We start from the raw sequence: 56,379 nt of genomic DNA, 5'->3' as shown, positions 1-56,379 counted from the left end.
ATGACACGTTGGTGATCAACGAAGAAGACACGCTGGTAACCAAAGCAGCAGCACCGGCTCATGTGGCCGATGTACTGGACGAGGTCATGTCGGGCTGGCACTTCCGCTCTGACGAGACCCAGTCTCTGCAGATGGACGATTTTGAAAACCCCGCAATGGTCTTTGTGGATCAGGCCATGGATACTTGGGAGACCGTCGAGGGTTCCGAAGGTAAATCCTGTGCCTCCTGCCACGACGATGTGGACGAAAGCATGGCTGGCGTGCGCGCGGTATACCCTAAGTGGAACGAGACCGCAGGCGAAGTCCGCACTCTGCCGATGCAGATCAACGACTGTCGCGAAAACCAGATGGGCGCTGAAAAGTGGAAGTACACTGGCGGCAAGATGAACGCGATGGAGGCACTGATTTCGGTGCAATCACGTGGCATGCCGGTCAATGTTGCCATTGACGGTCCGGTCCAGGCGATGTGGGAGCAGGGTAAAGAGATGTACTATACCCGCACCGGTCAGCTGGAACTGTCCTGCGCCAACTGCCACGAAGAAAGCTATGGCAAGATGATCCGCGCTGATCACCTGAGCCAGGGCCAGATCAACGGTTTTCCAGCCTATCGTCTGAAAAACGCCAAGCTCAACAACGTGCATGCCCGATTCAAAGGCTGCGTACGTGACACCCGCGCCGAGACCTACAAGCCAGGCTCGTCGGATTTTGTCGCACTTGAGCTTTATGTCGCTTCGCGCGGCAATGGGCTGGCCGTCGAAGGTCCTTCGGTCCGTAACTAATCAAGTTTTGCACCCCGCGTCTGAACAGGCGCGGGGTGTTTCGCACTTTACAAATTCATAGATGCGAATATGAATCATATTTGCCTCTCATGATTGCACAGGATGACAGATAGACATGATCTCGCGCCGTGATTTTTTGCAGGTATCGATGGCCGCTTCCGCCTTGGTTGGGGCCTCTGGTTTTGGAAATTGGGGCCGTCTGGCCGCGCAGCAGAGCCTGACCCAGGATCAGCTGCTGCAGTTTGACACCTTTGGCAATATCAGCCTGATCCATATCACTGATATTCACGCGCAGCTGAAACCGATCTATTTCCGCGAGCCTTCGGTCAATCTGGGCGTTGGTGGCAACAAGGGGCATGTGCCACACATCACCGGTGCTGATTTCCGCAAGGCTTACGGCATTGCTGATGGCAGCCCATCGGCCTATGCGCTGACTCATGATGATTTCTCGTCGCTGGCGCAGGGCTATGGCCGCGTTGGCGGTATGGACCGGGTCGCGACCGTGATCAACGCGATCCGCGCCGAACGCCCCGATGCCTTGCTGCTGGATGGCGGCGACACCTGGCACGGATCCTACACCTGCCATCACACCGCCGGTCAGGATATGGTCAATGTAATGAACGCATTGAAGCCCGACGCAATGACCTTCCACTGGGAGTTCACGCTAGGTTCTGACCGGGTGAACGAGATCGTCGAGGGCCTGCCCTTTGCCGCTTTGGGTCAGAACATCTTTGATAGCGAGTGGGACGAGCCCGCCGAGCTGTTCAAGCCTTACAAATTCTTTGAGCGTGGTGGTGCCAAGGTGGCCGTCATCGGCCAGGCTTTCCCCTATATGCCCATCGCCAACCCCGGCTGGATGTTCCCAGAGTATTCATTCGGTATCCGTGACGAGCACATGCAGGAAATGGTCGATGAGGTCCGCGCGGCGGGCGCTGATCTGGTGGTTCTGTTGTCGCACAACGGCTTTGACGTCGACAAGAAAATGGCCAGCGTTGTCACCGGGATCGATGTGATCCTGTCCGGTCACACCCATGACGCGCTGCCCGAACCGGTTCTGGTCGGCAAGACCCATATCATTGCCTCCGGCTCCAACGGCAAATTCGTCAGCCGTATTGATCTGGATGTACGCGACGGCCAGATGATGGGCATTCGCCACAAGCTGATCCCGATCTTTGCGGATGTGATCGCACCGGACCCTGTCATCACCAAGCTGATCGATGAGCAGCGCGCGCCCTATGCGGATCAGCTGGCCGAGGTCGTCGGCAAGACTGACTCGCTGCTCTATCGTCGCGGCAATTTCAACGGCACCTGGGATGATTTGATCTGCGACGCACTGCTGAGCGAACGTGAAGCCGATATCGCCATGTCGCCCGGCGTGCGCTGGGGGCCTTCGCTTGTGCCTGGCGATGACATCACCCGCGAAGACATCTGGAATGTCACCTCCATGAGCTATGGCGCCGCCTACCGCTCTGAGATGACAGGTGAATTCATTAAGGTGATCCTCGAAGATGTTGCAGACAACATCTTCAACCCCGATCCCTACTACCAGCAGGGCGGCGATATGGTGCGTATCGGTGGCATGGGCTATCGCATCGACATCACCAAGCCGCAGGGCGAACGGATCAGCGAGATGACCCTGCTGAAAACCGGTGAGAAAATCGACGCCAGCAAATCCTACGTGGTGTCTGGCTGGGCCAGCGTCAATGAAGGCACCGAAGGCCCAATGATCTGGGATGTGGTCGAAGATCACATTCGCAAACAGGGAACGGTTTCCGTCACCCCCAATACATCGGTCAATGTGGTTGGGGCCTAAACCCCACCTCTTGGGTGCCGCCGGAGATTTGTCTCCAGCGGCACTCTGATCTGACCAAAATTTTTTGCGCTGATAAATTCACGAACGTGAATTTGTCGATGTAAGGAGAGAAAAATGAGCGATAAAGCAAAGACATTTGCCCCCTCGCGCCGCCAGTTTCTGGCCGGTGCGGCGGCCGGGGCAGGGGCCGCAGCCGCCAGTGCTGCGTCCGCAACGGCTACCCCGGATCCCCTGATCACCGAGGTTCAGGAATGGGCCAGCGGTTTGGGCGATGGCGTTGATGCCACCCCTTACGGTCTGCCGATCCAGTTTGAACAGGATGTGGTGCGCCGCAATGTGGAATGGCTGACGGCGGATACCATCAGCTCGATCAACTTCACGCCAATCCATGCGCTGGATGGCACGATCACCCCACAGGGTTGCGCTTTTGAACGGCACCATTCCGGTGCGATCGAGCTGAAAAAAGAAGACTACCGGCTGATGATCAATGGCTTGGTGGATACACCACTGGTGTTCTCCTATGCCGATCTGGAACGGTTCCCACGGGAAAACCGGGTCTATTTCTGTGAATGCGCGGCCAACTCCGGCATGGAATGGGCAGGCGCACAGCTGAATGGCGCGCAGTTCACCCATGGCATGATTCACAACATGGAATATTCCGGCGTCTCGCTGCGCACCCTGCTCGAAGAAGCTGGCCTCGCAGCCGCAGGCGATTTCAAGGACAAATGGGTCTATGTCGAAGGGGCAGATGCTTCGTCGAACGGCCGCTCGATCCCGCTGGAAAAGGCGCTGGACGATGTGCTGGTGGCCTTCAAGGCCAATGGCGAGGCCCTGCGCAAAGAGCACGGCTACCCTGTGCGTCTGGTTGTTCCCGGTTGGGAAGGCAACATGTGGGTCAAATGGCTGCGCCGGATCGAGGTCATGGATGGCCCGGTCGAAAGCCGCGAAGAGACTTCAAAATACACCGACACACTGGCCAATGGTGTGGCTCGTAAATGGACCTGGGAGATGGATGCGAAGTCGGTCGTCACCAGCCCCAGCCCGCAGGCCCCGATCACTCATGGCAAAGGTCCGCTGGTGATCACCGGTCTGGCCTGGTCAGGACGTGGAGCCATCACGGGTGTTGATGTGTCAACCGATGGTGGCAAAACCTGGACCGAGGCCCGCCTGGGCGCACCTGGCACCGACAAGGCGCTGACGCGGTTCTATCTGGATATCAACTGGGACGGCTCGGAGATGTTCCTGCAAAGCCGGGCGCGCGACAGCTCTGGCTATGTGCAGCCTACCAAGACCCAGCTGCGCGAAGTGCGTGGACTGAACTCGATCTATCACAACAATGCCATCCAGACCTGGTGGGTCAAGGCAACCGGGGAGGCAGAAAATGTCGAAGTTTCCTAAAGTTATCGCCGGAGCGGCCATTGCAACAGCACTGAGCCTGCCCGCCTATGCAGGCAGCTATGGCCTAGGCCGCACCGCGCTGCCGGAAGAGATCGCAGCCTGGGATCTTGATGTGTCACCTGATGGCACCGGTCTGCCTGCGGGTTCTGGCGATGTGCTGACCGGCGAAGAGGTTTTCGCCGAACAGTGTGCCGTCTGCCATGGTGATTTTGCCGAAGGCGTCGACAACTGGCCAAAACTGGCAGGTGGTCAGGGCACGCTGGATCACGAGGATCCGCTGAAAACTGTTGGCTCCTACTGGCCCTATCTTTCGACCACCTGGGACTATGTGAACCGGTCGATGCCCTTTGGCGCCGCTCAGACGCTGGAGCCGGATGAGGTCTATGCCATCGTGGCCTATATCCTTTATTCCAACGATCTGGTGGATGAGGATTTCGTGCTGTCGGATGAGACCTTTACCGGGGTAGAGCTGCCCAACGCTGGGGGTTTCATTCTTGATGACCGGCTGGAAAGCGAAAAGCACTTCTGGAACCCTGAGCCCTGCATGGAAAACTGCAAGGACAGCGTTGAGATCACCATGCGCGCGCTGGTGCTGGATGTGACTCCGGAAGAAACCAGTGCAGCGGCAGAACCGGCTGAGGCGGTTGTCGAAGAGGCTGCAGTTGCGGAACCGGTTGCCGAACCTGTAGCGGAACCGGTGGTTGAAGAGGTCGCGCTGGATCCTGAACTGCTGGCCAAAGGCGCCAAGGTTTTCAAGAAATGCAAAGCCTGCCATAAGGTTGGTGATGGTGCCAAGAACAGCACCGGCCCGCTGCTGAACGGCATTGTCGGTGCCGATGCCGGTGCGGTCGAAGGCTTCAAATATTCCAAGGTGATGAAGGCAGCTGCCGAAGATGGTCTGGTCTGGAGCGACGACGAGCTGGCCGCCTTTTTGACCAAGCCGCGCAAATACATGAAGGGCACCAAGATGTCCTTTGCCGGGCTCAAAAAAGAGGCAGACATCGAAGCAGTGATCACCTATCTGCGCTCTTTCGACTGACCTAAGGTCGGTTTTCAGGCTGGCACGAAACCAACAGAGGGCTTCCGGATTTCCGGGAGCCCTTTATCGTTGCTGTTGTTGGTGCTGGCCCTGTCAAAACACTCCACAGGTTTTTTTCCAAAAAATGCCCGCGCATTAACGTGCTCCTTACAAGTTTCGGCGAATTTTAGGAAAGCAAGACACTTTCAACAGACGACAAAAGGGCTGTTTATGAGCGACTGGACCTCCGGCTACGTAGCCGATCTAGATTATTCACATGATTTCTTTCGCGAGATGACGCCCTCGCTCATGGCGTTCTCGGCGCTTTCCAAGGGGCAAAAACAGCGACTTGATCAGGGGCGCCTCAGCTATTGTGAACTGGGATGTGGGCAGGGTTTCACCTCTAATCTGCTGGCCGCTGCCAACCCGCATATCGATTTTCATGCGATGGATTTCAGCCCCTCGCATATCGTTGGCGCGCAGCAACTGGCGCTGGACGCCGCGCTGGACAACGTCTTTTTCTACGAACGCTCCTTTGCGGATTTCGATCAACAGGACGGGCTGCCGAACCAATTTGATGTCATCGCGCTGCATGGGGTGATGAGCTGGGTTTCCAAGGAAAACCAATCTCTCGTCATTGATTTTATCGGCAAACGCCTGAAGCCAGGCGGGCTGGTATACGTCAGCTACAACTCACTTGCAGCCTGGGCCTCGGCGATGCCGCTGCGGCGCATTTTGCTGGATCGGGCGGATCAGGCAACCGGCCAGCTCGAAGGTCGCGTGGAGGATGCGCTGGAATTTGCCAATACGCTGGAGCAGGCCGGGGCGCGCTATTTCATCGACAACCCATCGGCCAGCGCGCGTCTTGGCAGTACCAAGACGATGTCGCGCACCTATCTGGCGCACGAGCTGTTCAACGCTGATTGGACCCCGTTTCACTTTGGCGATATCGCTGGGGATCTGGGACAGGCCAAGCTGAATTTTCTCGGGTCGGCCAACGTGCTGGAACATCTGGATGAGATTTCGCTGACGCCGAAACAGATCGCGCTTTTGGCGCAGGAGAGCGATCCTGTGCGTCGCGAAGCACTGAGGGATGTTTTGGTCAACGAACAGTTCCGCATGGACCTGTTTGTCAAAGGCAGCCTGCCATATCAGCAGCGCGGTGCAGTTGCCGCCTGGTTCGACATGCCTCTGGCGCTGATGACCAGCTATTCCGGCGGTGTGCTCAAGCAGTCTTGGCGGCTTGGTGAGATCCCATTGGATCACACCCAGTATGAGCCAATCCTGTCAGCTCTGGGCAAGGGGCCGCAAACGGTTCGCCAGCTTTTGAACGATGGCGCCTTTGGCGAGATGAACTGGGGAGAAATTACCCGTCTGCTTACGATCCTCATTGGCACCGGCAGTCTTAGCCCCTGTTTGCCGCAGGACGATCTGGAGGCGCGCAGGCAGCGCTGTCAGGCCTTCAATCAGGCGGTCTGTAGCCGTGCGCAAGACAGCGATACACTTGGATTTCTGGCCTCACCGGTTACCGGGGGCGGCCTGGCCCTTGACCGGTTTGAACAATTGTTCTTGTTGGCATTGGGAGAAGGCAAGGAAAGCCCTAGAGAGTGGGCCGACCTGGCCTGGCAGATCCTGTCCAGCCAAGGCCAGAGGGTTCAGTTGGATGGTCGGGCTCTGGAGCATCCCGAGGAAAACCTGGCGGTTCTGAACGCAAGGGCACAGGCCTTTGCCAGCCGCCGACTGCCGCTGTGTGAAGCCCTGGGGATTTCGTTGATCTCCACCAGTCAGGATGATCAGGCAGCCGGTCATGCAGAAGGTGATGTTACCGAACAGATGCCTAAACCTTCCGAACCGGTGCAGCTGCATCAGGAAAGCGCCGCCTGAAGATCGGAGACTGTTCTGCCCGTCGCCGCAAGACGAAGAGGCATTTGAGCTAGAGAAACATCGCATTTGAAACAAAAGACCGCAGGCTTCGGGCTGCGGTCTTTTGCTTTTGGGGCTCGGCCCTTCAGACGATATTGTGGGCGCTATCCAACGGCGCGGGATGCTCTCAGTTCCATCCCTTGCGGAAAAAATGCGGTGAGGCGCCGAATTTGCGTTTGAATTGGCGTGAGAAATGCGTCGAGCTGTTGAAACCGGAGGCCAGCGCAATCTCTGTGACGCTCATCGAGGTTTCATTCATCAGAGCAAAGGCATGGCTGAGGCGCATGTCGAAATAGACATGCATCGGGCTTTGATTGAGATAGCGCGAGAACAGCCGTTCCAGCTGGCGGCGTGAGATATCAAGGCGATCACAAAGCTCGCCAATCGACAGGGGTTCCTCAATGGCGGATTGCATCAGTTGCAGCGCGTTGAGCAGGCGCTGATTGCGGCTACCGATGGCGACGGCAAAGTTGGATTTCTGCGGCGCAGCCTGACCACCGGAGCGGACGTGCAGACACATATCGGCAACAATGATCGCAAGTTGCTTGCCATGACGCGCCTCGATCAGGTTCAGCATCAGGTCGGTCGCAGCATTGCCGCCCCCGCAGGTCATCAAGGCACCGCTGATCTCGAAGGTATTGGCTGTGGGTTCCAGATCGGGGTAGCTTTCCTGAAAGCCGGGCTGGTTTTCCCAGTGCAGCGTAAAGGCTTGATCGCGGATCAGACCAGCCTGCGCCAGCGCAAAGGCCCCGGTGCAGATGCCGCCAACTGATCGGCCGAAACGGCTTTCGCGGCGCAGCCAGTTCAGGGTTGCCTCTCCGGCGGTGGATTGCGGCTCAACCCCGGCGCAGACAAAACCGGCCGCATCCGAAGGCAGCGGTTGCAGCGGCATATCCGGCGTCACCATCATGCCGTTTGAACAGCGTACCGGATTGCCATCCTCGGTGAGGATGAACCAGCGGTACAATTTCGTATTGGTGACCTGATTTGCGATGCGCAGTGGCTCGATCGCCGCCGCAATGGGCAACATTGTCGCCTTGGGCAACAACAGAAAAAAGAAATCCTGCGGCGCGCCCTCAAAAGGAACTGCCAGAGTTGCCGAGGCCCCCTTTTGAACAAAACTGTCTTCTGTCATGGCGGCATCCTGATCCGAGGGCGGGGGATTCCCGCAGTGCAATAAGGCGCAAGATGGAGGTCTTACGTTTTGCGACACCTCCAGAGGACGTAGCGTCACACTTTTTCACCCGTGCCCTACCGTTGTCGTACAGATGTCGTACTGTGCATTTCCTCCTTTGTGCCTAGAAATTGCGACGGCGCTCTGATGATTTGCGACAGCCAGCGGCAGCATCGGTTTCAGAGCTGATCACGCCGGAGCGATCTGGATGCGTTAAAATGCCCAATCACACTCCGATCACGCAATGATGCGAGGATGCGATGGGTTGCGTAAAAACAACCTGTACCTCTTGCAGGCCTTTGGGGGCGATACTAAGACTCAAGTAACACTCTGTCGGGTATGGTGCCGGACAGTACATAACGCAGGCAGGTTCGCATGATTGATCCCAGAGAAACTTATATGAATACCCTCGTGCCCATGGTGGTCGAACAGACCAGCCGTGGCGAGCGGGCCTATGATATCTTTTCCCGCCTGCTGAAAGAGCGGATCATTTTCCTCAACGGTCCTGTACATGATGGCATGTCTTCGCTGATCGTGGCGCAGCTTTTGCATCTTGAGGCAGAGAATCCCTCGAAAGAGATTTCGATGTATATCAACTCCCCCGGCGGCGTTGTGACCTCGGGTCTGTCGATCTATGACACCATGCAGTATATCAAACCCAAGGTTTCAACCTTGGTGATCGGCCAGGCGGCCTCGATGGGTTCCTTGCTGCTGACCGCTGGTGAAAAAGGCATGCGCTTCTCGCTGCCCAATTCCCGCGTTATGGTGCACCAGCCTTCGGGCGGCTTTCAGGGCCAGGCCACCGATATCATGATCCATGCCGAAGAAACCCTGAAGCTGAAGCGTCGGTTGAATGAAATCTACGTCAAGCACACCGGGCAGGAGCTGGACAAGGTTGAAGCGGCGCTGGAACGCGATAACTTTATGGATCCCGAAGAAGCTAAAGCCTTTGGTCTGATCGACGAAATCGTCGAAAATCGCGCCAAGGGTGACGAAGACGTCAGCTGATCCTAGGCTGTAACACGCGTTGTGTGCCCCGGATTTAATCTGGTTCTTCCCCGGTTTTCACGGGGCACATATTTTGACATTGTGGCGGCTGGTAGGCTGTCATAAGCTGGCTAAAAGGCGGAGAGCCCGGAGAAGCCGGCGATCCGAGCGGACTGAAAGGTAGACCATGGCGACGAATTCGAGTGGCGACAGCAAGAACACGCTTTACTGCAGCTTCTGCGGCAAAAGCCAGCATGAGGTGCGCAAACTGATTGCGGGGCCAACCGTGTTCATCTGCGACGAATGCGTCGAACTCTGCATGGATATCATCCGCGAAGAGACTAAGGCATCTGGCCTGAAGGCAACAGATGGTGTGCCCAGCCCAAAAGACATCTGCGAAGTGCTGGATGACTATGTGATTGGTCAGGCCATGGCGAAAAAGGTTTTGTCTGTGGCGGTGCACAACCACTACAAGCGCCTGAACCATGCGCAAAAGGCTGGTAATGACATCGAGCTGGCAAAATCCAACATCCTGCTGATCGGCCCCACCGGTTGCGGCAAGACGCTGCTGGCGCAGACGTTGGCACGTATTCTGGATGTACCCTTTACCATGGCCGATGCCACCACGCTGACCGAGGCCGGTTATGTGGGTGAAGATGTTGAAAACATCATCCTGAAACTGCTGCAGGCGTCGGAGTACAACGTCGAGCGCGCGCAGCGCGGCATCGTCTATATCGACGAAGTTGATAAAATCACCCGCAAGTCTGAAAACCCTTCGATCACCCGCGATGTGTCGGGCGAGGGCGTGCAGCAGGCGCTTCTGAAACTGATGGAAGGCACCGTAGCTTCGGTTCCACCACAGGGCGGGCGCAAACATCCACAGCAGGAATTCCTGCAAGTGGACACCACCAATATCCTGTTCATCTGCGGCGGTGCGTTTGCCGGTCTTGATCGTATCATTGCCGCCCGCGGCAAGGGCTCTGCCATGGGCTTTGGTGCCGATGTGCGTAACAACGATGACCGCGGTGTTGGCGAAATCTTCCAGGATCTCGAGCCCGAAGATCTGCTGAAATTCGGTCTGATCCCGGAATTTGTGGGCCGTCTGCCGGTTCTGGCAACACTCGAAGATCTGGATGAGGACGCGCTTGTCACCATCCTGACCAAGCCGAAGAACGCGCTGGTGAAACAGTATCAGCGCCTGTTCGAGCTGGAAGAGACCGAGTTGGACTTTACCGAAGAAGCCCTGAGCGCCATCGCAAAACGTGCGATCGAACGTAAAACCGGCGCGCGTGGTCTGCGCTCCATTCTTGAGGATCTGCTGCTGGAAACTATGTTTGAGTTGCCCGGTATGGAAAGCGTCACCAAGGTTGTGGTCAATGAAGAGGCTGTGACATCGGATGCGCAGCCGCTGATGATCCATTCGGATGCAGAGAAAGAACCAGCTTCGGCGAGCTAAGGTTTTGAAGTTTTTTCAATTTGATCACGGCGTGGGGAAACCTGCGCCGTTTTCTTTTGCCAATGATCTAAGACAGGAGTGACACAATGATCCGGCGTATTTCATCAGGCGGCGAGTTCGAGGCAAAGGTTGGCTATTGCCGGGCCGTGGTCGCGGGGGGCTTTGTGCATGTGGCGGGGACTGTGGGGCAGGGCGAAGATGTGATAACGCAGTGCCAGTCGGCGCTGGAGACTATTGCCAAAGCGCTGGCCGATGCCGGTGCCAGTTTCGCCGATATTGTGCGGGTGAATTACTACCTGCCGGACCGTCACGAATTTGATGCCTGCTGGCCCATGCTGGCTGAAACCTTTGGCGACAATCCTCCGGCGGCGACGATGATCGAATGCGGCTTGATCGATCCGAAATACCGGATCGAGATTGAAGTGACCGCCCTGGCGCCATAGGTTTAAATCCACCTATTTTAGTCAACTATTGAGTTGCACCCCATACCGGCAGCATCTACGGTGGCAGCAGGCCGGTATGGCCTGCTGCGCGCAGTCCGGTTCGGGCAGGGTGAACATACCATTTCTCCAAGTATTCCGTCCTTTTTGCAAAAGGCAGATCTTGAGGTAACGCGTGCGCTGACAGATGGATCTGCCGCTGTAATAGGACAGACGCAATGCGCGATTTTTCTGACGCAAAAACAATGGCGAAGGTGCTTCGCTCTTCTCTCGCAGAGAATGGGGTTGCTCTGACGCATGCACAATCACTGGAGCTGGTGGCCCGCCAGTTTGATATGCCCGATTGGAATGTGCTTTCAGCACGGATCACTGCAAAGTCACAGCATCCCAATATCAGCCCGGCGATCCCCATCATCCGTAGCTTTGACGCCGCAAAGGCGCAGGAATTCTATGTGGATTATCTGGGGTTTGCTATCGATTGGCAGCACCGGTTTGAGGCGCATCTGCCGCTCTATATGCAGGTCTCTCGGTCAGACTGCCAGTTGCACATCAGCGAACATCACGGCGATGCCACGCCGGGTGGGCGCAGTTTCATTCCGATCTCTGGGATAAAAGCCCTGCACAGGGAGCTGAAAGCCAAGGGCTATGCAAATATAAACCCAGGAATTGAACAGCTGCCCTGGGGGCTGCAAGTGTCGCTGACGGATCCATTTGGCAACCGGCTCACATTTTGTGAACAAAACGCGCAGGCTACCGAAACTTAAGGCAATCACGATAGCTATGCCAAAACCCGCCGGGGGCCAGTCTGGCTGATGCAAGCCACTGGACCTTGGCGGGAAATTGCGTCATATCGGTACTGATATCTTTGGAGGCATCAATGGGAATCCTGAACACCCTTTTGCGCGCTGTGACCTGGTGGAACGGTCAGACGCTGAATACCCAGATTTTCACCGCCCGCAAAGGCATCAAGGTGGGCGAAGACAATCAGGGCAATGTGTTCTATCACACCGCCGATGACAGCCGCCGCTGGGTGATTTTCAACGGCGAGGTTGAGGCTTCACGCGTGGACGCCGACTGGCATGGCTGGCTGCACCGGACCTTTGATGAGTTGCCGAGCAAAAAACCGCTGAAGCACAAGTCTTGGGAAAAGCCACATCAGGAAAACCTGACAGGCACCCAGATGGCCTATGCACCAAGTGGCTCCATTCGCAGTGGTCATGACCCAAAACCGCGCAGCGATTACGAGGCCTGGGTTCCCGAATAAGACCTGCTCAGGATTCGGCCCTATGCGGTCTTTTGAGCAGGATCCGGGGCAGAATTTCAGGCACAGGCTATTTCTGTGGACCGGCGGCCAGCGCTGCTGTTGTTCAAATCTTTCTGACAGTTACATCTAGGCAGTCTTGTCATGTCTCATAATATTACCGAAGTTCTGGCTGGCGGCGTGGTCCTGGCGGCTGCTTTGGGCTTTGCCGTCTACGCAGGTCAGGCCGCAGGTATTTCAACGGGCCGTGCGGGCTATGAGCTTGCCGCCTCGTTTCGCTCACTCGAAGGCGTGGGGGTTGGCACTGATGTCCGTCTCGCTGGTGTGAAAATCGGCACGGTGACAGGGGTTGATCTCAACGCTGAAACCTTTCGGGCAGATACCCAGTTTTCCGTGCTCGAAGGCATTCAGATCCCCGATGACAGCGCCATCATCATCTCTTCTGAGGGGCTGTTGGGCGGAAACTTCGTGGAAGTGATGCCGGGCGGATCCCCATTCAACTTTGAACCCGGTGATGAGGTTCTGGATACCCAGGGGGCAGTCAGTCTGATCTCGCTTCTGGTCAAATTTGTCGCTGGTGGCGGAGACGAGTCGTGAGATTGGCTCAGTGGTCAGGGCGCGCGCGCCTCAGATTGGTTCTGGGTGTTCTCGGGTTGGGCCTAGCAGGTCTGATATCCACGCCGGTGGCAGCGCAAGAACCGGCAGAACGTGGTACCGCAGCAGTGCTGCGCGGCCTCGACAAGGTGAACGGCCACACCATGGATGCCGAGGTTCAGGTCGGCGGTAGTGCTGCGATTTTTGGCGTCATCGTCACCCTGTCGGAATGCCGCTATCCCAAGGACAACCCGACTGGCGATGCCTATGCCTATCTCACGGTACGGAATCCACAGAACGGTGAAGTCTATTTCGAAGGTTGGATGATCGCCTCCAGCCCGGCCCTTTCGGCGCTGGATCACAGCCGCTATGATGTCTGGGTCATGCGCTGCAAAAGCAGCTGAGGCGCGGGGAGGTCCGGTGCGTCAAAATCCGCCTCATACTCCAGTGCCTGTTGCAGGCGGGCCTTATAAGCGGCCCGGCTGATTTCGATAGCCCCCAATGAGGCCAGATGCGGAGTGAGAAACTGCGTGTCACAGAGGCGAAACCCGGCCTGTTTCAGACGATCCATCAAATAGGCCAGCGCCACTTTGGACGCATCGCGCTGATGCGAGAACATGCTTTCGCCAAAAAAAGCCGCGCCCAGAGACACCCCATAGACACCGCCGACCAGAACGCCATCCTGATCACCTTTTTGCCAGACCTCCAGTGAATGGGCGTGGCCCATGGCGTGAAGCTCTTGATAGCGTGCGAAAATTTCGGCGTTAATCCAGGTTTCGTCACGGTCGGCGCAGGCCTCAACCACCTGTGCAAAGGCACGGTTCACGGAAACCTCAAACCGGCCACTGCGGATCACTTTGGCCAAAGAGCGCGAGATATGGAAGTCTTCGATGGGAAAGATGCCACGGCGTTTTGGATCCACCCAGAAGATATCATCATCTTCGCGGTGTTCAGCCATCGGAAAGACACCGACGGAATAGGCATGCAGCAAAAGATCCGGGGTGAGGCTCATCTATCCGCCTGTTTATTCGCCAGGGTCGGGGAATTGGAACAGGCCCATTGAATTGAGGGCCCTAGAAATAGCAGGGCGCGAACCGGTGTCGCGCCCCGCGTGAAGGCTGGATCAGCCCCCGAGGTTCTCTTCGAGCCAGTGTTCCAGCCAGTGAATGCCGTAGTCGCCGGACTGCACGTCGGGCTCTGCCAGCAGGGCGTGAAACAGCGGTACGGTGGTGTCGATACCATCGACAATCAGCTCACCCAATGCGCGGCTGAGACGGGCCAACGCTTCGGGACGGTCGCGGCCATGCACGATCAGCTTGCCGATCAGGCTGTCGTAGTAAGGCGGGATCGAATAGCCATCATAGAGCGCGGAATCCATCCGGACCCCCAGACCCCCCGGCGCGTGAAACGCGGTGATCTTGCCGGGGCAGGGAGAGAAGTTCGGTAGCTTTTCGGCATTGATACGCACCTCAATGGCGTGGCCGTTGATCTGCAGCTCGTCCTGAGTGAACGACAGCGGCAGGCCTTCGGCAACGCGGATCTGTTCGCGCACCAGATCAACGCCAAAGATGGCTTCGGTGACCGGGTGTTCCACCTGCAGGCGGGTGTTCATCTCGATGAAATAGAACTCGCCGTCCTCGTAGAGAAATTCCACGGTGCCAGCACCAGAGTATTTCATTGCCCCAATGGCGTCGGCGCAGATCTTGCCAATGCGTGCGCGCTCTTCCGGGCTGATCGAGGGGCCGGGGGCCTCCTCAAAAACCTTTTGGTGACGGCGCTGCAATGAACAGTCGCGTTCAGCAAGATGCACGCCATTGCCCTTGCCGTCGCCAAAGACCTGCACTTCGATGTGACGTGGCTTCTGGAGGTATTTCTCCATGTAGACTTCGTCATTGCCGAATGCGGCTTTTGCTTCGGAGCGGGCTGTCGAGAAGGCGACATCGATATCAGCCGCCGAGGTGGCGACTTTCATGCCACGCCCGCCGCCACCGGCGGTAGCCTTGATGATGACAGGATAGCCCATGTCGGCCGCGGCTTCGCGGGCAGCTTCCACATCAGGCACGCCGCCTTCAGATCCGGGCACAACCGGGATACCCAGCTTTTGCGCGGTTTCCTTGGCAGTGATCTTGTCCCCCATGGTGCGGATATCAGCCGCCGAGGGACCAATGAAGGTCAGCCCATGGTCTTCGATGATCTGCACGAAATTGGCGTTTTCCGACAGAAAACCATAGCCGGGGTGGATCGCTTGCGCGCCGGTGATCTCGCAGGCCGAGATAATGGCCGGGATCGAAAGATAGCTCTGCGCGCCGGACGGTGGGCCGATACAGACGGATTCATCGGCCATGCGCACATGCATTGCATCGGCATCTGCCGTGGAATGCACCGCAACCGATTTGATGCCCATCTCGCGGCAGGCCCGGATCACGCGCAGCGCGATCTCGCCACGGTTGGCAATCAGGATCTTGTCAAACATGGGCTGCCCTTACTCGATAATGGCAAGCGGGGATCCGAATTCGACGGCGGCGCCATCTTCAACCAGGATGCGCTTGACGGTGCCGGATTTGGGCGCCGGGATGTGGTTCATGGTTTTCATCGCTTCGACAATCAAAAGCGTATCACCTTCGTTGACCTGCTTGCCTACGGCGATGAAGGCAGGTGCGCCGGGTTCGGCCTGCAGATAGACGGTACCAACCATGGGCGAGGTCACAGCGCCGGGGTGGCTGGCGGGATCTTCGGCAGGGGCGGCAGCCGCAGGGGCAGCAGCAGGCGCGGATGCGGCAGCGACTGGAACAGCTGCCTGTACCGGGGCGGCAGCGGCAATAATGGCCTGGCGCGAGACGCGCACGTTCAGGCTGTCGTCTTCGCTATAGTCGCGTTTGACCTCAAGCTCGGTCAGATCATTGTCGCGCAGCAATTCGGCCAGTGCCTTGATGAATGCCACATCCGCTTCGTGAGTTTTGTTTGTCATTGTGTCCTCAGCCGGTTCCGACAGGCCTGCCACAGAGGCTGGCCAGGAAATTAGAGCGCTTATAGGGCAAGCCTTACCACAAGGAAAGCGCTGTCGATCTGGTTCATAAAATGGGCAGTGTTGCCGGGATTCGCAATCTCTGCGGTAAAAATTGCTGCGGGGAAAAGCACCTAAAGCGGCATGCCGGTGAGTTTGGCCACCAGTTCCGGCAGTTTGCGGGCGCCGAATTTTTGCAGCAGATGGGCACGGTGGGTTTCAATCGTACGATAGGACAGATCCAGCTTGAGGCCGATTTCCTTTGCCGACAGCCCTTTGCAGGTCAGGATCGCCACTTCGCGTTCACGCGGCGTGAGGCTGACCATGGGGCGATCTTCCGAGATATCGGCAAAGGACCAGATCCCGGTGGTAAAGGGAGCCTCCGGGCTGATGGAGCGTCCGCGCACGCGGCACCAGAACATCTCTCCGGCGCGCCTGCGCATGATGCGCTCGTCGTTGTACAACCCGGTCTTAGCGCCTTCGTCTTGTTGCAGCAGGGCGCCGATCCGGTGGTAGTCTTCCTGGCTGGGGTAAAGTTCGGCTATCAGCACGTCGGCATAATCAGCGGGCCCACCGCCAAAGGTGGCGGCAAACTGCAGATTGCAGCGCTTGATCACGCGGTTTTCCAAAACGGCGAGGCCAACGGGGGCATGGTCAAAGGCAATATCGCTCATGGCTTCCTTTTAACCGGGTATTTTTGCGGAATTGAAGGGAAACCTGCGTCATGAGAGGTTGTTTGTGACAGTGTGTTTGCCGCAGCGCTTTGTGGAGGAGGCGGGTAGGCACCAGGATTTCTGGAGGAGAACAGGCGATGAATATCGCACAATGGCTGTTTCGGCAGGCAAAGGCAGACGCGCGGCGCCCTGCGTTGTTTTTGGGGCAGGAGCAGATTGCCGACTATGGTGCGTTTCATCAAAGGGCGGCCAGCCTGGCCAGTTGGTTGATCGGCGCGGGCATCGCACCGGGGGACCGGGTGGCCATTTTCATGAAGAATTGCCCGGACTATCTGATCGCTCTTTATGGTATCTGGTATGCCGGGGGCGTGACGGTGCCGATCAATGCAAAACTGCATGGCCGCGAGGCGCTTTATGTCTTGCAAGACTGCGATGCTAAACTGGTTTTCACCTCACCCGGCCTGGATCAGACGCTGGCAGAAGCACAGGTTGAGACCCGCGTGGTAGATCTCGCAGGTGCTGACTACGCCAGTGCGTTACAAACAGCACCGGTTGCAGCCCCGCTGTCGCGCGCGCCGCAGGACCTGGCCTGGCTGTTTTATACCTCGGGCACCACGGGGCGGCCCAAGGGGGTGATGATCACTCATCGCATGCTGATGGCGGTCTCGCTGGCCTATTTCGCCGATGTCGATGCCGCCACGGGTGCGGACCAGATCCTCTATGCCGCGCCGATGAGTCATGGTGCGGGTCTGTATAACATGTTGCATGTGCTGGTGGGCGCGGCGCATGTCTGCCCCGTGTCAGCTGGCTTTGATGCGCCAGAGATCTTTGATCTGGCGGCGCATTTTGGCCGGGTGCAGATGTTTGCGGCCCCCACAATGGTCACCCGGATGACAGCCGAGGCCAAGGCCAGTGGTGCGCCAGGGACCGGGTTGCGCAGCGTGATCTATGCGGGCGGGCCAATGTATCTGGCGGATATTGTCGAGGCCGAAGCGCATTTCGGGCCGATTTTCATCCAGATCTACGGGCAGGGCGAATGCCCGATGGGGATCACAGCGCTGAGCCGCGATGCGGTCAGTGATCGCGCCCGTCCCGACTGGCAGGCGCGGCTGGCCGGGGTGGGCCGCGCCCAAAGCGGTGTCGAGCTGCGCATCGGCAGCTGCGATGGCACGCCGCTGCCCAGCGGTGAGATGGGCGAGATCATGGTGCGGGGCGATGCGGGGATGCCGGGCTATTGGAACAATCCTGAAGCCAGTGCCGAAGCCCTAAAGGACGGCTGGCTGATGACCGGCGATATGGGCGTTCTGGACGCCGCAGGCTATCTCACGCTCAAGGATCGTTCCAAGGATCTGATCATTTCCGGTGGCTCCAACATCTACCCACGCGAGGTCGAAGAGGTGCTGCTGATGCATCCGGATGTGCAGGAGGTCTCGGTCGTGGGCCGCCGTCATGCGGACTGGGGCGAAGAGGTGGTGGCCTTTGTGGTGGGCACGGCGACAGCCGAACAGCTCGACGCGCTCTGTCGCAGTGAGATCGCCCGGTTCAAATGCCCCAAGGCCTATGTTCCTGTCGCGACCCTGCCCAAGAATAACTATGGCAAGGTGCTCAAGACTGAACTGCGCCAGAGCTTGGAGCAGGGCTGAGCCCAGCGGCATAGGACAAGAAAGCAGAGGGCAAGAAAGCAGAGGACAAGAAAAAAGGTCGGCGCCCAGAGTGGGAGCCGACCAGGAAGTTGCATCTGCTAGAAACCAGAGCAACGGGGAGTAAACTGTGGTCTGGCGATCAGATCGCCAGGTATTCGGCGCGCAGCTCGGCGTTTTCCAAAACCTCGGCGGCGGTGCCGTCAAAGACGATGCCACCGGTGTCGAGGATCACGGCGCGATCCGCCAGCTCCAGCGCGCGCACGGCGTTCTGTTCCACCAGAATGGTGGTCATGCCCTGTTCCTTGACGTGCATGAGGGTTTTTTCAATCTCATCCACGATCACGGGTGCCAGACCTTCGTAGGGTTCATCCAGCAGCAACACCTTGATGTCGCGGGCCAGGGCACGCGCAATGGCCAGCATCTGCTGCTCGCCACCGGAGAGGGTCACGCCTTCTTGTTTGCGACGTTCGCCCAGGCGGGGGAAAAGATCATAGATACGATCAAGCGACCAGCCAATGGGCGGCGCAATCTGGGCCAGTTGCAGGTTTTCCTCGACCGTGAGGCCCGCGATGATGCGGCGATCTTCGGGCACCAGCCCCAGACCTGCGGCGGCGGCCTCGTGGCTTTCCATCAGGTGCAGGGGCTGGTGATCCAGCCAGATTTCGCCCTGTGTGACCTGTGGGTCGCCAATGCGCGCGATGGAGCGCAGGGTCGAGGTCTTGCCCGCGCCATTGCGGCCCAGCAACGCCAGGATCTCACCTTCGTGCACATTGAAATTGATGCCCTGCACGATATAGCTTTCGCCGTAATAGGCATGCATGTCCCAGACCGAAAGAAAGGCCGGGGCCGTGGTCGCCTGGTTGGCGTTTTTGGAAAAGTCGGGTTTGACGTTCATCTGTCTTGTCCTTTCGTACTCAGCCCATCCCAGGGGCGGTGGCCGCCCACCGGGATGAGGAAAGCCTGTTCTGTCTTACGCCGACTCGCCCAGATAGGCTTCGCGCACTTTGGGGTTGCCACGGATGTTTTGTGGTTCGTCCTCGACCAGGGGTGTGCCCTGGGCCAGAACGGTGATCCGATCCGCCAATGAGAACACCACATGCATGTCATGCTCTATGATGGCGATGGTGATGTCGCGCTGCTCCTTGATCTCTTTCAGCAGATCAATGGTGTTGTTGGTATCGGCCCGCGCCATACCGGCAGTGGGCTCATCCAACAGCAGCAGACGCGGTTCCTGAGACAGGCACATGCCGATCTCAAGGCGGCGTTTATCCCCGCGCGACATGGCGGCGGCATGCATATGCCGCTTGTCTGCCATGTTCATCTCTTCCAGCATCTTTTCGGCTGTTTCCAGCACGTCCTTCTGGCCCAGCACCGACGAGATCGCATTCAGGGAAAAGGCCCCGTCACGCTTGGCAAAGCAGGGGATCATCATGTTTTCCAGAACCGTGAGATCGCCAAAGATCTCAGGGGTTTGGAAGACGCGGCTGATGCCCATCTGATTAATCTCGAAAGGTTTGCGCCCCAGCACCGATTGCCCGTCAAACATCACCGATCCGGTATCGGGGATCAGCTTGCCGACCAGACAGTTCAGCAGGGTGGATTTGCCCGCGCCATTGGGTCCGATAATGGCGTGGACGGTGTTTTCCTTGACGCTGAGATTAACATCTCCCAGCGCCTGTAGACCACCAAAGCGTTTGCCTACGTTTTTGACTTCAAGAATACCCATCAATCCGTCTCCTTATTCCGCAGGGGTTTTAGTGGCAGGGGTGGCGTCGTCTTTGTTTTTACGACCTTTCACCCATTTGGCGATACGCTGCCCGCCTTCGACCAGACCACCGGGGAGGAAGACCACCACCAGCATGAACAGGATACCCAGTGTCAGGTGCCAGCCCTTGCCGATGAAGGGGTGAATAACGAAGACAACAAAGTTTTCCAGCCCATCCGGCATGAAGCTGAACCAGCCATGCAGCACGTTGTCGTTGATCTTGGAGAAGATGTTTTCAAAGTATTTGATGAAGCCTGCGCCCAGAACGGGTCCGATCAAAGTGCCGGCACCGCCAAGGATGGTCATCAAAACAACTTCGCCGGAGGCGGTCCACTGCATGCGCTCGGCACCTGCAAGGGGATCCATCGAAGCCATCAGGCCACCGGCCAGACCCGCATACATGCCTGAGATCACAAAGGCTGCAAGGGTGTAGGGTTTGGTGTTGAGGCCGGTGTAGTTCATCCGCTGCTGGTTCGATTTCACTGCCCGCAGCATCATGCCGAAAGGCGAGCGGAAGATGCGGATCGACAGATAGAAAGCCGCCAGCAGGATGAATGCAGCGAGATAGTAGCCCGCGTTGAACTGGAAAGCCCAGGGGCCAACAACCATCTCAAAGGTCGAGCGCATCTCGAGACCAAACAGGCTGGTCACCGGGATAGATCCATCGGCGGTGGCCGAGACACCCAGGATCCGGGGATCATCAAGTGTCAGCTGCAGACCGGTTTCCCCATTGGTGATGGGGGTCAGCACCGAATAGGCCAGATTGAACGACATCTGTGCAAAGGCCAGCGTCAGGATCGAAAAGTAGATGCCAGAGCGGCGCAAACTTACAAACCCGATGAGCAGGGCAAACAGGCCCGAAATCACCACCGCCAGCAAGATGGCAGGAATGACGTTCATGCTCAGCAGTTTGAACATCCAGACCGCCGAGTAGGAACCGACACCCAGGAAGGCCGCATGACCAAAGGAGAGGTAGCCGGTAAGGCCAAAGAGAATGTTGAAACCAATGGCAAAGATGCCAAAGATCACAAAACGTTGCATCAGATCCGGGTAACCCGCGTTGAACTGCGCCATGGCGCTGTCAGTGGGGAACGGGTTCAGGATGAAGGGGGCGCAAAGCGTCAGTACAGCGACGACAAGCAGCATCCGAGTATCTTTATTATCTAGTCCGAACATGTGCTTATTCCTCCATCACACCTTTGCGGCCCATCAGACCCCGCGGACGGGTGAGCAAGATTATGATCGCGACCACATAGATGATGATCTGGTCGATGCCTGGGATGATCGATTTGATTTCGTTCATCGAGGCAAAGCTTTCGAGAATACCCAACAGGAAACCCGCAAGAACAGCGCCGGGCAGTGAGCCCATGCCGCCAACAACCACAACCACAAAGCTCAGGACTAGAAAGTCCATGCCCATATGGTAGTTGGGCGAATTGATTGGGGTGTACATCACGCCAGCAAGCCCAGCGACAGCGGCGGCAATACCAAACATGATCGTAAAGCGGCGGTCGATATTGATCCCCAGAAGGCCCACGGTTTCACGATCTGCCATGCCTGCGCGCACAACCATCCCGAAGGTGGTAAATTGCAGGAAGGAGAAGATGGCGCCGATGATCACAACAGAGAAGAAGAAGTAGACGATCCGCCAGACCGGATAGACGATATCCATGCCTAAGAGCGCTCCGACATTGGCGACACCGCTCAGCGCTTCGGGCGAGGGGGTCTGGATCGGGTTGGCACCGTAGAAATACTTGATCACTTCCTGCAAAACGATGGCCAGACCAAAGGTCACCAGGATCTGATCCGCATGTTCGCGCTTGTAAAAGTGCTTGATCAGTCCGCGCTCCATCACATAGCCAACGCAGACCATGATCGGAATGGCAAAGAGGATCGCGATGGGCACCGCCCAGTCGATTATGGCGCCACCCATTTCCGGGCCGAACCAACTTTCCACATAGGGTGTCTTAACCTTCAGCGGATTGCCGAGAAAATCCTTCTGGCTTTCGTCGACGACCTCATAGCTGAGGCTCAATAGCCGCTGTACGGTGACGGCGCAGAAGGCACCGATCATGAACAGGGCGCCATGCGCAAAGTTCACCACGCCCAGCGTGCCAAAAATGAGTGTCAGGCCTAGCGCGATCAGCGCATAGGCAGAGCCTTTGTCCAGCCCGTTTAAAATTTGCAATAGGATTGCGTCCATAGTCCCCACCCTTGGGTTCTTCAATGTGGAAGTGGTGGATTCCGACGCTTCGGGGTCTGATGCCCCGTTACGCACGTCACGTGCTAAGCCGTCGAAATAAAGATTAAGTGCCGGGCGCTATATGCGCCCGGCGTTGGCTGACCTGAGTATCAGGCGCCAGAGTTACAGCTGCCCAATGCGCCACCGGCAAACATCGGGTGATCCGCAGGATAGGTAACCTGCGCCGCTGGGGTAACTTCGACCACTTCGAGCAAATCGAACTCGGAAGTTGGGTTTTCTTTACCGCGCACAACAAGAACATCCTTGAAGCACTGGTGGTCTTCGCCACGGTACAGTGTCTTACCGTTGCCCAGACCGTCGAACTCATAATCTTCCAGAGCTTCAACGACGGCACATGGGTTGAACGAACCCGCGCGCTGAACTGCATCTGCATAGAGCAGGGTCTGGCAGTAAACGGTGTGTGCTGCCTGGCTGGGTGGGAAGCCGTATTTGGTGCCGAAGGAGCGTACAAAGGCTTGCGAGCCTTCGTCCTGCAGCGACCAGTGCCAGTTGGTAGAGCCATGGATGCCTTTAACGTTGGCACCGGCACCTTTGGCCATCAGGCGGGAATAGAGCGGAACAACGATTTCGAAGTTCTTGCCATTCACAACCTTTTCACGCAGGCCGAACTGAACCGCGTTGGTCAGCGAGTTCACCATGTTGCCGCCGTAGTGGTTCAGAACCAGCACGTCTGCACCGGAGTTCAGAACGGGAGCGATATAGGACGAGAAGTCAGTGGCAGCCAGCGGCGTGCGCACTTTGTTCACGGTGTTCCAGCCCAGGGCTTCGGTGGCGGCCGCGATCGACTCTTCCTGGGTCCAGCCCCAAGTGTAGTCGGCGGTCAGGTGATAGGCGTTACGATCGGTGCCATAGAGGTTCTTGAGGACTGGCGCCAAGGCGGCGCCCGACATGTAACCGTTAAAGAAGTGACGGAAGCCATTGGCTTTCTTGTCTTTACCGGTGGTGTCGTTGGAGTGTGTCAGACCTGCCATGAAGATGACGCCGGCTTCCTGGCACAGGCCCTGAACCGCGATGGCCACGCCAGAGGACGAGCCACCAGTGATCATGACAGCGCCGTCTTTTTCGATCATCGACTTGGCTGATGCACGGGCGGCATCAGATTTGGTCTGGGTGTCGCCGGTTACGAATTCGACTTTCTTGCCCAGGATACCGTTGCCCTGCAACTCTTTGGACGAGAAGGTGTTCATCATGCCGCCGTCGCCGCCACCGTTCAGGTGCTCAACGGCCAGCTGATAGGCACGCAGTTCGTCGGCGCCCTCATCGGCGTAGGGGCCGGTCTGTGGAACGTTGAAGCCCAGAGTAACCGAGCTGCCGGTTGGGTCGTTGGTGAACGCGGCTGCAGAAGACGCGGTGAAAATTGTTGGAAGCGCAAGGCCAGTGCCTGCGAGAGCACCTGACTTCAGGACCCCGCGACGCGAGAATGCTGACTTGGACATTTATTCCTCCCTTATGTGTAAAACGCCGGGCAGCTCCTCACTTCTGCGCAGCGTCTGCACGATTTGTGCAAAATCAGTATGTGAGGGAGTTGTAAAATTGCGCAATAAAACCCTTGAAATGATCATCTATTCTGTAAACAACTGAACAGTATTCACTGGTATTCTGTAAAGTTTTTTATGTTGCAGTGCAGAAAGCCGTTGAAAAGCCGAAGTTTTGACAGGGAGGCAACCCATGGGGCGTGACACGCTGACAGGCAGTCGTATTCGCGAACGCAGATTGATCCTGGGTATCCGTCAGGCTGAACTGGCGCGCAAGGCGGGAATTTCGGCCTCCTACCTCAATCTGATCGAACACAACCGCCGAAGAATCGGTGGTAAACTTCTGGTGGATCTGGCCCAGGTCCTCGGGGTGGAGCCTTCGATGCTGACCGAAGGCGCCGAGGCGGCTCTGATTGCCTCATTGCGCGAGGCCGCGGCTGACAGTGGCCTGCCGGTGGCAGAGCTGGACCGCACGGATGAGTTTGCCGGACGTTTTCCTGGCTGGGCCGAAGTTCTGGCAACAAACCATCAGCGCATTGCCCGGCTGGAACGCACGGTTGAGACACTGTCGGACCGGCTGACCCATGACCCGCATTTGGCGGCCTCATTGCATGAGGTGCTGTCAACAGCAGCTGCCATCCGATCCACGGCGTCGATCTTGGCTGAAACCGGCGAGCTGGAGCCGGAATGGCGGGATCGCTTCCACAAGAACCTCAATGAAGATTCCCTGCGATTGGCAGAAGGCAGCCGGGCGCTGGTGAGCTTTCTCGATGAAAGTGACAGCAGCGCCGAACGGCGCGGGGTGCCACAGGAAGAGGCCGAAGAGTTCTTTCTGGCCAATGGCTATCATTTTGCCGATCTGGAAACCGGACAGGCGACGCCAAAATCTCTGGTGGCGTCTGCACCACAGCTGATCAGTGATGCCTCGCGCATGATTGCTCGTAGTGCCCTGGAGCAATACCAGGGGGATGCCGCGCTAATGCCGCTGGCGGCGTTGCAGGAGGTGATCACCAGCGAAGGGATCGATCCCGCGCGTCTTGCCACGCATTTTGCCGCCCCTCTGCCTGTGGTGTTGCGCCGCCTTGGGGTTCTGCCCGCAGATATTCTGGGCCAGGACGCTGGGCTGGTGATCTGTGATGCCTCGGGCTCTGTTCTGTTTCGCAAGCCTGTCACCGGGTTTGCATTGCCACGATTTGGCGCCTCCTGTCCGCTTTGGCCGATCTACACTGCGCTGTTGCGTCCCGGTGTGCCGCTGCATCGCAGTGTTGTACAGCAGGGGCGCAGTGCCTTGGGGTTTGACTGTCTGGCGGTGGCCTGGGACCATGAACCACCAGCCTTTGACCGCGACCCGCTTTATCATGCGGTGATGCTGATCCTGCCGCGTCGGGAGGTGCCGGAGGACGCCCAGCCGGTTGGTGCCAGTTGCCGGATTTGCCCGCGCAGGGCTTGCCCGGCGCGTCGGGAGCCTTCGATCCTGAAAGAGGAATTCTGACAGGAGTAGGATAAAGATTTTGTGACAGGGTGAGCGACTGGGGTTTTGACAGGGGCAGGTGCCGGGGGCTACTCTGGTGCGGGATGAGAACGCGGTCTTGGTTGGATCAGCCCGTCTGGGCCGCGCTGGGAGGAATATCTGCCAATGAGCAGACATGTAGTGTTGATCGAAGATGAACCCAATATTGCCGAAGCTATTCGATTTCTTTTAACCCGCGACGGGTGGAGCGTGGATACCCATGGGGATGGGAGTGATGCGGTCGATGTGATTCGCGCGGCCCGTCCGGATCTGGTGATTCTGGATCTGATGTTACCGGGCAAAAGCGGTCTTGAAGTGATTCAAGAGCTGCGCGCCGTTGCCGACATGCGGGTTTTACCGGTTCTGATGCTGACGGCCCGTGGCCAGCTCAAGGATCGTGAGATGGCAGAACGGGCCGGGGTGACCCGGTTCATGACCAAGCCGTTTTCAAACGCCGAAGTCCTGTCGGCTGTGCGTGACCTACATGCGCAGGCGGCGCAGGATGTAAAGGACACGCAGAAAACAGCCTCCGGTCAGGCCTTGCCATGAAGAAAGCTGCTACATTGCAGGCCACAAACCTACGTGTTGCTCAAATGAGCGTCCGGATATGGCGCCGCTGATGCGTGGCGATGGCGCAGGTCACGAAGGGGAGCCAAACGCGCCCTTTGTGGAACGGCGCACCTACCGGCGACGGCGGCTGATGGATATTGCCCGGCTGTTGCCGATCCTGGGAGCGCTACTGTTCACGGTTCCCCTGATGTGGCCAAACCCCGACCCCTATCCCGCACCTGATACCCATGGCGGCATGGCCACGTCTGCCGCCATCACCTATATCTTTGTGGTCTGGGCCGGCTTGATCGCTGCCAGCTTTGTCTTTGGCGTCGCGGTGCAGCTCTGGGCCGGGCACTGGACCGAAGGTGGCAGTGCTGAGGATAAGACCTGATGGCCTCGCTCAATGTGTTGGCGCTGGTCTGTCTGAGCTATGTGGCGCTGTTGTTCTTCGTGGCCTTCCTGGCCGATCGGATGGCCACCCGGGGGCGCAGTGCTGCCTGGATGCGCTCGCCGTTGATCTATACGCTGTCGCTGTCAATCTACTGCACCGCCTGGACCTTTTACGGCGCAGTTGGCTACGCTGCACGCTCGGGGCTGGAATTCATCACCATCTATTTGGGGCCTACGCTGGTCATGATTGGCTGGTGGTGGGGCCTGCGCAAGTTGGTACGGGTGGGCCGCAGCCAGCGTGTGACTTCGATCGCGGATCTTTTGTCGGCGCGCTATGGCAAATCCAATGCCCTGGCGATTGGTGTCACCCTATTGGCTGTGATTGGTATAACGCCTTATATTTCACTTCAATTACAGTCTATTACACTGTCTTTTGCCATCTTTGCCGAAGCTGACCCACTGCGCAGCTACCATGAAACAACCACTGTGTTTTGGGTGGCGGCAGGGCTTGCGATCTTTGCCATTCTGTTTGGCACCCGCAACCTGAATGCCAATGAACGCCACCATGGGGTGGTAACGGCCATCGCGCTTGAAGCTGTGGTCAAGCTTGTGGCCCTGCTGGCCGTTGGAATCTTTGTCGTCTGGGGCGTGGCCGGTGGCGTTAGCGAGACGCTGTCGCGCATTGATGCCTCGCGGATCGGAGAATGGCGGGGGGGTGGGGGGCGCTGGGGGACGATCACCTTTCTGGCAGCGGCGGCCTTTGTCTGCCTGCCGCGGATGTTTCAGGTGATGGTGGTTGAGAACGAGGACGAACGCCATCTGCGCGTCGCGGCCTGGGCCTTTCCGCTCTATCTACTATTGATCTCGATGTTCGTGGTGCCAATCGCCGCCGTTGGCCTAGAGCTGCTGCCGACCGGGTCCAACCCGGATATGTTTGTTCTGACTCTGCCGCTGGCACAGGGGCAGCAAGGGTTGGCGATGCTGTCTTTCCTTGGCGGGTTTTCTTCGGCCACCTCGATGGTGATCGTGGCGGCAATGGCGCTGTCGACCATGGTGTCAAACCATATGGTGATGCCGATCTGGCTGCGGATGCAGGCCGGGGTGGGGGCTTCGGTCTCCGGGGATGTGCGCAATGTGGTCTTGTTTTCGCGCCGAATTTCCATCGCTGTCATCATGGCGCTTGGCTATTTCTACTATACCCTGTCGGGGGGCGGTGCGGCCCTTGCCGCCGTTGGCCTGATCTCTTTCGCCGGGATTTCCCAGATGTTGCCGGCGCTTGTGGGAGGTTTGTTCTGGCGTGGCGCGACCCGCAGTGGCGCACTTGCAGGTCTGTCTGTCGGCTTTGCGATCTGGGTCTATACCATGCTGCTGCCAGCCCTTGGCGGTGGGTTGTTGCCGGATCACATTCTGGCGGATGGGCTGATGGGCCTTTCTTGGCTGCGGCCACAGGCCCTGTTCGGCATTGAGGGGCTGGATTCGACCGTCCATGCGGTGCTGTGGTCCATGAGCCTGAACGCAGCGGTGTTCTGCATTGTGTCGCTACTGACCTTTCCCAGCCCGATCGAGCGGTTGCAGGGCGCACAATTCGTCAATGTGTTTGAACATTCATCGGGGCCACGGGGCTGGACCGGATCGGTGGCGCAAAGCGAAGACCTGATGGTGATGTCGCAGCGTATTCTGGGTGCAACCGAGGCACAGGCGTTTTTCCAGCGTGAGCTGACGCGCCAGGGCGGGCGCGGCACCCTGCCGGATCCGACCCCCGCCTTTCTGGAGCGGCTGGAGCGTGAGTTGAGTGCCTCCATTGGGGCGGCGGCAGCGCATGCGATGATTGGCCAGATTGTTGGCGGATCATCCGTGTCGGTGCAGGATCTTTTGGCAGTGGCGGATGAAACCGCACAGATGCTGGAATATTCCAACCAACTTGAAACCCAGTCGGCGGAACTGTCGCGAACAGCCCGGCAGCTGCGCGAAACCAACGAGAAACTGACGCAGATCTCGCAGCAAAAGGACGCGTTTCTCAGCCAGGTCAGCCATGAGCTGCGTACGCCGATGACCTCGATCCGGGCTTTTTCGGAAATCCTGCGCGACGATGGGGAGCTGCCTCTGGCAGAAAAGACCCGCTATGCCACCATCATTCACGACGAGGCCCTGCGCCTGACACGGCTGCTGAATGATCTGCTGGATCTGAGCGTTCTGGAGAGCGGGCAGGTCAGTTTGAACATGACAGCGGGCACTTTGGCCGAAGTCCTGGACCACGCGGTATCGACCGCTTTGGCCGGATCAATGCAGCCGATGCGGGTGCATCGCGACCCTGTTAGCGAGGGGGTGCGGATTTCTTCGGACCTCGACCGCCTGGCGCAGGTTTTTATCAATCTGATCGCCAATGCGCAGAAATATTGTGATGCAAATCAGCCGGAGCTGACCATTGCCGTGTCGCAGGGCGCCGGCGAAATCCGGATTGATTTCACCGATAATGGCAGTGGCGTTCCCGCAGCCTTTCAACAGCTTATTTTCGAGAAATTTTCGCGGGTTAGTCCAGAACGTGCCGGTGGCGCCGGACTGGGGCTGGCGATTTGTCGCGAGATCATGCAACGGCTTGGTGGCGATATTTGCTACCTTTCCAACCAAAGCGGCGGCAGTTTCAGAATTTCTCTTCCGGTTGAGCGGAAAAAGCTCGCTGATCCCCTGATTTAAAGATCTTGGTAACCAACGGTCGTTAATACAAATCAAAAGGGAGCGCGAAACGTGCAGGTTGATGACTGATGTCTGAAGCGGAAAAAGAGCAGGGCGGGAGCGACAAGCCAAGTGGGCTTGCCCGAAAACTTGCGGCCTCCAAAGAGGGCAAGGGCAACCTGAATGCGTCACATACGCTGAAGGCCTTGCGCCGGTCTCTTGCGCGCGCGGCATCAGAACAATGCGACCTGCCGCTGGCGGTGCTGGCTGCGCGTCAGTCCAACCGCATCCCCGAGGACCTGGCTGAAGTTTTGTCAGACAAGGATCTGCTGGTGGTGCTGGACGGACCGGGGGGCCGCATTGGCGCGGTCACGATGGATGCGCCGCTGGTCACTGCTCTGATCCAGAAACAGACCATTGGTCAGGTGATGGGCAAAGCCCCCTCTGAGCGCAATTACACCCCGACAGATGCAGCAATGACGTCCGAGTTCCTTGAAAAGGCGTTTGGCAAAGTGGTTGCGATGCTCGACGGGCAAAAGGATCAATTGATTTTCTCTGGCTATCGCTTTGGCGCCCAGATCGAGGACGTGCGCAGTCTGGCCCTGGGGCTGGAGGCTGAGGACTACCGTCTCATAACCTTGAATGTCGATTTGGCGATTGGGGCCATGCAGGGGGTCATGAACCTGATCCTGCCAGAACCAACCCCCGAAGATCTGGGGCTGAGCGGCGGGCCGAATGGCCCCTCTCTGGGCAGTAACCTTGGGGCGATGCGGGCCGAGCTTTCTGCGGTTCTATGCAAGGTGCGCGTGCCGCTGAATGAATTTTCCAAGCTGAAGGTCGGAGAGATGCTCCCTCTGGATCAGGCCTTCCTCTATGAGACCGATCTGATCAGCATTGGTGGACAGTCGATTGCTCAGGGACGTTTGGGCCAAATGAATGGCGCGCGTGCTGTGCGCCTGAACGAAGGCTATGGGAAAGAGACCCCAGCCTTACTTGGTGCCGATGCAGCCTTTGCGGATGGTGTTGGGGCTGAGATGCCCGCAGCGCTGCCGCCGATGGATGAACCTGCGCCTCTGGATCTTGGTATTGCAGCGCAGGATCTGCAGGATCCTTTGGATGATGGCATGGGCCTTCCACCGCTTGGCGGTATGGATCCGGCAGGTGGCCTGGAGATGGGTGACATGGGTGACATGGGGGGGCTTGGCGGAGACCTCGGTGGTGATTTTGGTGGCGGTCTGGGCGGCGGTCTGGGAATGGACAGTGCTCCGATGGGCGATCTGCCAGCCTTGGGAGATTTGCCGTCAGGTGTGGACCCGCTCGGCGGCGCCGATGATCTTGGCGGCCTGATGGATCCGCTTGGCGGGGAAGGCTTTGACCAGTTCAACCCAGATGATGCGGCCGCCGAGATTTCGAAACTTGCCGGGCTCGAAGGCGATGCGGCGCAGGGGCTGTGATCTAGGGCAGAACTCTGAACCGATACCATCTTCCGGTTCGTTTCTTCCGACCCGCGCTTGTGACTTGAAGTGGCACCATAATTAAACCAAGGCCCGGATCCTGACCAGATCCGGGCCTTTTGCATTGTTTTAGCAGACTATTGCCTGCGCTGGGTGGCAAGCTTGGGCCGTCAGAGAGCCATCAGGACTTCGCAATCGCCTCAAGCGTTGGGCGCAGACCGTCCAGCTGATAGCCTGCCGCGCTGGTCTTTGACAGGATCTCATCCGCGCTCAACTCCTTGGCAACGCCCAGCGACCAAATAACGGAAGAGCGGGTCCCCGAGGCGCAATAGGCCAGAACCGGTCCGTCGCAGTCTTCATAAAAGCTGCGCTGTGCTGCCACATTTTCTGGCGTCATGGTCTGATGGGTCAGCGGCAGTTCCTTGAAGGTGAGACCGGCGGCCTCGACTGCGGCGCCTATGGTGGCGGCCTGAAAGTCTTGAGGCACCTCGGCATCGGGGCGATTACAAATCACGGTCCTGTAGCCGGCAGCAGCAATGGCGGGAATGTCTTCGACCGAGATCTGCGGTGAGACGGCGTAGCGGGGGGTGATCACTCGTGCATCCATGGTCTGTCCTTTAAACGCTTGCAGCGACCCGGTCCAGTTGCTGGCCGAATTTGGGCGCGACTGCCATACCGACAAGCATTGCCCCCATGAAGATCAGACCGCCCGAGCCATTGTAGCTGAGCGAGGCAATCGCCGGTCCGGGGCAAAGCCCCGCCAGCCCCCAGCCCATGCCAAAGAGTACCGAGCCGGTGATCAACCGGTGATCCATTTCCGGGCGCGGTGCGGCAGGGAAGCTGCCTCCGACCAGCGGTGCACGTCCCTGCGTCAGCCGCCAGGCAATGAACATCGGCACAATGGCACCACCCATGACAAAGGCGAGGGTCGGATCCCAATTGCCAAAGACGTCCAGCCAGCCCTGAACCTTGGTGGTATCTGTCATGCCCGAGATGAAAAGCCCGGCCCCGAACAGGCTGCCGGACAGAAGCGAGAGGAACAAGCGCTGCATCAGATAACTCCCAGGATATGACGGAACAGAACGATGGTGAGACCGCCGGCAAGGATATAGAAAACCGTCGCGACAATGCCGCGCAGCGACAGGCGGGAAATGCCGCAGACGCCGTGGCCGGAGGTGCATCCATTGGCGATCCGGGTGCCCAGACCAACCAGAATGCCGGCTGCAATGATGACGCCGATATTCGTGGTCATATGGGTGTCGACCCCACCTTCATACAGCGGCAGCAGCAGCATTGGCATAACCAGCACGCCGACCAGAAAGACCAGACGTTCGCTCAGGTTGCTTTTGCCAGTGCCGTCAATCAATCCGCCCAGAATGCCGCTGGCCCCCATGATACGGCCATTGCCGAGCAAGAAGACCGCACCACCTAGGCCGATCAGGCCGCCACCGGCGAGCCCCCAAATCCAATCCATTTCCATGTTCGCGCTTCCTTAAGTCGAATTTTAACAGTGACCCCGTGCCGGGCCGTTGGTGTTGCAGTCTGTTCGGCGGTTGCCCGGAAGCAGGAGGTTCCGGGCTGCGCGGATCAGAGCTTGTTGACGGGCAGTTTCAAAAAGACATCACCCTTTTCGTCGGGTTCGGGCATCCGGCCGGCGCGCATATTGACCTGCAGCGAGGGCAAGATCAGACGGGGCATGCCAAGCGTCGCATCGCGTGCGTCGCGCATCTGGGTGAACTCTTCCAGCGGGCGTCCCTGGCCGATGTGAACATTCAGTGCTTTTTGTTCGCCGACAGTGGTTTCCCAGGCGTAGTCGTCGCGACCAGGGGCCTTATAGTCGTGGCCAACAAAGATCCGGGTTTCATCCGGCAGGGCGAGGATTTTCTGGATCGATTGATACAGCATTTCAGAAGAGCCACCGGGGAAGTCACAGCGCGCGGTACCAAAATCCGGCATGAACAGCGTGTCACCAACAAAAGCAGCGTTACCAATCACATAGGTAAGGCAAGCAGGAGTGTGGCCTGGCGTGTGCAGAACTCGGCCGCGCAGGGCGCCGATTTCAAAGCTGTCGCCTTCTTGAAACAGGGCGTCAAACTGGCTGCCGTCGCGCTGGAACTCAGTGCCTTCGTTGAAGACCTTGCCAAAGGTGTCCTGAACCACGGTGATATTGGCACCAATGCCGATCTTGCCGCCTAGGTGCTCCTGCAGGTAAGGCGCCGCAGACAGGTGGTCGGCGTGGACATGGCTCTCCAGGACCCATTCGCAAGTCAAACCCTCGTCGCGGACATAAGCGATGATCGCATCTGCTGATGCGGTATCGGTGCGACCAGCGGCGTGATCAAAATCCAGGACGGAATCAACAACAGCACAGGCCGTGCTTGAAGGGTCTTTCAGGACATAAGAAACAGTATTGGTGGCCTCGTCGAAAAAGGCTTTGACGATGGGGTTCATCTCTTGGGCACTCCCTTGCATTTCGAAATACATATACGAAATATAGAATATGTTTCAAGGCCCCTCTGGACCGGATGGCGTTTTTTTCAGCTTACTTCATGTTTTGCGCGTTCAATTTGACCTGCCTCATGGTTGGCAGGTGCCTGACTGTCTAAAATTGTTGCGCACTGTGGGGTTGTGACGTTTCGTGAAGTTTCACACTGTTTCATCGCAACCAAGAATACAACGAAGCGACACTTCACCGGAGGGGCGATTTCACGGCTCTGTTACAAAATCGGGTGAAGACTGGGCTTCCAAGGGAGGAATTGACCAATGAACAACGCGGAAACTTTGCAGCGGGCACAGAAACTCGCCATGGAAATACGTCAAAAAACCGGTGCCAGCAGGCTCGCATATCATCGAGAGTTTTCAAATCTTCTTAATGGGCTGCACACCGTAGGCGTGCAGGTGCCACGCAAGCTGCGTCAATTGGAGAACGAGCTTTGCGAAGAAGAGGCGGAGGCGCAATTCGATAATATGCCGGTTTGATCCTGCGCTGGTTCAGCGGGTGCAGATCGGGACGGGTTTTGAGCCAGAACAGGCGCGCAGTGCGCTTGGGATAAGGGGGCGCTGGCGTGGACTGATACGGCTTGGCGCAGATTTGTGCTGTGTTTAGCCGAGGAAGATGCCAGTCATGACCAGCATCAGGCCGATAACCGACAAAAACAAAGCCCCAAGGTTATAAGGCAGGACTGACTGCACGACGGCGCGCAGGGCCTCGTCGTCCAGCTTTTGGCGCCGGGCCTTGGCGACGCGGACAATGCACCAGACCAGTCCCAGAAGACCTGCAACCGACAGTGCGGCTCCGGCCCAGACAATCGCTTCAAACATGGCACAGCTCCTGGAAATTAGCGACAACAGCGGATCATCGCGAGCCACTTTGCAAAGCGATTAGCCGATTGCCACTGACGGGGCAAGTCCGGGTCAGTCTGGGCAAAGCTGGGCATGTCCGGATAACCTTAAAGAGGGGCAGGCAGGTTTGAGGGTGGCGGATCTAGGCATGGCAGGTTTTTGCAGGTCTTGGCTTTCCAGTCTTGCGATGGCGCAAACCAGCGGCTATCCCCTTGCCCCAATCAATGTGGATAATATCGCAGGCTAAAGCGCCGTGCAGCGGGAGCAGGACATGGACATTACCGAAGACGAAAAGAGCGAAAACTACCGTGTGACTGCCGGTGAGCTTCGTCAGTTTATAGAGCGTTTTGAACGCCTTGATGCTGAGAAGAAAGATATCGCAGAGCAGCAAAAAGAGGTCATGGCCGATGCTAAGTCGCGTGGCTACGACACTAAGGTGATCCGCAAGGTGATTGCTCTGCGCAAACGTGACAAGGACGATATCGCCGAAGAAGAGGCGGTTCTTGAAATGTATAAAGAAGCGCTTGGCATGTGATCCGCCGCAGATTTTGAGTTCGATGTGCCGCGTGTCCCTGGGGATGCGCGGTTTTTCTTTTGTGCGTGGCCTTTCACCTGTGGTCTTGGGCGCATGGCGATCTGACAGCACGAAATGCTTCAGGGGTATAAATTTTAAGCTTGAAATAAAGCGCAGCCTCGTCGATATTACTCCTTGTATCGACATTTATGACCAGCCCGAGGAGAGCTTCATGCCTGCTATTTCCGTACATCCAGAAGGGTGGAAGCCGGCCAAGGGCTATGCCAATGGCATGATCGCCGAGGGCAAGCAGCTGTTTGTTGGTGGTCAGATTGGCTGGAACAGCGATCAGGTCTTTGAAGAGCACAGTTTTATCGGCCAGATGACCCAGGTTCTGCGCAATATCCTCGCTGTGGTGGAGGCCGCAGGCGGTGAGGCTAGCGATATTACCCGGCTGACGTGGTATGTAACCGACAAGGCCGAATATGTTGCCCATCAGGCCGAGGTGGGCAAAGCCTATCGTGCGGTGATGGGCTACCATTTTCCGGCCATGACAATGGTTGTTGTCGCAGCATTGGTCGAGGATGAGGCTAAGATCGAAATCGAGGCCACAGCGGTGCTGTCTGCCTGATGGCTGGCGCCTGACCTCTACGTCTGACCTCTACGCCCGACCTGTGTTTCTGCATTCAGTCGTTGCACAAAACCGTGATCTCGCATTCCATATCGCCCGGGAGGTGCCACATCCTGTGAGCAACCAAGCTGGAGGATCACATGCGGATCAATGCAGATTTTGACGAACGCATCGCCGTTCATTTCGACGACACGCCCTGGGTGGCAAGCCCTGCCGTCGGCGTCGAGCGCAAGATGCTGGACCGTATCGGCGCTGAGGTCGCGCGCGCCACAACCATCGTGCGATTTGCGCCTGGGTCGGCCTTTTCGGCCCATACTCATGACGGTGGCGAAGAATATCTGGTGCTGGACGGCGTGTTTCAGGACGAGGAAGGCGATTTCACCAAAGGCACCTATGTGCGCAATCCTCCGACCTCGCAGCATACCCCGGCTGCGGCCGATGGTGCGACGATCCTGGTGAAGCTGCATCAGTTTGATCCCGACGACCGGACCTCGGTCGTGTGCGATACCAGTGATTTTTCCCAAGCAAGCACCTCTTTGTTTCAGGCGCCAGCCGAAGATGTGCAGCTGGCCATTTGGGGTGCTGATCAGGACATTACCCTCGCGCCGGAGGGTGGGTTGGAGGTCTTTGTTCTGGAGGGAAGCTACAGCCAGCAGGGGGAAGAATTTGTACGTTGGGACTGGTTGCGTTTGCCGCCGGGGCAGGGGTTTTCGGCCCGCACTGGGCCTGAAGGTGCGCGAGTCTGGCTGAAATCCGGTCACCTGTTGGAAATGCTCGAAAAATAGGCGCGATTTTTTATCGCTTAAAATCATGCAATTGTGCGCTACTCCAGGGTGGGGTAGCGTTTTTTTTTGCCAAATCCAAAATTTTACCAGTTGATAAAAAATCAAACTGTGGCAGTCTGATTCCCATAAGAACACAGTCAGGGAGACACCCAATGGCGACGAGCCATCAGGCATCAGGCATTCAGGCAGGGCGATTGGCCGCTCCTGAGATTGCCGACAATTTTGGGGATCTGCACCCCGCTTATGACGCGCATGAGGCGGCTGTTGCCGCAGATCGCTGCTACTTCTGCTACGATGCGCCCTGCATGACCGCATGCCCCACCAGCATCGATATTCCGCAGTTCATCCGCGAAATTCAGGCCGGCCATCCGGCTTCGGCGGCCAAGACCATTCTGGATCAGAACATCCTTGGTGGCATGTGTGCCCGGGTTTGCCCGACAGAGACGCTCTGCGAAGAGGCCTGTGTGCGTGAAGCCGCCGAAGGTAAACCGGTCGAGATCGGTCGTTTGCAGCGCTTTGCGACAGACGTGCTGATGGCGCGTGACGAACACCCCTTTAGCCGTGCACCAAGCACCGGCAAGAAGGTCGCTGTTGCTGGGGCTGGTCCTGCGGGCCTGTCAGCGGCGCACCGTTTGGCGATGCTGGGTCATGATGTGGTGGTCTATGACGCCAAATCAAAAGCCGGTGGTCTGAACGAATTCGGTATTGCCGCCTATAAGTCTACCGAAGATTTTGCCGCCCGCGAAGTTGACTGGCTGCTGAAGATCGGCGGCATCACCATGCAATACGGCAAAAAGCTGGGCGAAGATCTGTCGCTTGAGACGCTGAAAGCCGACTATGACGCGGTGTTCCTGTCGATTGGTCTGGCCGGGGTCAATGCCCTGCGGGCCGCTGGCGAAGACATGGACGGTGTACGCGATGCTGTCGACTTCATCGAAGAGCTGCGCCAGGCAGATGATCTGACAAAGCTGCCCGTTGGCCGCAATGTTGTGGTGATCGGTGGCGGTATGACCGCTGTTGATGCGGCTGTGCAGTCAAAACTGCTGGGGGCGGAAAACGTCACTATCGCCTATCGCCGCGGTCGCGACGCTATGGGTGCCAGCCGGTTTGAACAGGATCTGGCGGCCTCCAAAGGGGTGACGTTGATGTTCAACGTGATGCCCAAGGCTATTCTTGGCGAAGGTGCTGCAGCTGAGATCGAGCTGGAATACACAGATGTTCACGATGGTCGTGTCACGGGCACGGGCGAGACCCTGCGTCTGGCAGCTGATCAGGTCTACAAGGCCATTGGTCAAACCCTGGAAGGTCAGCCCGCAGAGCTGGAGCTGGAGGATCGCAAGATCATGGTGGATGCCACGGGTCGTACTTCGGTGGCGAATGTCTGGGCCGGGGGCGACTGTGCCTCGGGCGGCGAAGACCTCACCGTGACAGCTGTGGCCGAGGGTCGTGACGCTGCGATGGACATTCATTCGACCCTGATGGGCTGAGCAAGCCGGGGCCGTTGCTCGGCAATGGCCCCAAGCGAGCATGAAAAGGAACAGACAAATGGCTGATCTGACAACAGAATTCCTGGGGATCAAATCTCCCAACCCGTTCTGGCTGGCCTCGGCGCCGCCAACGGACAAAGAATACAACGTGCGCCGTGCCTTTGAGGCCGGCTGGGGTGGTGTGGTCTGGAAGACCCTCGGCTCTGAGGGGCCACCCGTGGTCAACGTCAATGGTCCGCGCTATGGCGCGATCTTTGGTGCTGACCGTCGCTTGCTGGGGCTGAACAATATCGAGCTGATCACGGATCGCTCGCTGGAGATCAACCTCGAAGAAATCACTCGGGTCAAAAAGGACTATCCGGATCGCGCCGTTATCGTGTCGATCATGGTGCCGTGTGAAGAGCAGGCCTGGAAAGATATCCTGCCTAAAGTCGAAGCCACTGGTGCCGATGGTATCGAGCTGAACTTTGGCTGCCCGCATGGGATGGCCGAACGCGGCATGGGTGCTGCCGTAGGGCAGGTGCCGGAATATATTCAGATGGTCACCGAATGGTGCAAGAAGTACTATTCCAAGCCAGTGATCGTGAAGCTCACACCCAATATCACCGACGTGCGTTTCCCGGCACGCGCCGCCAAGAACGGTGGTGGGGATGCGGTCAGCCTGATCAATACCATCAATTCGATTGTGGCCGTGGATCTGGACCAAATGGCGCCTGAGCCAACTGTCGGCGGCAAGGGAACCCATGGCGGCTATTGCGGCCCGGCGGTAAAGCCAATTGCCATGAACATGGTGGCTGAAATTGCGCGCTGCCCACAGACCCATGATCTGCCGATTTCGGCCATTGGTGGTGTTACCACATGGAAAGACGCGGCAGAATTCATGGCGCTTGGCGCTGGCAACGTTCAGGTCTGCACTGCGGCCATGACCTATGGCTTCAACGTGGTGAAAGAGATGATTTCGGGTCTGTCCAACTGGATGGATGAAAAGGGCTATACCTCGACCCAAGACTTCATCGGCATGGCAGTTCCGAATGTGACCGACTGGCAGTATCTGGATCTGAACTTTATTGCTAAAGCCAAGATCAATCAGGATGACTGCATCAGCTGTGGCCGTTGTTTTGCCGCCTGCGAAGATACCTCGCACCAGGCCATCGAGATGAGCGCCGACCGCGTCTTTACCGTGAAAGACGATGAATGCGTGGCCTGTAATCTTTGTGTGAATGTCTGCCCGATCGAGGGCTGCATCACTATGGAAGAAGTCCCCGCCGGACAGTTGGATGAGCGTACCGGCAAGGTGGTCTCTGATGAATACGCCAACTGGACAACCCACCCCAACAATCCCTCGGCCACCGCAGCTGAATAAGCTGGATCGGATAAGGCTCTGATATAAAATAAAAAGGGCAGTGCTTTGGCGCTGCCCTTTGTTGTTTTTCGATGTGTTTTCCGGCCTGTGGTCAGACCTCTGAATTTTAGGTTAACAAGCTTTAACCTTTTGGCGTAAGCATACGCCGATAAAGGGTTTCCAGAAATTCTGGTGCGGCATCAAAGGGATCCTCATCGCCCATGAGCATACGTACCTGAACATCGAAATCCGCATAGTGCTGGGTCAGCGACCAGATCGAAAACATCAGATGTTTGGGATGGGTCCGGTTGATCTTTCCAGCCGCCATCCAGGTCTCGATGATTGCACATTTTTCTTCGAGCAACCCGCGCAGATCGGTCGAGAGTGCATCCAGCATGCGCGGGGCACCCTGCACGATTTCATTTGCAAAAAGTCGGCTTTCGCGTGGGTAGTCCCGGCTCATCTGCAATTTGCGCTGCACATAGGCAAGGATTTCTTCCAGCGGATCCCCCTCGGGGTTGATCTCGCGCATGGGATCCAGCCAGGTGTCCAGAAGCTCTGACAAAAGGGCGGTGAACATCGCCTCTTTGGAGGGGAAATAATACAGCAGATTGGGCTTTGACAGACCGGCCTGGGTTGCGATCTGGTCGACGGTGGCGCCGCGAAATCCATGCGCTGAAAACACCTCGAGCGCGGCCTCGAGAATGGCGGCGCGATTCTTTTTCTGGATACGGGTCGGTGATCGGTCCTTGGGCATTGTGGATTAGCGATCCTTACTTGAGCGGAACTGGGACGTGACGGCGGGCTGTGTGCAGAAAACGCCCGCAATTTGTACTTTGCCCCTATGTTTTAGGGGGATTTGTGAGGCAATGTGACTCAATTTCTTGACTGGTGGCTAACCCGTGATAGCGTGAGTTTGACCAGTTGGTCAAATCCAAGCTCTGTGTAAGCTTTGTGCAAACTCTGTGATCGCTCACTTGGAAACAGGCCAACGCTTCAAAGCCACCGATGGTGCAAAGCCAAGAATAACCCGCATGACCAGCGGGGGGAACAGGAAGGAAGCTGCGATGACGTCTTTGGGACAGAATCTGAAAATCAACGGCGACAGGCTCTGGGAGAGCCTGATGGAGATGGCCAAAGTCGGCCCCGGTATCGCAGGGGGTAACAACCGTCAGACCTTGACCGACGAAGACGCCGAAGGTCGTGCTCTGTTTCAGAAATGGTGCGAGGATGCTGGTTGCACCATGGGGCTGGACCAGATGGGCAATATGTTTGCCCGCCGCGAAGGCACCGACCCGGACGCGCTGCCGGTCTATGTGGGTTCGCATCTTGATACACAGCCAACAGGCGGCAAATACGATGGAGTGCTTGGCGTCCTGGCGGGACTGGAACTGATCCGTTCGCTCAACGATATGAATGTCAAGACAAAACACCCTATCGTGGCGACGAACTTTACCAATGAAGAAGGCACCCGCTACGCGCCCGCCATGCTGTCATCGGGAGTTTTTGCAGGCATTCATACCCAGGATTGGGCCTATAATGTCGAGGACGCCGAGGGCAAGAAATTTGGCGATGAGCTGAAGCGCATCGGCTGGCGCGGCGAAGAAGAGGTCGGCGCGCGCAAGATGCATGCCTTCTTTGAACTGCACATCGAACAGGGCCCGATTCTGGAGGCAGAAGGCAAGGATATCGGCGTTGTCACCCATGGTCAGGGCCTGAGCTGGACACAAGTCACAATTACGGGTCGCGATGCGCATACGGGGTCTACGCCAATGCCGATGCGCCGTAACGCTGGTCTTGCCATGGCGCGAGTGCTGGAAGCGGTGGATGAGATCGCCTGGTCGCACGCGCCAAGCGCTGTAGGTGCTGCTGGCCACATCGATGTCTATCCCAATTCGCGCAATGTGATTCCAGGAAAGGTGGTCTTTACCGTCGATTTCCGCTCGCCAGAGCTGGAAGTGATCGAAGACATGGAGCTGCGCCTGCGCGAAGAAGGCAAGGATATTGTCGAGGCGATGGACATGCAGATCGAGTTTGAAAAGGTCGGCGGTTTTGACCCGGTCAAATTTGACGAGACCTGCGTCACCGCCGTGCGCAGTGCAGCTGATCGTCTGGGCTATTCGCATCTTGATATCATTTCCGGTGCCGGCCACGATGCCTGCTGGATCAACCGCGTGGCGCCAACTGCAATGATCATGTGCCCCTGTGTGGATGGGCTGTCCCACAATGAGGCCGAGGAGATCAGCAAAGACTGGGCCGAAGCAGGCGGTAATGTGCTGTTTCACGCGGTGCTCGAGACGGCGGAAATCGTTTCCTAATAGGGCGCTGCCCCAGCGGTCCCCTTGGGGGCCGCTCCCCCTAAATACTTGGGGAAAGATGAAGTGCGCAGCGCGTGGATACGCGGCGTCTGGCAATAATGGAGGCGATTAATCGCCCCGTTTCAGGGAGTTACACTCATGAGTAAAGTCATCAAGAATGGCACTGTCGTTACGGCTGATCTGACTTATAAATCGGACGTTTTGATCGAAAATGGCGTGATCACCGCGATTGGGCCGAACCTCAAGGGCGACGAGGAACTTGACGCCACTGGCTGCTATGTCATGCCGGGCGGCATTGACCCGCATACCCATCTGGAAATGCCCTTCATGGGCACCTATTCGACGGATGATTTTGAATCCGGCACCCGCGCAGGACTGGCGGGCGGCACCACCATGGTGGTTGATTTTGCCCTGCCAAATCCGGGTGAAAGCCTGCTGGATGCGCTGAAACGCTGGGACAATAAATCCACTCGCGCCAACTGCGACTATTCATTCCACATGGCGGTGACCTGGTGGGGTGAACAGGTCTTTGACGACATGAAGACCGTGATCGAGACCCGCGGTATCAATACCTTCAAGCACTTCATGGCCTATAAGGGCGCTTTGATGGTCAATGATGATGAGTTGTATTCCAGCTTCCAGCGTCTGTCGGAACTGGGCGGCATCGCCATGGTGCACGCCGAAAACGGCGATGTGGTGGCAGAACTTTCTGCCAAATTGCTGGCCGAGGGCAACACAGGTCCCGAAGCACATGCCTATTCGCGCCCACCGCAGGTCGAAGGTGAAGCCACCAACCGTGCGATCATGATCGCCGATATGGCGGGTGTGCCGCTTTATGTGGTGCATACCTCCTGTGAGGACAGTCATGAGGCCATCCGTCGCGCCCGGATGCAGGGTAAACGCGTCTGGGGCGAGCCGCTGATCCAGCATCTGACGCTGGATGAAAGCGAGTATTTCAATCCCGATTGGGACCACGCAGCGCGCCGTGTCATGTCGCCTCCTTTCCGCAACAAACAGCATCAGGACAGCCTGTGGGCTGGCCTTCAGTCCGGCTCTCTTTCGGTTGTGGCAACGGATCACTGTGCCTTCTCGACTGAGCAAAAACGCTACGGCGTGGGCGATTTTACCAAAATCCCCAATGGCACCGGCGGGGTGGAAGACCGCATGCCGATGCTCTGGACCCACGGGGTGGCCACGGGCCGCATCACGCCGAACGAATTTGTCGCTGTGACCTCGACCAATATTGCCAAGATTTTGAATTGCTACCCGAAAAAGGGCGCGGTTCTGGTCGGGGCAGACGCCGATCTTGTGGTCTGGGATCCTGAAAAATCCAAAACCATTACCGCTGACAGCCAGCAATCCGCCATCGACTACAACGTCTTTGAGGGCAAAGAGGTCAAAGGTCTGCCACGCTTTACCCTGACACGCGGCCATGTCGCCGTGCATGACGGTGAGATCCGCACCCAGGAAGGCCACGGCAAGTTTGTTGAGCGCGAGGCCAATGCCACCGTCAACAAAGCGCTGTCCACTTGGAAAGAGCTGACCGCACCGCGCCCTGTTGAGCGCACTGGCATTCCCGCAACTGGCGTTTAAAAGGAGCAGGGCTGCCGCGGGGATTCCTCACGCGCGGCCCTCTCACAGTCTGAGCAAGGCGAAGATATGAATACTCAAACGACTACCCAGGCCCAACCCGCAGCGGGCGCCACCGAGGCCGTCGTCGAAGCGAAGAACCTGGATCTGGTTTTCCCGACAAATGACGGCCCCGTGCAGGCGTTGAAGGACGTGAACCTCACCATCAACAAGGGTGATTTTGTCAGCTTTATCGGCCCATCGGGTTGTGGCAAGACAACATTCTTGCGGGTGATGGCCGCCCTTGAGCACCCCACCGGCGGCACAATTACTGTCAACGGGATGACCCCGGATGAGGCACGCAAAAAACGTGCCTATGGCTATGTGTTTCAGGCGGCTGGGCTGTACCCCTGGCGCACCATTGCCAAGAACATCAAGCTACCGCTTGAAATCATGGGCTATTCCAAGGCCGAGCAGGACAAACGCGTCGAGCAGGTGCTGGAGCTGGTGGAGCTTGCGGGCTTTGGCGGCAAATACCCTTGGCAGCTGTCGGGTGGCATGCAACAGCGCGCCAGCATTGCCCGCGCGCTGGCCTTTGATGCTGACATTTTGCTGATGGATGAACCCTTTGGGGCGCTGGATGAAATTGTCCGCGACCACCTCAATGAGCAGCTTCTGAAGCTTTGGGCGCGCACCAACAAGACCATCGGCTTTGTCACTCACTCGATCCCGGAAGCGGTCTATCTGTCGACCAAGATCGTGGTGATGTCGCCCCGTCCGGGCCGTATCACCGATGTGATCGAAAGCACTCTGCCACGGGAGCGCCCCTTGGACATTCGTGACAGCCAGGAGTTCATCGATATCGCTCATCGCGTCCGCGAAGGTCTGCGGGCGGGGCATGCCGATGACTGATAAGAAATTTGTCCCACTGGGTGGGGAGGCGGTGTCATGAAGACCTTTCTTTCTGTTCTCACTGTCCTCGCCGCCATCGTCACCTTTTGGTATGCGGCCTGCGTACCGATGAACATCAAAGGTGTTTTGGACGCCGCCGAGCGGGCAGGGGCCGAAGTCACCCCTGCGACATCAAAGGCGCGGCGTGATCTTGGCAGCTTTGGTCTGGTGGCAGGCAATACATTTGCCATTGCCGATACCTTTGCCCAGGATCGCCCACGTCTGCCTGCACCGCATCAGGTGATCACGGAGCTGTGGAAAACCACAGTGATGAAAAAAGTCACCTCGAAGCGTTCGCTGGTCTATCACGCGCAGGTGACGTTGAACGCCACCTTGCTGGGCTTTGTCATCGGTACCGGACTTGGCATCCTGCTGGCCGTTGGCATCGTGCATTCCCGCGTCATGGACATGTCGGTGATGCCCTGGGCCATCGTCAGCCAGACCATCCCGATTATTGCGCTGGCACCGATGATCATTGTGGTGCTCTATTCGATCGGGGTGCAGGGGATACTGCCCAAGGCAATTATCTCGGCCTATCTCAGCTTCTTTCCGGTGGTTGTCGGCATGGTCAAAGGTCTGCGCAGCCCGGATGCGATGCAACTGGATCTGCTGAAGACCTATAGCGCAAATACCAGCCAGGGGTTCTGGAAGCTGCGTCTGCCCTCGTCGATGCCTTACCTGTTTACCTCGCTGAAGATCGGCATCGCGGCCTCCTTGCTGGGGGCCATCGTCGGAGAGCTGCCGACCGGCGCTGTTGCGGGCCTTGGCGCGCGTCTGCTGGCGGGTAGCTATTATGGGCAAACCGTGCAGATCTGGTCGGCGCTGTTTGCGGCTGCCATTCTGGCCGGGCTTTTGGTGGCGCTGCTGGATCTGATTGAAAAACTGGTGCTGAAACGGATGGGGATGGGATCATGAGCTTGGTCATTCTCGCAGGTGTCGCCTGGTGTGTCGGCTGGTGGATCAATAGCCGCCTGGCAAATAGCGCTGCATCCAATACCCGTGCGATCAAACTGCTGGTGCCAGTGATCTTTGGTGTCACTGTTCTGGTGGTTTGGGAGCTGCTTGTGCGCGGGCTTGAGGTCTCGCTGGTGATCCTGCCGCCGCCAACGATGATCGCGGAACGCTTTGCAAACTCGCTGCCGATCTTGTGGAAAGATCTGTTCCAGACCTTCCTGAAGGGCGCGTTGTCGGGCTATATCATGGGCTGCTCTGCGGCTTTGCTGATGGCGGTTGCGGTGGATCGCAGTGATTTTCTGCGCCGTGGGCTGTTGCCGGTGGGCAATTTTGTCGCCGCGCTGCCGATTGTGGGCACAGCCCCCATTCTGGTGATGTGGTTTGGCTTTGACTGGCAGTCAAAGGCAGCTGTTGTGGTGGTCATGGTGTTCTTTCCAATGTTGGTGAACACGGTTGCTGGTCTGCGCGAAACCTCGGCCATGCAGCGCGATCTGATGCAGACCTATGCCGCCAGCTATTGGCAAAGCTTTTTCAAGTTGCGCTTGCCAGCGGCCCTGCCGTTTATCTTCAACGGGCTGAAAATCTCCACCACGCTGGCGCTGGTTGGCGCGATTGTGGCGGAGTTCTTTGGATCCCCTACGGTGGGTATGGGCTTTCGGATCTCAACCAGCGTGGGGCAACTGGCACTGGATATGGTCTGGGCTGAAATTCTGATGGCCGCCCTTGCGGGGTCATTCTTTTACGGCACCATCGCGCTGGTAGAGAAAAGCCTGACCTTCTGGCACCCGTCACAACGCAGCTAAATGCGACAAGAACAGCTCACTCCGGGTTTCGGCCCGGGGTGGTTTTACCAGAGGAGCGCTCTGGTCTGGCACTTCAGGATTGGTGAAAAAACAATCAGAAGGCCGCTAACAACGCTCAAGGGCTGCGCAAAATGGCCAAGTGCCTGAGATAAATAAAATAAAAATCTTTGATCGAAGGGTCAAATTCGCGCAAGCTTTCTTCATAACCAATAGGGAGAACTACTCATGAAACACATTTTGACAGCAGCCGGTCTGGCGCTTGCAACGGTTGGTTCCGCGCAGGCCGCAGATGATGTGAAGCTGCAGCTGAAATGGGTGACACAGGCACAGTTCGCTGGCTACTACGTGGCAATGGACAAGGGCTTTTACGGCGAAGAAGATCTGAATGTCACCATCCTGCCCGGCGGCCCTGACATTGCCCCCACTCAGGTCATCGCTGGTGGCGGTGCGGATGTTACCGTCGAATGGATGCCAGCGGCCCTTGCTGCCCGTGAAAAGGGCCTGCCACTGGTCAATATCGCGCAGCCTTACAAAAGCTCCGGTATGATGCTGACCTGCTGGAAAGATACCGGCATTGCAGCCCCAAAAGATCTGGCCAACCGCACGCTGGGTGTCTGGTTCTTCGGCAATGAATTCCCCTTCATGAGCTGGATGAGCCAGCTGGGTATTTCCACCGAAGCCAAGGGCGAGATGGGCGTCGAGGTCCTGAAGCAGGGCTTTAACGTCGACCCGCTGCTGCAGCGTCAGGCCGATTGCATCTCGACCATGACCTACAATGAATACTGGCAGGTTATCGATTCTGGCGTCGCCGAGGATGAGCTGGTGACTTTCAAATACGAAGATCAGGGTGTCGCGACACTCGAAGACGGGCTTTATGTGCTGGAAGAAAACCTGGATGATCCGGCCTTTGTTGCCAAGATGGAGCGTTTCGTGCGCGCCTCGATGAAGGGCTGGAAATACGCCGAAGCACATCCTGATGAAGCAGCGGAAATCATTCTGGAAAATGACGCCTCCGGCGCGCAGACCGAAGTGCACCAGCAGCGCATGATGCGTGAAGTTGCCAAACTGACTGCGGGCAGCAACGGTGCACTGGACCCGGCCGACTATGAGCGGACCGTGAAGACCCTGCTCGAGGGTGGTTCTTCGCCGGTAATCACCAAGATGCCCGAAGGTGCTTGGAGCCATGTCATCACTGATGCAGCGCTGAAATAAACCCTGCTCTAAGGTATAGTCTCTCTATCATACCTGAAGAGAGTGGCTTGTATTAAAAGAATTTTCATCCGCCGGGGCCGGGAGGTTCTGGCGGATTTTTTGCGCGTTTTTACGCACGCATACAGCGAAAGGTTATAGTAAAAACGATCTATAATTGTGGAAATATAAACAAATATTTAGAATATGTGTTATGCTGGATCATGGTTTTTGAAAAAGGTCGTGTCGTGAACCCGGCCTCTGGTGGAAACATGCGCCAACATACTTCGAAACAGCACGGATCGAAGAACGAGGCCTCGCAATGGGAGCAAGTGACCCTGTGCCTGTGCGGAAGATGCTCTCAGCTTGAGACGCGACTTGCGCGGGCAGGTTTGGGGCTGCGTCTGCGTCTTGGATCGGAGCGCAGCCAAACCAAGGCCTCTGACCTAATTGCGGGATTTATTGACCTGGGCGGCGGTACAAACAGGTTGCCACTGCAGCAGGTCTGTCTTGCAGCGCGGGATCGTCGGCAACAGGCCATGCAGGAGAATGGGCAGGAGAAAGGGCAGGAACAAGCTCAGGTGCTTGTTCTCTTTGATCGGGGCTTCTCCAGGAGCCCTGAGTTGCGAGAGGTGAATGCAGCGTTGCAGCAGGATCCGAAAGCGGCAGAGGCAGGATTGAAAGGGCCCGAACCACCTGCTGCCTCACAAGCGGAGGTGTCGTTTTGGATGCATGGGCTTGCCAGTGCTTGCCGGGGTTCATTCTTTAGTTTTGTCGAGATCTGTTCCCTTAAGTCATTGGGACACCCGGATCTGCTTTATGCTTTGGCCATTGGCTATAGCCGGGTCTGGGTCCAACACGCTGACCCCGGCAGTGCTGCTGTTCAAGATCAGGAGTTGGCCTTGGTTGCAGCGCTTGGCGGTCAAGACCGGGTAAAACTGTTTTCCCATCTCGAAGACATCCAGAACGATGTGCAGGATCCTCCTGATGTGCAGTTTCAGATCATGGCGGATATATCCGACAGCAGCAGCCGATGGGAGATCGTCAATCGCTGTGCGCAGGCCCTGCTGCCTACAAAACAGGGGCGGGTGCCGCTGCCGGAAAAGTCGCCATATGGCGGTCTCAGCCTGGCCAGTGAGGGATGCGATTTCTGCGAAGCCTGTGCTTGGGTTTGCCCCACCGAGGCAATCACCATCACCGCAGATGGCTGCATGCTCAACTTCACTGAGGCAAACTGCGTTCAATGCGGGTTGTGTATTTCGGTTTGCCATCGCCGGGCTTTGAATCTGCGCCCCAGTATGGTCCTGAGCAGGGATTCCAAAACGGCCAAAGACCCCGCTGTGCTGCTGCACAGTAAATTTGAAATCGGGCGAGGTGTCACCGCCGGGCGGCGGTAGAAAGATAAGTTGCTTAAGATGCTACCGTGTTTTGGCCAGTGTCATTCAAATGGCATTCGAGCCTGGGCCCGGCGTCGCGGGTCGTGATAGGCAAGACACGGGCAAGACACGGGCAAGACACGGGCAAGGCACAGGCAAGACGCGGGCAGGGACAGGCACAGGCAAGGCACAGACTAGGCGCGTGAGCTTGCTGTTGTGACCAGCCACTGGCTTCTTATTCCAGTGCGAGCGGACCAAAGGGCAACAGCCCTAGGGCTGTTCGAGAAATCCGCCGTATTGGCCCCGCTTGAAAATCAGCCCCTTGCCTGGGTGGCAGGTGACAGATTTGACCTCGCCCAAAATGATACTGTGATCACCTGCCTGGTGGCTGTCAAAATGCTGGCAGTCGAACCGGACGATCGTTCCGGGCAGCGCGGGGGAGCCTGCCTTGCTCAAATGCCAGTCATATGTGTCGAAACCTTCGCCATCGCGGGCGAAATGCAGCGCCATCTCCAGTTGGTCTTCGGCCATGACGTGAATGGAGAAATGCGCGGCCTTTACAAAGGTATCATGGCGCAATGAGCTGCGTGCCGGGCACCAGAGCAGCAAAGGCGGATCCAGCGAAACCGAGGTGAAGCTGTTCACGGTAATAGCCAGAGGCCCGTTTTCGGTCATTGTGGTGATGACCGTGACCCCGGTGGCAAAGCAGCCAAGGGCATCCCGATAGGCCCGGGCGGTTGCTGCACCGGGAATAAAACTGGTTTCTGGCATGTCGCGCGCCTCGTTTCAGGTCGTTTTGCCTGCCTGCCACGTGCCGCCGTGATTGTCTACCGGATTGAGGTCTTCTAGCAGTCGGCCATGCTGTTGGGTCTGGGCGATGACTTCCCCCAGAGTGGTGAAGCCACGGGCCTGAAGCATCGGCAGCATCTTTACCAGGGCTTCGGCGGTGGCATGGGCATCGCCTAGGGCCGTATGGCGCAGCGCGACCGGAATGTTCACCTCGAGCCGCTCGCACAGCGCGTCCAGCGTATGAGGAACAGAAGCCCCAAACAGGACCGCGCTCAGCAAGACGGTATCGAGGATCGGATTGTCCCAGCTCACCCCGGCCTTCTGGGCGTGGCGGCGTAGAAAGGCCATATCAAAGGGCGCATTATGGGCGACAATCACAGCATCCGAGGCAAAGAGATGAAACTCAGCCGCGGCCTTGGCAATTTTCGGCGCGCCCTTGACCATCTCGGTGCTGACACCATGCACCAGGGTCGAGGCTGCCGGAATAGAGCGTTCGGGATCAACCAGGGTGTCAAAGGTCTCACCGTCGACCAGACGTCCGTTCAGCACCCGCAAGGCACCGATTTGAACGATTTCGTCCTTGTGCGGCAAAAGCCCGGTGGTTTCGGTGTCAAAGACAGCAAAACACAGATCTTTCAACGGGCGATCTTCCAGCTCCTGCAGCGGGCGGTTCAGTAGGTCAAAATCAAACACCAAAGGGCGCGCGGCCTCTGGTGGGATCTCGGCCACGGCTCCTTCAAAGATCAGGATATAGCCTTCGCCTTCGCCCAGCGGTTTCAGACGCAGGTCGTAGTGTTGTTTGCCGTCGCGCCCCAAAACCTCGGCAAGAACCTCTTTGCCGGTTTTTTGCATTTTCGCCTGCGCCTTTTTCAAGGCGGTTTCATCCAGATAGTCGAACAGGCAGGCATTCAGCCGGGGATGCGCGATCTGGGCAAGGACCGCACCGGCCTGCGCATCATAGAGCACGATGCGATTGTTGGCGCCGACCATGACCGTGGCCACGGGGATTTCGCTCAGTAGATCTGTCAGTTTTTGCTTTTCGGCCTCCAGGCGTGCGGTTTCTTCTGCGATGCTTTGGGCGCTGCGCAGGGTCGCGTCGCCCAACTGCCCCGCAAGACCAGCCGCTGCTGGGGCAAGATCGCCAAGATAGCGGGCCACTTTGGCATCGATGTCACGCGACACGCCGCCATGAGCGCGGCTGCGCATTTCGGCGGCAAGGATTTCGATCGGCTTGGCCACGTGTTCATCAAACATCAGCCAGATCGCAGCACAGAGACCGAGAATGGCAAAGCTGCTCAGAAGGCCGGCGAAAATAAAGGGGTCCAGCAAGTCTGGCAGCCCAGCCCGCCCATAGCTGAGCCAGAGTGCGGCAAGTGTTACGGCAATCGCACCAAGGGCAAGAAACCCGAAGAACAGAAAGATACGCAACCGCAGGCTCAGATGGGTCAGCATGTGTCAGGCTCCGCAAACAGTGGTCAGAAGGGAATCATCTTCAGGGGGGGAGACCCACTCGACGCCGCTGATCTCACCGGTTTCGGAGAATTCGGTCTTGGCTTCGACAACACCCCGTCGCCAGCTCTGACAGTCCATCACGGTGCTGAGCTGGCTGATCGGGGCCCATCGGCCAAAAAAGAAAACTTCGGCCAGAAACTGTTCCGGAGCAGCGGGATGGCTGCGCAGGGTTGCGGTGTCGACCGCTACAAATCGGTCGTGGTAGGCGACGACATAGGTCCAGGGGCGATAAAGGCTGCGCTTTTCCACCGCCTCGGCCACCACCAGCCCTTCGGGCAGATTGGCGACCGTGCGCCCGTACCAGCCATATTCCGAGGCCACGGTGACACCGATCATGGCCAACCCGGCCGCCACGGGGGCAGTCCAGCGGGGCAGGCGACCTCCGGTGGCGCGGTTTATTAGCATCACCACACCTGCAACCGCAATACCGGCAAAAATCACCGCGATCAGTTCCAGAAACATGAGTTTTCCTTTGGTTGTTTCATGCTCAGCTGAGCATTGATTTACCGTGTCCGAGGGCCGATTGCATGGTTTTTACCACAACAAAGGCATCGCGCAGATGACTTCGCTCAAAGTCCGACAGGGCCGAAGGGGCAAGGTAGTTGTCCGGGGCCTCACCGCGGCGGATCAGATCCGCCTGATGTTCCAGCCGGGTCTGGGCGATCAGGTCATAGGCATCCATCAGATCCCGCGCACCACTGGGGCTGATGGCACCGGCGGCGGCCCCTGCTTCCAGGCGGGCGCGGGTATTCACCGCCGGGATCCTGGCCTGCAAGGCGTAGATCCTTCCCAGATCAGTCACCGGCACAACGCCATTGTGCTTCATATCCAATGTGTTGCGGTGTTCACCTGACCGGATGGTGGCAAAGCCGCGCAGCAGTCCCAATGGTGGCGTGTGCTTCAGCGCGTTCGAGGTCATATGGGCGACAAAGATCGAGTTATCACTGGCGGACTCGAGCCCCTGGGCCTCCAACCCGTCGAACAATGCGTAGTCCCCGCCGATGGGGCGCAAATCAAACATGACCGAGGCCAGCATCTGTGCCTCTGGCACAGGTTTGGTGATCCAGCTGCCAAAATAGTCGCGCCAAACCTGCAGCGGCTGACGCCAGCGTGGATTGCTGGCCATCATGTCGCCGGGACAATAGACATAGCCGCAGGCATTCAGCCCATCACAGACAAAATCAGCAAGTGCAGCGAAATAGGCGTCGTGCTCAACTGTCGCTTCATCGGCCAAGATCAGGCAATTGTCCTGATCAGACACGCCGGTCTGTTCCTGCCGCCCCTGACTGCCGCAGGCCAGCCACAGATAGGGCACCGGGGCGGGGCCCAGTTTTGCCTCCGCCAGGGTGAGCAAGCGCCGGGTGACTGTGTCAGCGATATCGGTGATCAGGCGGGTGACGACCTCGTGTCGGTTGCCGCCAGCCACCAGCTGCACCAGCAGGCGGGGGATTTCGGCGGTGACTTTGGCCATTTCCGCAGCACTTTCGGCGCGCGCGATAGCAGAGACCAGCTCGGCAGAGCTGACGGCCTGAAACCGGGTAAGGTCGGTCTGGGTGATGATGCCCATTAGTTTGCCGTTTTGCACCACCGGGATGTGGCCGATATGGCGCTCCATCATGGCGTGCAGCACGTCGGATCCGATGGCCGATGGCGGCAGTGACAGTGGGTCAGGGGTCATGATTTGTGACACCGGGGTAGAAAACGGCAGGCCCTCGGCCAGCAGTTTTTCTGTCAAATCTCGGGTGGTCAAAATCCCTTCGAGGCTTTCGTCACTGGTTATGCAGACCGAAGAGATATGATGCTGGCGCATCAGCTGCGCTGCGCCCTGACAGGTGAGGCCTGCCGAGCAGGTCACCGGGGTGGCCGCCATGATGTCTTCGGCGCGACAGGTGGTCAGACCGTTTTGTTTTGGCCCTTCGGGACGGCGGCGATCAAAGAAGCGGGCGACTTTTGCTTCGGCCTGCATAAGCGCGTCAAAATCGGCGCGCGGCAGCAGCAGCAGCACGGTTGCCGCCGTGGCTTGGGCCGAGGTCGCCGCCCGCCCGCCGCGTGTCAGGCCGCGTTCGCCAAAGGAATTACGTGGCCCCAGGATCGAAATCGCCATGCCGTTCTCGTCGGTGACCTCGACCTCGCCGTGATGCACCAGATACAGCCCGGCAAGGGCCTGGCCTAGATCGTAGATCTTCTCGCAGGGCTCAATTGACAACAGCTGAAACTTCGGTGCCAGCGCCTGCAGAACCTCGGGATCAAGACTGTCATAAGGGTGCACAGAGGCCAGAAAGCGGATCAGATCGGTTTCGGAAATCGGCTTGGTTTCGGAAATCGGCATGGGCAGGACCTGTCTCAAATGAGTTCGCGGCGACTTTCGTCTATTTTCAACGACATCGCCCGCCCGCACAAGGCACGGGCGGGCGACATGAGGAAAAAAGGCGGGCCCGGTGGGGTTTCCCCCGATCAGGCCCGCCCAGTGAGGGATCAGTGATCCTGGGCTGCACCGGCGCCACGAGGAATGCGCACGCTTTCAACCAGGTCTTTGATCTCCTGCGGGGTTTCCTTGGTCATGCCTGCCACAACATAGGCGACAGTAAAGTTGACCGCGGCACCGATGGCACCAAAGGAGGTCGACTTGATTGTGCCCAACAGCGGGTCAGCATCGGTAAAGGAGTTGGTGTCCGGAATGAACAGCCAGCCCTTGTGCAGGAAGATGTAGATCAGGGTCACACCCAGACCAGCCAGCATACCTGCCACGGCACCGGTGTTGTTGATCTTCTTGGAGAAGATCCCCATCATCAGTGCCGGGAAGATCGAGGCCGCCGCAAGGCCAAAGGCCAGGGCCACGGTCTGCGCCGCAAAGCCGGGAGGGTTGAGGCCCAGATAGGTGGCAACCGCGATGGCTACAGCCATGGCAATACGCGCTGACAGCAGCTCACCTTTTTCCGAAATCTGCGGATTGATCGACCCTTTGATCAGATCGTGCGACACAGCGGAAGAGATCGCCAGCAGCAGACCCGCAGCCGTCGACAGCGCTGCCGCCAGGCCACCAGCTGCCACCAGACCAATCACCCAAGAGGGCAGGTTGGCGATTTCGGGGTTGGCCAGAACCAAGATGTCCCGGTTGAATTTGGTCAGCTCGTTACCGGTCCAGCCATTTTCAGCCGCTTTGGCCTGCATGTCAGCATTCTTGTCGTTGTAATACTGAATGTGGCCGTCGCCGTTCTTGTCTTCCCAAGCCAACAGCCCGGTTTTTTCCCAGGTGGCCATCCAGTCATAGCGTGCATCGTTTTCGATCTGCTCGACCGAAACCGCCTGCGCATCTGTGCCATTCGGCCACATCATATCGGTGATGTTCAGACGTGCCATGGCACCAACCGCAGGGGCGGTGAGGTACAGCAAGGCAATGAAAACCAGCGCCCAGCCTGCGGACCAACGGGCGTCAGCAACACGAGGTACGGTGAAGAAGCGCATGATAACATGCGGCAAACCGGCAGTACCGATCATCAGCGACAGGGTAAACAGCACCATGTTGAAGGTATCGGCGTGATGGGCGGTGTATTCATTGAAGCCCAGCTCACGCACGATGGCGTCCAGTTTCTGCAGCAGTGGCTCACCCGAGGCAACGTGGTCGCCAAACAGACCCAAGGCAGGGATCGGGTTGCCGGTCAGTTGCAGCGAGATGAAGATGGCCGGGATGGTATAGGCCATGATCAACACGCAGTACTGCGCAACCTGTGTATAGGTTACGCCTTTCATACCTCCGAACACCGCGTAAGCGAACACAACGCAAGCACCGATCAACAGCCCAGCGGTGTTGGAGACTTCGAGGAAGCGGCCAAAGGCCACGCCCACGCCAGTCATCTGACCAATAACGTAAGTGGTTGAGGCAACGATCAAGCAGATCACCGCCACAATGCGCGCAGTTGGGCTGTAGAACCGGTCGCCGATGAATTCGGAGACGGTGAACTTGCCAAATTTGCGCAGATAAGGAGCCAGCAGGAGTGCCAGCAGAACATAGCCGCCGGTCCAGCCCATCAGGAAGGAAGAGTTGTCATAGCCTGTAAAGGCAATGAGGCCCGCCATCGAGATGAAGGAGGCCGCCGACATCCAGTCAGCCGCTGTCGCCATACCGTTGGTGACGGGGTGTACGCCACGACCGGCGGCATAGAATTCCGATGTAGAGCCCGCACGGGCCCAGATCGCGATGCCGATGTAGAGCGCGAAAGACGTGCCCACAAACAGCAGGTTGATGGTAAACTGATCCATAATCACTCCTCCTCGACGCCGAATTCACGGTCGAGCTTGTTCATGCGGAAGGCGTAGAAAAAGATCAGGCCCAGAAAGACCAGGATCGATCCCTGCTGGGCAAACCAAAAGCCCAGATCAGTACCGCCAACCGAGATACCCGACAGCATCGGACGCAGCAGAATGCCAAACCCGAATGAAACGACAGCCCAGATCACCAGGCTGACAAGAATGATCCGCACGTTTGCCTGCCAATAGCCCTTGTCGGCCTCGGCTTGCTGTGCAGAGTTTGTTGTGTGATCCGCCATGGCGGCTCCTCCTTCTTCCTCCAGGACCTGATCGAGGGATCAATCAGGCAAGTGCTCTCCATTTTCCCGCGCCATTGTTTTTCCGAGGTTTTCGGAGGAAAACAGGGCATCGGGCATGGCTCCGCCAATCTGCTGACAGCCAGTCAACAAAGGATCGTCGGATTTTTCCGGTCTGTGCAGTGGGGCCCGGCTGAGCAGGCAGGGCCCCGGGAAATTCTAACTCTTAACTGGTTACGTCAGTGACGATCTTGGCAAGGCCGCCAGAAATCGCCGCGATATCGCCCATGGCATCAATCTTTTTCAAAGCACCTTTGCCATCGTAATAGGCAATCAGTGGTGCGGTCTGTTCGTGATAGGCTTCCAGACGGCTGGCTACGGTTTCGGCATTGTCGTCAGCACGGCGGGTCATTTTCTCGCCACCGCATTTGTCGCATTTGCCGTCAACCGCGGGCTGTTTGAAGCTGTCATGATAGCCCTCGCCGCAGCCGGCACAGGTGTAGCGGCCCGAAATACGCGTCACCATGGCGGCATCGTCTACCTCAAGGCTGATGGCAGCGTTGATCTTTTGGCCGTTCTCCGCCAGCAGCCCGTCCAGGGCTTCGGCCTGCACAGTGGTGCGGGGAAAGCCGTCCAGGATTACGCCTTTGGCGCAGTCGGGCTCTGCGAGCCGGTCGCGCAGGATGTTGATGACGATCTCATCCGAAACCAGACCACCGGCCTCCATCACGGCCTTGGCTGCCTTGCCAGCCTCGGTCCCTGCAGCAACGGCGGCGCGCAGAAGATCACCGGTAGAGAGTTGCACCAAGCCGAAGTTCTCTTCGAGAACACGGGCCTGGGTGCCCTTCCCGGCGCCGGGAGGGCCGAGAAGGATCAGAACAGCAGGGCGAGTCATTACGTCAGTTGTCATGCTGGCTTACCCCTTGATTGCGCGGTTTGCGATCAGATCATCGACCACCGACGGATCTGCCAGTGTCGAGGTGTCGCCCAGTGCGCCAAAGTCGTTCTCGGCGATCTTGCGCAGGATGCGGCGCATGATCTTGCCGGAGCGGGTTTTTGGCAGGCCAGGGGACCACTGGATCACATCAGGGCTGGCGATGGGGCCGATTTCGGTCCGCACCCAGGTGCGCAGCTCTTTCAGCAGTTCATCCGAAGGTTCGCGGTCGTTCATAAGGGTGACATAGCAGTAGATGCCCTGGCCCTTGATGTCGTGGGGGTAGCCCACAACGGCGGCCTCGGCGACGGCGGCATGGGCCACCAGCGCGCTTTCGACCTCGGCGGTGCCCATCCGATGACCGGAGACATTGATCACGTCATCGACGCGACCCGTGATCCAATAGTCGCCATCTTCGTCACGACGGCAACCGTCACCGGTAAAGTAGTAGCCTTTGTAGTCCGCGAAATAGGTCTTCTGAAACCGTTCGTGGTCGCCCCAGACGGTGCGCATCTGACCGGGCCAGCTGCTTTTGATGCACAGGACACCTTCAACACCATTGCCGCTGATTTCTTCGCCGGACTGCGGATCCAGCACTACGGGCTCGATACCAAAGAAAGGCTTCATGGCAGAGCCGGGCTTGGTGGCATGGGCCCCCGGCAGCGGTGTCATCAAATGACCGCCCGTTTCGGTCTGCCACCAAGTGTCAACGATGGGGCAGCGGCCGCCACCAACAATCTCGTTGTACCAGTTCCAGGCTTCTGGGTTGATCGGTTCCCCCACGGTGCCCAGCAGGCGCAACGAGGACAGATCGCATTTCTCAACCCATTCATTGCCCTGACCCATCAGCGCGCGCAGCGCGGTGGGGGCGGTGTAAAACTGGTTCACTTTATGCTTTTCGCAGACCTGCCAGAACCGGCTGGCATCAGGGTAGGTTGGCACGCCCTCAAACATCAGTGTGGTGGCGCCATTGGCCAGTGGACCATAGACAATATAGCTGTGGCCAGTCACCCAGCCCACATCCGCAGTACACCAGTAGACATCGCCATCATGGTAATCAAAAGTGATCTCGTGAGTCATCGCTGCATAGGTGA

55 protein-coding genes (2 of these 55 running past the window's edge) are annotated in these 56,379 nt (G+C 57.8%); 31 read left to right on the top strand and 24 right to left on the bottom strand.

The window, feature by feature from the left end; genetic code table 11:
* From soxA to PH5382_RS00500, 5 genes are all read left to right on the top strand, one after another.
* A protein-coding gene (soxA, locus tag PH5382_RS00520; protein WP_058332398.1) for a sulfur oxidation c-type cytochrome SoxA crosses the window boundary here: on the top strand, positions 1–779 show its 3' portion. It extends 73 nt beyond the left edge of the window; 779 of the gene's 852 nt are visible here — the last part of the coding sequence; its start codon lies off the left edge, out of view; the stop codon is at positions 777–779.
* A 115-nt stretch (positions 780–894) separates the two neighbouring features.
* Positions 895–2,592 carry a thiosulfohydrolase SoxB gene (gene soxB / locus PH5382_RS00515; protein WP_058332397.1) on the top strand — a complete coding sequence of 566 codons (1,698 nt, stop codon included), beginning with the start codon at positions 895–897 and terminating at the stop codon, positions 2,590–2,592.
* Positions 2,593–2,706: 114 nt separating this feature from the next.
* Complete coding sequence (soxC, locus tag PH5382_RS00510; protein ID WP_058332396.1) at positions 2,707–3,990, top strand: sulfite dehydrogenase; 1,284 nt, start codon at positions 2,707–2,709, stop codon at positions 3,988–3,990.
* Positions 3,974–5,029 (top strand): c-type cytochrome, encoded by a 1,056-nt coding sequence (locus tag PH5382_RS00505; protein WP_058332395.1) that lies wholly within the window; start codon positions 3,974–3,976, stop codon positions 5,027–5,029. Before soxC ends, PH5382_RS00505 begins: the two co-directional genes overlap by 17 nt.
* 210 nt (positions 5,030–5,239) lie before the next feature.
* Complete coding sequence (locus PH5382_RS00500) at positions 5,240–6,892, top strand: class I SAM-dependent methyltransferase (protein WP_082645523.1); 1,653 nt, start codon at positions 5,240–5,242, stop codon at positions 6,890–6,892.
* Between the two features lie 166 nt (positions 6,893–7,058).
* Here the strand turns inward: PH5382_RS00500 and PH5382_RS00495 are convergent, their stop codons facing one another.
* A complete protein-coding gene (locus PH5382_RS00495) occupies positions 7,059–8,066 on the bottom strand; it encodes a GlxA family transcriptional regulator (protein WP_058332394.1) in 1,008 nt (335 codons plus the stop codon).
* 414 nt (positions 8,067–8,480) lie between these two features.
* Between PH5382_RS00495 and PH5382_RS00490 the strand changes: the two genes are divergently transcribed.
* The 7 genes from PH5382_RS00490 to PH5382_RS00460 all read left to right on the top strand — a co-directional run bounded on the left by PH5382_RS00490 (position 8,481) and on the right by PH5382_RS00460 (position 13,247).
* Complete coding sequence (locus tag PH5382_RS00490) at positions 8,481–9,113, top strand: ATP-dependent Clp protease proteolytic subunit (RefSeq protein ID WP_058332393.1); 633 nt, start codon at positions 8,481–8,483, stop codon at positions 9,111–9,113.
* 166 nt (positions 9,114–9,279) lie between these two features.
* Entirely contained in the window at positions 9,280–10,548 is a 1,269-nt protein-coding gene (clpX, locus tag PH5382_RS00485) for an ATP-dependent Clp protease ATP-binding subunit ClpX (protein WP_058332392.1), read from the top strand.
* Positions 10,549–10,634: 86 nt separating this feature from the next.
* Positions 10,635–10,991 (top strand): RidA family protein, encoded by a 357-nt coding sequence (locus PH5382_RS00480; protein ID WP_058332391.1) that lies wholly within the window; start codon positions 10,635–10,637, stop codon positions 10,989–10,991.
* A 215-nt stretch (positions 10,992–11,206) separates the two neighbouring features.
* Positions 11,207–11,752 carry a glyoxalase superfamily protein gene (locus PH5382_RS00475; RefSeq protein WP_058332390.1) on the top strand — a complete coding sequence of 182 codons (546 nt, stop codon included), beginning with the start codon at positions 11,207–11,209 and terminating at the stop codon, positions 11,750–11,752.
* Between the two features lie 113 nt (positions 11,753–11,865).
* On the top strand, positions 11,866–12,252 hold the full coding sequence (locus PH5382_RS00470) for an NADH:ubiquinone oxidoreductase subunit NDUFA12 (RefSeq protein ID WP_058332389.1): 387 nt from the start codon (positions 11,866–11,868) through the stop codon (positions 12,250–12,252).
* A gap of 141 nt (positions 12,253–12,393) precedes the next feature.
* On the top strand, positions 12,394–12,846 hold the full coding sequence (gene mlaD, locus PH5382_RS00465) for an outer membrane lipid asymmetry maintenance protein MlaD (protein WP_058332388.1): 453 nt from the start codon (positions 12,394–12,396) through the stop codon (positions 12,844–12,846).
* Between the two features lie 71 nt (positions 12,847–12,917).
* A complete protein-coding gene (locus PH5382_RS00460; protein WP_231751770.1) occupies positions 12,918–13,247 on the top strand; it encodes a DUF2155 domain-containing protein in 330 nt (109 codons plus the stop codon).
* On the opposite strand, the gene aat is transcribed toward PH5382_RS00460, so the two are convergent.
* The 4 genes from aat to PH5382_RS00440 form a co-directional block, all read right to left on the bottom strand.
* Positions 13,211–13,855, bottom strand: coding sequence for a leucyl/phenylalanyl-tRNA--protein transferase (gene aat / locus PH5382_RS00455; RefSeq protein WP_058332386.1), 645 nt, complete (start codon positions 13,853–13,855; stop codon positions 13,211–13,213). The genes PH5382_RS00460 and aat overlap by 37 nt on opposite strands.
* A 111-nt stretch (positions 13,856–13,966) precedes the next feature.
* On the bottom strand, positions 13,967–15,316 hold the full coding sequence (gene accC / locus PH5382_RS00450) for an acetyl-CoA carboxylase biotin carboxylase subunit (RefSeq protein WP_058332385.1): 1,350 nt from the start codon (positions 15,314–15,316) through the stop codon (positions 13,967–13,969).
* Between the two features lie 9 nt (positions 15,317–15,325).
* Positions 15,326–15,811, bottom strand: a complete 486-nt coding sequence (gene accB, locus PH5382_RS00445; protein WP_058332384.1) for an acetyl-CoA carboxylase biotin carboxyl carrier protein — start codon at positions 15,809–15,811, stop codon at positions 15,326–15,328.
* Between the two features lie 170 nt (positions 15,812–15,981).
* Entirely contained in the window at positions 15,982–16,521 is a 540-nt protein-coding gene (locus PH5382_RS00440) for a LuxR C-terminal-related transcriptional regulator (RefSeq protein ID WP_058332383.1), read from the bottom strand.
* A gap of 137 nt (positions 16,522–16,658) precedes the next feature.
* Here PH5382_RS00440 and PH5382_RS00435 point away from each other — a divergent pair, with 137 nt between their 5' ends.
* A complete protein-coding gene (locus PH5382_RS00435) occupies positions 16,659–18,164 on the top strand; it encodes a class I adenylate-forming enzyme family protein (protein ID WP_058332382.1) in 1,506 nt (501 codons plus the stop codon).
* Positions 18,165–18,303: 139 nt separating this feature from the next.
* Here PH5382_RS00435 and PH5382_RS00430 read toward each other — a convergent pair whose 3' ends face one another.
* The 5 genes from PH5382_RS00430 to PH5382_RS00410 all read right to left on the bottom strand — a co-directional run bounded on the left by PH5382_RS00430 (position 18,304) and on the right by PH5382_RS00410 (position 23,628).
* Positions 18,304–19,059: an ABC transporter ATP-binding protein gene (locus PH5382_RS00430; protein WP_058332381.1), complete on the bottom strand. Its 756-nt coding sequence runs from the start codon at positions 19,057–19,059 to the stop codon at positions 18,304–18,306.
* Between the two features lie 75 nt (positions 19,060–19,134).
* Positions 19,135–19,890, bottom strand: a complete 756-nt coding sequence (locus PH5382_RS00425; protein WP_058332380.1) for an ABC transporter ATP-binding protein — start codon at positions 19,888–19,890, stop codon at positions 19,135–19,137.
* 12 nt (positions 19,891–19,902) lie between these two features.
* A complete protein-coding gene (locus PH5382_RS00420; RefSeq protein ID WP_058332379.1) occupies positions 19,903–21,105 on the bottom strand; it encodes a branched-chain amino acid ABC transporter permease in 1,203 nt (400 codons plus the stop codon).
* 4 nt (positions 21,106–21,109) lie between these two features.
* Positions 21,110–22,132 carry a branched-chain amino acid ABC transporter permease gene (locus PH5382_RS00415; RefSeq protein WP_058332378.1) on the bottom strand — a complete coding sequence of 341 codons (1,023 nt, stop codon included), beginning with the start codon at positions 22,130–22,132 and terminating at the stop codon, positions 21,110–21,112.
* Positions 22,133–22,281: 149 nt separating this feature from the next.
* Positions 22,282–23,628, bottom strand: coding sequence for a substrate-binding protein (locus PH5382_RS00410; protein ID WP_058332377.1), 1,347 nt, complete (start codon positions 23,626–23,628; stop codon positions 22,282–22,284).
* 232 nt (positions 23,629–23,860) lie between these two features.
* On the opposite strand from PH5382_RS00410, the gene PH5382_RS00405 reads away from it, so the two are divergent.
* From PH5382_RS00405 to PH5382_RS00385, 5 genes are all read left to right on the top strand, one after another.
* Complete coding sequence (locus PH5382_RS00405; RefSeq protein ID WP_058332376.1) at positions 23,861–25,159, top strand: helix-turn-helix transcriptional regulator; 1,299 nt, start codon at positions 23,861–23,863, stop codon at positions 25,157–25,159.
* A gap of 144 nt (positions 25,160–25,303) precedes the next feature.
* On the top strand, positions 25,304–25,726 hold the full coding sequence (locus PH5382_RS00400; RefSeq protein ID WP_058332375.1) for a response regulator transcription factor: 423 nt from the start codon (positions 25,304–25,306) through the stop codon (positions 25,724–25,726).
* A gap of 58 nt (positions 25,727–25,784) precedes the next feature.
* Positions 25,785–26,120, top strand: coding sequence for a hypothetical protein (locus tag PH5382_RS00395; RefSeq protein ID WP_231751761.1), 336 nt, complete (start codon positions 25,785–25,787; stop codon positions 26,118–26,120).
* Positions 26,120–28,813 carry an ATP-binding protein gene (locus PH5382_RS00390; RefSeq protein WP_058332374.1) on the top strand — a complete coding sequence of 898 codons (2,694 nt, stop codon included), beginning with the start codon at positions 26,120–26,122 and terminating at the stop codon, positions 28,811–28,813. Before PH5382_RS00395 ends, PH5382_RS00390 begins: the two co-directional genes overlap by 1 nt.
* 68 nt (positions 28,814–28,881) lie before the next feature.
* Complete coding sequence (locus PH5382_RS00385) at positions 28,882–30,246, top strand: FliM/FliN family flagellar motor switch protein (RefSeq protein ID WP_058332373.1); 1,365 nt, start codon at positions 28,882–28,884, stop codon at positions 30,244–30,246.
* A 181-nt stretch (positions 30,247–30,427) separates the two neighbouring features.
* On the opposite strand, the gene PH5382_RS00380 is transcribed toward PH5382_RS00385, so the two are convergent.
* The 4 genes from PH5382_RS00380 to PH5382_RS00365 form a co-directional block, all read right to left on the bottom strand.
* Complete coding sequence (locus PH5382_RS00380; protein WP_058332372.1) at positions 30,428–30,853, bottom strand: protein tyrosine phosphatase family protein; 426 nt, start codon at positions 30,851–30,853, stop codon at positions 30,428–30,430.
* Positions 30,854–30,863: 10 nt separating this feature from the next.
* Positions 30,864–31,298, bottom strand: a complete 435-nt coding sequence (locus PH5382_RS00375; RefSeq protein WP_058332371.1) for a DUF6691 family protein — start codon at positions 31,296–31,298, stop codon at positions 30,864–30,866.
* Complete coding sequence (locus PH5382_RS00370; protein ID WP_058332370.1) at positions 31,298–31,726, bottom strand: YeeE/YedE family protein; 429 nt, start codon at positions 31,724–31,726, stop codon at positions 31,298–31,300. Before PH5382_RS00370 ends, PH5382_RS00375 begins: the two co-directional genes overlap by 1 nt.
* Positions 31,727–31,833: 107 nt before the next feature.
* Positions 31,834–32,697 (bottom strand): MBL fold metallo-hydrolase, encoded by an 864-nt coding sequence (locus PH5382_RS00365; RefSeq protein WP_058332643.1) that lies wholly within the window; start codon positions 32,695–32,697, stop codon positions 31,834–31,836.
* Between the two features lie 312 nt (positions 32,698–33,009).
* On the opposite strand from PH5382_RS00365, the gene PH5382_RS00360 reads away from it, so the two are divergent.
* On the top strand, positions 33,010–33,225 hold the full coding sequence (locus PH5382_RS00360; protein ID WP_058332369.1) for a hypothetical protein: 216 nt from the start codon (positions 33,010–33,012) through the stop codon (positions 33,223–33,225).
* Positions 33,226–33,348: 123 nt separating this feature from the next.
* On the opposite strand, the gene PH5382_RS00355 is transcribed toward PH5382_RS00360, so the two are convergent.
* Positions 33,349–33,567 (bottom strand): hypothetical protein, encoded by a 219-nt coding sequence (locus PH5382_RS00355; protein ID WP_058332368.1) that lies wholly within the window; start codon positions 33,565–33,567, stop codon positions 33,349–33,351.
* Between the two features lie 292 nt (positions 33,568–33,859).
* On the opposite strand from PH5382_RS00355, the gene PH5382_RS00350 reads away from it, so the two are divergent.
* The 5 genes from PH5382_RS00350 to preA all read left to right on the top strand — a co-directional run bounded on the left by PH5382_RS00350 (position 33,860) and on the right by preA (position 38,368).
* Positions 33,860–34,123: a DUF2312 domain-containing protein gene (locus PH5382_RS00350; RefSeq protein ID WP_058332367.1), complete on the top strand. Its 264-nt coding sequence runs from the start codon at positions 33,860–33,862 to the stop codon at positions 34,121–34,123.
* A gap of 211 nt (positions 34,124–34,334) precedes the next feature.
* On the top strand, positions 34,335–34,733 hold the full coding sequence (locus PH5382_RS00345) for a RidA family protein (protein WP_058332366.1): 399 nt from the start codon (positions 34,335–34,337) through the stop codon (positions 34,731–34,733).
* 140 nt (positions 34,734–34,873) lie between these two features.
* On the top strand, positions 34,874–35,518 hold the full coding sequence (locus PH5382_RS00340) for a cupin domain-containing protein (protein ID WP_058332365.1): 645 nt from the start codon (positions 34,874–34,876) through the stop codon (positions 35,516–35,518).
* Positions 35,519–35,670: 152 nt separating this feature from the next.
* The gene (locus tag PH5382_RS00335; RefSeq protein WP_058332364.1) at positions 35,671–37,005 is read left to right on the top strand and encodes an NAD(P)-dependent oxidoreductase; all 1,335 of its coding nucleotides are present in this window, start codon (positions 35,671–35,673) and stop codon (positions 37,003–37,005) included.
* A 58-nt stretch (positions 37,006–37,063) separates the two neighbouring features.
* On the top strand, positions 37,064–38,368 hold the full coding sequence (gene preA, locus PH5382_RS00330) for an NAD-dependent dihydropyrimidine dehydrogenase subunit PreA (RefSeq protein ID WP_058332363.1): 1,305 nt from the start codon (positions 37,064–37,066) through the stop codon (positions 38,366–38,368).
* A gap of 121 nt (positions 38,369–38,489) precedes the next feature.
* Here the strand turns inward: preA and PH5382_RS00325 are convergent, their stop codons facing one another.
* Positions 38,490–39,104 carry a TetR family transcriptional regulator C-terminal domain-containing protein gene (locus PH5382_RS00325; RefSeq protein ID WP_058332362.1) on the bottom strand — a complete coding sequence of 205 codons (615 nt, stop codon included), beginning with the start codon at positions 39,102–39,104 and terminating at the stop codon, positions 38,490–38,492.
* 310 nt (positions 39,105–39,414) lie between these two features.
* On the opposite strand from PH5382_RS00325, the gene PH5382_RS00320 reads away from it, so the two are divergent.
* From PH5382_RS00320 to PH5382_RS00290, 7 genes are all read left to right on the top strand, one after another.
* The gene (locus PH5382_RS00320; RefSeq protein ID WP_058332361.1) at positions 39,415–40,665 is read left to right on the top strand and encodes a Zn-dependent hydrolase; all 1,251 of its coding nucleotides are present in this window, start codon (positions 39,415–39,417) and stop codon (positions 40,663–40,665) included.
* A gap of 138 nt (positions 40,666–40,803) precedes the next feature.
* On the top strand, positions 40,804–42,258 hold the full coding sequence (gene hydA / locus PH5382_RS00315) for a dihydropyrimidinase (RefSeq protein ID WP_058332360.1): 1,455 nt from the start codon (positions 40,804–40,806) through the stop codon (positions 42,256–42,258).
* A 66-nt stretch (positions 42,259–42,324) separates the two neighbouring features.
* Positions 42,325–43,146 (top strand): ABC transporter ATP-binding protein, encoded by an 822-nt coding sequence (locus PH5382_RS00310; protein ID WP_058332359.1) that lies wholly within the window; start codon positions 42,325–42,327, stop codon positions 43,144–43,146.
* A 36-nt stretch (positions 43,147–43,182) separates the two neighbouring features.
* Positions 43,183–44,100 carry an ABC transporter permease gene (locus tag PH5382_RS00305; protein WP_058332358.1) on the top strand — a complete coding sequence of 306 codons (918 nt, stop codon included), beginning with the start codon at positions 43,183–43,185 and terminating at the stop codon, positions 44,098–44,100.
* A complete protein-coding gene (locus tag PH5382_RS00300) occupies positions 44,097–44,942 on the top strand; it encodes an ABC transporter permease (RefSeq protein WP_058332357.1) in 846 nt (281 codons plus the stop codon). The genes PH5382_RS00305 and PH5382_RS00300 overlap by 4 nt, the downstream gene beginning before the upstream one ends.
* A 225-nt stretch (positions 44,943–45,167) precedes the next feature.
* Positions 45,168–46,154 (top strand): ABC transporter substrate-binding protein, encoded by a 987-nt coding sequence (locus PH5382_RS00295; protein ID WP_058332356.1) that lies wholly within the window; start codon positions 45,168–45,170, stop codon positions 46,152–46,154.
* A gap of 200 nt (positions 46,155–46,354) precedes the next feature.
* Positions 46,355–47,527 carry a 4Fe-4S dicluster domain-containing protein gene (locus PH5382_RS00290; protein WP_156414809.1) on the top strand — a complete coding sequence of 391 codons (1,173 nt, stop codon included), beginning with the start codon at positions 46,355–46,357 and terminating at the stop codon, positions 47,525–47,527.
* A gap of 249 nt (positions 47,528–47,776) precedes the next feature.
* On the opposite strand, the gene PH5382_RS00285 is transcribed toward PH5382_RS00290, so the two are convergent.
* From PH5382_RS00285 to acs, 8 genes are all read right to left on the bottom strand, one after another.
* Complete coding sequence (locus tag PH5382_RS00285) at positions 47,777–48,277, bottom strand: flavin reductase family protein (protein WP_058332354.1); 501 nt, start codon at positions 48,275–48,277, stop codon at positions 47,777–47,779.
* 15 nt (positions 48,278–48,292) lie between these two features.
* Entirely contained in the window at positions 48,293–49,747 is a 1,455-nt protein-coding gene (locus tag PH5382_RS00280; protein ID WP_058332353.1) for a 3'-5' exonuclease, read from the bottom strand.
* Between the two features lie 3 nt (positions 49,748–49,750).
* A complete protein-coding gene (locus PH5382_RS00275; RefSeq protein ID WP_058332352.1) occupies positions 49,751–50,269 on the bottom strand; it encodes a hypothetical protein in 519 nt (172 codons plus the stop codon).
* A gap of 25 nt (positions 50,270–50,294) precedes the next feature.
* Positions 50,295–52,136: a DUF294 nucleotidyltransferase-like domain-containing protein gene (locus tag PH5382_RS00270; protein ID WP_058332351.1), complete on the bottom strand. Its 1,842-nt coding sequence runs from the start codon at positions 52,134–52,136 to the stop codon at positions 50,295–50,297.
* Positions 52,137–52,282: 146 nt separating this feature from the next.
* Positions 52,283–54,067: a sodium:solute symporter family protein gene (locus PH5382_RS00265; protein WP_058332350.1), complete on the bottom strand. Its 1,785-nt coding sequence runs from the start codon at positions 54,065–54,067 to the stop codon at positions 52,283–52,285.
* A 2-nt stretch (positions 54,068–54,069) separates the two neighbouring features.
* Positions 54,070–54,354, bottom strand: coding sequence for a DUF4212 domain-containing protein (locus PH5382_RS00260; protein WP_058332349.1), 285 nt, complete (start codon positions 54,352–54,354; stop codon positions 54,070–54,072).
* 223 nt (positions 54,355–54,577) lie between these two features.
* The gene (locus tag PH5382_RS00255) at positions 54,578–55,261 is read right to left on the bottom strand and encodes an adenylate kinase (RefSeq protein WP_058332348.1); all 684 of its coding nucleotides are present in this window, start codon (positions 55,259–55,261) and stop codon (positions 54,578–54,580) included.
* Positions 55,262–55,267: 6 nt separating this feature from the next.
* Positions 55,268–56,379, bottom strand: the 3' portion of a protein-coding gene (gene acs / locus PH5382_RS00250; protein WP_058332347.1) for an acetate--CoA ligase. 850 nt of this gene lie beyond the right edge of the window; the window shows 1,112 of its 1,962 coding nt (coding positions 851–1,962); the start codon falls outside the window, past its right edge; it ends in the stop codon at positions 55,268–55,270.

It is taken from the genome of Phaeobacter sp. CECT 5382, assembly GCF_001457775.1.
GTDB lineage: Bacteria > Pseudomonadota > Alphaproteobacteria > Rhodobacterales > Rhodobacteraceae > Pseudophaeobacter.
Note: the sequence above shows the minus strand (reverse complement) of the source record. Positions and strands in the feature narration are given on the sequence as shown.

Coding starts and splice junctions, on each gene's coding strand:
- hydA (WP_058332360.1), top strand. CDS start 40,804: ATGAGTAAAGTCATCAAGAATGGCACTGTCGTTACGGCTGATCTGACT.
- PH5382_RS00340 (WP_058332365.1), top strand. CDS start 34,874: ATGCGGATCAATGCAGATTTTGACGAACGCATCGCCGTTCATTTCGAC.
- PH5382_RS00280 (WP_058332353.1), bottom strand. CDS start 49,747: ATGCTGACCCATCTGAGCCTGCGGTTGCGTATCTTTCTGTTCTTCGGG.
- PH5382_RS00470 (WP_058332389.1), top strand. CDS start 11,866: ATGGGAATCCTGAACACCCTTTTGCGCGCTGTGACCTGGTGGAACGGT.
- PH5382_RS00290 (WP_156414809.1), top strand. CDS start 46,355: ATGGTTTTTGAAAAAGGTCGTGTCGTGAACCCGGCCTCTGGTGGAAAC.
- PH5382_RS00270 (WP_058332351.1), bottom strand. CDS start 52,136: ATGCCGATTTCCGAAACCAAGCCGATTTCCGAAACCGATCTGATCCGC.
- PH5382_RS00285 (WP_058332354.1), bottom strand. CDS start 48,277: ATGCCAGAAACCAGTTTTATTCCCGGTGCAGCAACCGCCCGGGCCTAT.
- PH5382_RS00360 (WP_058332369.1), top strand. CDS start 33,010: ATGAACAACGCGGAAACTTTGCAGCGGGCACAGAAACTCGCCATGGAA.
- PH5382_RS00380 (WP_058332372.1), bottom strand. CDS start 30,853: ATGGATGCACGAGTGATCACCCCCCGCTACGCCGTCTCACCGCAGATC.
- PH5382_RS00265 (WP_058332350.1), bottom strand. CDS start 54,067: ATGGATCAGTTTACCATCAACCTGCTGTTTGTGGGCACGTCTTTCGCG.
- soxB (WP_058332397.1), top strand. CDS start 895: ATGATCTCGCGCCGTGATTTTTTGCAGGTATCGATGGCCGCTTCCGCC.
- PH5382_RS00295 (WP_058332356.1), top strand. CDS start 45,168: ATGAAACACATTTTGACAGCAGCCGGTCTGGCGCTTGCAACGGTTGGT.
- PH5382_RS00385 (WP_058332373.1), top strand. CDS start 28,882: ATGTCTGAAGCGGAAAAAGAGCAGGGCGGGAGCGACAAGCCAAGTGGG.
- PH5382_RS00375 (WP_058332371.1), bottom strand. CDS start 31,298: ATGCAGCGCTTGTTCCTCTCGCTTCTGTCCGGCAGCCTGTTCGGGGCC.
- PH5382_RS00255 (WP_058332348.1), bottom strand. CDS start 55,261: ATGACAACTGACGTAATGACTCGCCCTGCTGTTCTGATCCTTCTCGGC.
- PH5382_RS00335 (WP_058332364.1), top strand. CDS start 35,671: ATGGCGACGAGCCATCAGGCATCAGGCATTCAGGCAGGGCGATTGGCC.
- PH5382_RS00395 (WP_231751761.1), top strand. CDS start 25,785: ATGGCGCCGCTGATGCGTGGCGATGGCGCAGGTCACGAAGGGGAGCCA.
- PH5382_RS00410 (WP_058332377.1), bottom strand. CDS start 23,628: ATGTCCAAGTCAGCATTCTCGCGTCGCGGGGTCCTGAAGTCAGGTGCT.
- soxC (WP_058332396.1), top strand. CDS start 2,707: ATGAGCGATAAAGCAAAGACATTTGCCCCCTCGCGCCGCCAGTTTCTG.
- PH5382_RS00430 (WP_058332381.1), bottom strand. CDS start 19,059: ATGAACGTCAAACCCGACTTTTCCAAAAACGCCAACCAGGCGACCACG.
- PH5382_RS00305 (WP_058332358.1), top strand. CDS start 43,183: ATGAAGACCTTTCTTTCTGTTCTCACTGTCCTCGCCGCCATCGTCACC.
- PH5382_RS00500 (WP_082645523.1), top strand. CDS start 5,240: ATGAGCGACTGGACCTCCGGCTACGTAGCCGATCTAGATTATTCACAT.
- PH5382_RS00325 (WP_058332362.1), bottom strand. CDS start 39,104: ATGCCCAAGGACCGATCACCGACCCGTATCCAGAAAAAGAATCGCGCC.
- PH5382_RS00310 (WP_058332359.1), top strand. CDS start 42,325: ATGAATACTCAAACGACTACCCAGGCCCAACCCGCAGCGGGCGCCACC.
- accB (WP_058332384.1), bottom strand. CDS start 15,811: ATGACAAACAAAACTCACGAAGCGGATGTGGCATTCATCAAGGCACTG.
- PH5382_RS00320 (WP_058332361.1), top strand. CDS start 39,415: ATGACGTCTTTGGGACAGAATCTGAAAATCAACGGCGACAGGCTCTGG.
- aat (WP_058332386.1), bottom strand. CDS start 13,855: ATGAGCCTCACCCCGGATCTTTTGCTGCATGCCTATTCCGTCGGTGTC.
- PH5382_RS00405 (WP_058332376.1), top strand. CDS start 23,861: ATGGGGCGTGACACGCTGACAGGCAGTCGTATTCGCGAACGCAGATTG.
- mlaD (WP_058332388.1), top strand. CDS start 12,394: ATGTCTCATAATATTACCGAAGTTCTGGCTGGCGGCGTGGTCCTGGCG.
- PH5382_RS00365 (WP_058332643.1), bottom strand. CDS start 32,697: ATGAACCCCATCGTCAAAGCCTTTTTCGACGAGGCCACCAATACTGTT.
- PH5382_RS00420 (WP_058332379.1), bottom strand. CDS start 21,105: ATGTTCGGACTAGATAATAAAGATACTCGGATGCTGCTTGTCGTCGCT.
- PH5382_RS00495 (WP_058332394.1), bottom strand. CDS start 8,066: ATGACAGAAGACAGTTTTGTTCAAAAGGGGGCCTCGGCAACTCTGGCA.
- PH5382_RS00435 (WP_058332382.1), top strand. CDS start 16,659: ATGAATATCGCACAATGGCTGTTTCGGCAGGCAAAGGCAGACGCGCGG.
- clpX (WP_058332392.1), top strand. CDS start 9,280: ATGGCGACGAATTCGAGTGGCGACAGCAAGAACACGCTTTACTGCAGC.
- accC (WP_058332385.1), bottom strand. CDS start 15,316: ATGTTTGACAAGATCCTGATTGCCAACCGTGGCGAGATCGCGCTGCGC.
- PH5382_RS00390 (WP_058332374.1), top strand. CDS start 26,120: ATGGCCTCGCTCAATGTGTTGGCGCTGGTCTGTCTGAGCTATGTGGCG.
- PH5382_RS00480 (WP_058332391.1), top strand. CDS start 10,635: ATGATCCGGCGTATTTCATCAGGCGGCGAGTTCGAGGCAAAGGTTGGC.
- PH5382_RS00275 (WP_058332352.1), bottom strand. CDS start 50,269: ATGTTTCTGGAACTGATCGCGGTGATTTTTGCCGGTATTGCGGTTGCA.
- PH5382_RS00415 (WP_058332378.1), bottom strand. CDS start 22,132: ATGGACGCAATCCTATTGCAAATTTTAAACGGGCTGGACAAAGGCTCT.
- PH5382_RS00440 (WP_058332383.1), bottom strand. CDS start 16,521: ATGAGCGATATTGCCTTTGACCATGCCCCCGTTGGCCTCGCCGTTTTG.
- PH5382_RS00370 (WP_058332370.1), bottom strand. CDS start 31,726: ATGGAAATGGATTGGATTTGGGGGCTCGCCGGTGGCGGCCTGATCGGC.
- PH5382_RS00505 (WP_058332395.1), top strand. CDS start 3,974: ATGTCGAAGTTTCCTAAAGTTATCGCCGGAGCGGCCATTGCAACAGCA.
- PH5382_RS00350 (WP_058332367.1), top strand. CDS start 33,860: ATGGACATTACCGAAGACGAAAAGAGCGAAAACTACCGTGTGACTGCC.
- PH5382_RS00355 (WP_058332368.1), bottom strand. CDS start 33,567: ATGTTTGAAGCGATTGTCTGGGCCGGAGCCGCACTGTCGGTTGCAGGT.
- PH5382_RS00300 (WP_058332357.1), top strand. CDS start 44,097: ATGAGCTTGGTCATTCTCGCAGGTGTCGCCTGGTGTGTCGGCTGGTGG.
- PH5382_RS00345 (WP_058332366.1), top strand. CDS start 34,335: ATGCCTGCTATTTCCGTACATCCAGAAGGGTGGAAGCCGGCCAAGGGC.
- PH5382_RS00260 (WP_058332349.1), bottom strand. CDS start 54,354: ATGGCGGATCACACAACAAACTCTGCACAGCAAGCCGAGGCCGACAAG.
- PH5382_RS00400 (WP_058332375.1), top strand. CDS start 25,304: ATGAGCAGACATGTAGTGTTGATCGAAGATGAACCCAATATTGCCGAA.
- PH5382_RS00490 (WP_058332393.1), top strand. CDS start 8,481: ATGATTGATCCCAGAGAAACTTATATGAATACCCTCGTGCCCATGGTG.
- PH5382_RS00425 (WP_058332380.1), bottom strand. CDS start 19,890: ATGGGTATTCTTGAAGTCAAAAACGTAGGCAAACGCTTTGGTGGTCTA.
- PH5382_RS00475 (WP_058332390.1), top strand. CDS start 11,207: ATGCGCGATTTTTCTGACGCAAAAACAATGGCGAAGGTGCTTCGCTCT.
- preA (WP_058332363.1), top strand. CDS start 37,064: ATGGCTGATCTGACAACAGAATTCCTGGGGATCAAATCTCCCAACCCG.